This is a genomic window from Mesorhizobium sp. M0772, assembly GCF_040320135.1.
Lineage (GTDB): Bacteria > Pseudomonadota > Alphaproteobacteria > Rhizobiales > Rhizobiaceae > Mesorhizobium.
This window is the reverse complement of sequence record NZ_JAMYPB010000017.1, coordinates 1-57,671: the sequence shown is the minus strand read 5'-3', so window position 1 is coordinate 57,671 and position 57,671 is coordinate 1. Positions and strand designations below refer to the sequence as shown.

The following is a 57,671-nucleotide window of genomic DNA, read 5'->3' as shown; positions in this document are numbered from 1 at the left end:
CCGCATCTGGCGGCCGAACGGATCCTGCGCCAGCGCCTGGGACGGTCGTGGCGTTCCCGGCCTTCGGATCATTTCCCGCTCGTGATCAGCCATCGCGACCGCAACGCCCAGCGCATATCGGCCCTCGACGAGCGGGCTGAGGCGCTGCATCTGAAGCCTGGCATGGGCATTGCCGACGCCCGTGCCATGCATCCCTCGATCGACATTGTCGAGGCCGATCCGGAGGCCGACCGCCGGCTGCTCGAAGGCCTCGCCGACTGGTGCGACCGCTATACGCCGCTGGTGGCGCTTGACGGCGTCGACGGGCTTTATCTCGACGTCACCGGCTGTACCCACCTGTTCGGCGGCGAGCGCGCCATGCTGGACGACATCCTTGCGCGGTTTTTCCAGCAGGGTTTCGATGTCCGCGCCGGGTTGGCCGCGACGCCGGGTGCAGCCTGGGCGGCAGCGCGCTTTTGCGGCGACCGCATCGTTGTCTCCGGCGAGGAGGAAGCGCTGCTCGCCCCCTTGCCGCTGGCCGCACTGCGCATCGAGGCCGATATCCGCGCCAGCCTGGAAAGCGTCGGTCTGCGCACCGCCGGCGCGGTCATGGCAGCGCCGCGAGCGCCGCTCGCCCGCCGTTTCGGCGCGACCTTGCTGTTGCGTCTTGACCAGGCGCTCGGCCGCCTCGACGAGGCGGTATCGCCGCGCCTGCCGGTGGCCTCGCTTTCGGTCGAACGCCACCTGGCCGAGCCGGTCGTGCTGACCGCCGAGATCGAACGGCTGGTGCTCTTGCTGGCGGTGACGCTGAAGGCCGATCTCGAACGCCGCGGCGAGGGCGCAAGGATGCTGGCGCTGCTGTTGTTTCGCGTCGACGGCGCCGTCAGCCGCATCGCTGTCGGCACCTCGCGTCCGCTGCGCGAACCGAAGCTGATCCAGCGCCTGTTCCATGAGCGGCTGGCCGCGCTCGAACAGGACATCGATGCCGGCTACGGCTTCGACCTGGTTCGGCTTTCGGTGCTGGCGGCCGCCGGCTTCGACATGCAGCAGGCCGATTTGACCGGCGAGGCCGAGGATGACGGCGCCGACATGGCACTCTTTGCCGACCGCATCCGCGCCAGGCTCGGCGACAGTGCGGTGCTGAAACCGGTCGCCCTCGAGAGCCATCTGCCGGAGCGCGCCATCGCCACCATCCCGTTCTCGGAAGCGCCACAACGCAAAACACCGCTCAGGAAGCCGGGCTCGAAAGACGCGCCGCGCGCAACCATCTTCCCGCCGGAACGGCCGATCCGGCTGTTCCGTTCGCCCGAGCCGATCGAGGTGCCGGCCACCGAAATGCCTGAGGGTCCGCCGATGAATTTCCGCTGGCGCCGCGCGCTCTACCGGGTCGCGCGCGCCGAGGGGCCGGAACGCATCGCGCCGGAATGGTGGCGTGAAACGTCAAGCGATCCGCTCACATCGACGCGTGACTATTTCCGGATCGAGGATGCCGACGGCCGCCGCTACTGGCTCTACCGGCAAGGCCTCTATGGCAACCCGCAGGTGCCGCCGCGCTGGTTCATGCATGGGGTCTTCGCATGAACGCGCTGACCGTCATCCCCTATGCGGAATTCGGCATCCAGTCGAACTTCTCCTTCCTGCGCGGCGCCTCCAAGCCGGAGGAGCTGGTGGTGGCGGCCAAATTCCTCGGCTTTTCCTCGATCGGACTGGCAGACCGCAACACGGTGGCCGGCGTCGTGCGCGCCTGGCAGCAGGCCAAGGTCGAGAAGCTCGCCTATCACCCCGGTTGCCGCCTGGTGTTCGGCGACGGCACGCCGGACATTCTCGCCTATCCGCAGAACCGCAAGGGCTGGGGCCATCTCTGCCGCATGCTGACGCAAGCCAATTTGCGCGATGAAAACGAGAAGGGCGCGACCCTTCTCCAGCGCAGCGACCTGCTCGAATGGGGCGACCTGCTGTCGCTGGCGGTGCTGCCGGATCTCTCGGCGAATGCCGACGATCCCCTGGCATTGGTCCGTCAACTGAAAGACCGTTTCGGCGCTAATTTGCGGCTAGGCATGGCGCCGGATTATCGCGGCAATGACCGTTTCCGCATCGAGCAGGCGGCGGGCATGGCGGACATCGTCGGCGTGCCGCTGATGGCGACCAACGACGTGCTTTATCACAGCGCCGAGCGCCGCTCGCTGCAAGATGTGCTCACCGCCATCCGCCTCAATTTGCCGGTCGCCGAGGTCGGGGTGGAGCTGACGGCCAACGCCGAGCGCCATCTGAAGCCGCCGCTGGAAATGGCCCGTCTCTTCCGCCCCCATCCACGGGCGCTGGCCGAGACGCTGCGCTTTGCCGGCGAACTGACCTTCTCGCTCAGCGACCTCCAGTACAATTATCCCGACGAGCCGACGCAATCAGGGCTTGGGCCGCAGGCCGAGCTAGAGCGTCTGGCCAGGGAGGGGGCCGCCACGCGCTATCCGGCGGGCGTCCCCGCTTCCGTCTTGCAGCGCATCAGTGAGGAGCTCGCTCTGATCGAGCGTCTGAATTATGCGCGCTATTTCCTGACCGTTTACGACATCGTCCAGTTCGCCCGCAATGAGGGCATTCTGTGCCAGGGCAGAGGCTCGGCCGCCAACTCGATCGTCTGCTACTGCATCGGCATCACCGAGGTCGGCCCCGAGCGCATCGACACGTTGTTCGAGCGCTTCATTTCCGAGGAACGCAACGAGCCGCCCGACATCGACGTCGACTTCGAGCATGAGCGGCGTGAGGAGGTGATCCAGTACATCTACTCCAAATACAGCGCCAAGCGCACCGCGCTGGCGGCCGCCGTCATCAGCTATCGCGGCCGCTCGGCGCTGCGCGAGGTGGCCAAGGCCATGGGCCTGTCGGACGATGTCCGCATTGCGCTCTCCAGTTCGATCTGGGGCTGGTCGACCTCGGAGCTCGGCGAGAAGGAGGCGCATGCCGGCGGCCTTGACCGCAACGAGACCTCGACCCGTCACGTGATCGCCCACGCCAACGAGATCATGGGCTTTCCCCGGCATCTGTCGCAGCATGTCGGCGGCTTCGTCATTACCCGCGACCGGCTCGACGAGATCGTCCCCATCGTCAAGACGGCGATGGAGGCGCGCAAGATGGTCGAGTGGGATAAGGACGATCTCGACGCGGTGAAGATCCTGAAGGTGGATATTCTAGCGCTTGGCATGCTGACCTGCCTGAAGCGCGCCTTCACCTTGCTCACCGACCATTATCCGAAGGCCCGGGATGATTACGGCCGACCCTATGTGCTGGCCACCCTGCCGCCGGAAGAGAACGACGTGTACGACATGATCTGCCGCGCCGACACGCTCGGCGTCTTCCAGATCGAATCGCGCGCGCAGATGTCGATGCTGCCGCGTCTACGCCCGCGCGAATTCTACGACCTGGTCATCGAGGTGGCGATCGTGCGGCCCGGTCCGATCCAGGGTGATATGGTGCATCCCTATCTGCGCCGCCGGCAGAAAAAGGAAATGCCTGAGTACCCCAAGCCGGAACTGGAAGAAATCCTGGGCAAGACGCTGGGCGTGCCGTTGTTCCAGGAACAGGCGATGAAGATCGCCATCGTCGCCGGCGGCTTCAGGCCGGGCGAGGCGGACGAACTACGCCGTGCCATGGCCACCTTCAAGCGCACCGGCACCATCGGCAATTACCGCCAGCGCATGATCGACGGCATGGTCGGCAAGGGATACACCAAGGACTTCGCCGAGCGCTGCTTCAAGCAGATCGAAGGCTTCGGCGAATACGGCTTTCCCGAAAGCCACGCCGCCTCCTTCGCTTTGCTCGTCTATGCCTCCTGCTGGTTCAAGACCTTTTATCCCGACGTGTTCTGCGCCGCGATCCTGAATTCGCAGCCGATGGGGTTTTACCAGCCGGCCCAGCTGGTGCGCGACGCGCGCGACCATGGCGTCGATATCCGCGACGTCGACGTCAATTTTTCCGACTGGGACTGCACCCTGGAGAAAGCCCAATTCGATCCGGGCCGCATCCTGGGGCGCCATGCCGAAATGCGCGGTGTCATCAAGACAAGGTACGCCGTCCGGCTTGGCTTCCGTCAGATCAAGGGCTTGGCCGAGAAGCGTATGGAAGCTTTCACGGCGCGGCGCGGCGCCGGCTATACAAGCGTCAGGGATGTCTGGCTGCGCTCGGGCCTCGATGTCGGCGAAATCGAAAGACTGGCGCAGGCTGACGCCTTCCGCTCGCTCGGCCTCGACCGTCGTGAAGCCTTGTGGGCGGTGCGCGCGCTGGATGGCAAGAGCGCCGCCGAACGGCTGCCGCTGTTCGACCAGCCGGCGATCCGGCTGCGCGAACTCGAGCCCGAGACAAAACTGCCGACAATGCCGCTCGGCGAGCACGTCATCCACGACTACCGCGCGCTCGGCCTGTCGCTGAAGGCGCATCCGGTCGCCTTCCTGCGCGAGCGGCTCGACCGCGCCGGCGTCATTCCCAATGCCAATCTCGGCTCGGTGCGCGACGGCAGGCGGGTCTCGGTCGCCGGCCTGGTGCTGGTGCGGCAGCGGCCCGGCAAGGGCAATGCGATCTTCCTGACGCTGGAAGACGACAAGGCCGTCGCCAACGTCATTTTCTGGGAGCGGACCTTTACCCGTTTCCGGCCCATCGTCATGGGCGCGCGCTTCGTCAAGGTCACCGGCAAGCTGCAGTCGGAATCCGACGTCATCCACATCGTCGCCGAAAAGATCGAGGATTTGACACCGTGGCTGACGGTGCTGCTGGAAGAGATGACGCCGGCTGCCCGGCCCGACATTGCCACCCTCTCGGACAAAGCTGAAAGGGTCATGCCCAAGGGGCGGAATTTTCAGTAGGCGCAGCTTATTCGTCGAATGCGAAGCGACGATGATCCTTCGCGCCCTGCTCTGCCCTGCCGGGCATCTCCCCACACTTGGGGGAGATCGGCGGCTTCGCCATCCAGCCAATTTTTCAACAATAAAGACTGGCGAAGCGGGAGCGACAAGCAATCTCCCTCCTTGTGGGGGAGATGTCCGGCAGGACTTCAGGGCGCTGTCCCGCCAGCCTTCAGCAAACTTCAGCGACGCTCTGATTCAGCCCGGCCCACCCAATCGCGGCGGCGACAGCACGTCTTCCGCCGAAATCGTCCGCGCCTCCGAGGGCAGCATGATCGGGATGCCGTCGCGCACGGGATAAGCGAGCTTGGCGATCCGCGAGATCAACTCGCCGCGCACCGGGTCCCAGGCCAGCGGCCCCTTGGTCAGCGGGCAGGCCAGCAGCTCCAGCAATTTTGGATCGACATTGACCGACTTGCCGTCACGCCCATCCGCAGCCATTGGATCCCCCTTCAGCCATCGGCTCAGCCCTTATTGCAGGCTGGAGCCAAAGTCCTCATTCTCACGCGCCAGCGCCATTTCGGTGATGGCGATCAGCGTCTCCGCGCGGGCTTTCAGGTCGGGCGCCTCCAGCAGCGCCTGTTTCTCGGCCGGTCCGTAGGGCGCCATCATCGACAGCGCATTGACCAGCATGGTGTTCTCGGCGCGGCTGACGCTTTCCCAATCGGCTTCGAGATCGTTGGCCTGCAGATAAGCGCGAAACGCTTTCAACAGCGCCGGCCGGTCGACCTCGCTTGCCGCCTGGTCTTCGGCAAGATCGGTGAGGAACGGCGCCAGCTTGCATTGCCGGAAAGGCGTCTTCACCGGCAATTCGCTGGTGATGCGGAAACGGCAGACGCCCTGCAGCGAAACCAGATAGCGGCCGTCGCCGCTCTCGGCCATCGAGATGATGCGCCCGGCGCAGCCGACATTGCACAGTTCCGGCTCCCCGTCGGCGCGCAACGCGCCATTGAGGCTGGGCTGGACGATGCCGATCAGCCGCGCGCCGGCGATCGCCTCATCCACCATCTGCAGATAGCGCGGCTCGAAGATGTTGAGCGGCATGCGCCCGCCCGGCAGCAGCAGCGCGCCGGCAAGCGGAAACACCGGAATGGTTGCCGGCAGATCCTTGCCGACCCGGTAAAATGCGTTTCCGACCTGCACCTTCACTCCTCCGACCCGCTTCGGGCGCGATGTTATCGGCCTAATCTGGCGCGGCGGCCGCCGACCGCAAGGCCCGACAGCCACGCCCCGGCAATTTGGCCGGCAAACGGCTCAGGAAAACAGCAGCGACGACAATTTGCGCCGTGCCGCCAGCGTCGCCTCGTCGGTCATGCCCCAGGCCTCGAACAGTTTCAGCAGCTGCGCCCTGGCGCCGTCCTCGTTCCACGTCCGGTCGGCTTTTATAATCGCCAGAAGATTGTCGGCCGCCGCATGGCGCTCGCCCCTGGCGTTCTGGATCATGGCGAGGTCGAAACGCGCCTGGTGGTCACCGGGATTGGCGGCCAGTCGCTGCTCGAATTCAGCTGGATTGCCAAGTGCTGCCGCTTCTGCAGCCAGCGTCATCTTGGCACGCAGCGCGGCAAGTGCCGGCGCATTTTTCTTGGCCTCCGGCGCCGTTGCCAGCAGCGCCTCGGCGCCGTCGCTGTCGCCAGCCTCGAACAGAAGCTCGCCCAGCCCGGCAATCGCCTCGATCGTCTCCGGCGCCTGCGCCAGGATGGCGTCGTAAATGTCGGCTGCGGTCTGCGCATCGCCCGCCGCATGCGCTTCCGCCGCCGCGGCCAGTGCTTCGGCGACCGGCGGCGCGCCATTGCCCTTGCCGCCGACCTTGGTGATGAACTCGGCAATCTGGCTCTCGGGGATGGCGCCCATGAAGCCGTCGACAGGCTGGCCGTCCTTGAAGGCGATGACCGCCGGGATCGATTGGATGCCGAGCTGGCCGGCGATCGAGGGATGATCGTCAATGTTCATCTTGACCAGCCTGACCTTGCCGCCGGCGGCCTTGACCGCCTTTTCCAGAAGCGGGGTGAGCTGCTTGCAGGGCCCGCACCACGGCGCCCAGAAATCGACCAATACCGGCTGTTTGCGCGATTCCTGGATGACGTCGGCGGCGAAAGTGGCGGTCGTGGTGTCCTTGATCAGCTCGCCAGCGGCAGGTGCTGCGCCGGGTGTCGGGCCAAGTGCCGACTTGGCCGGCTCGGCGCCGCCGTACTGCACGGAAGTGGTGTATTGGCCCGAATTGCCGCCGAATTGGCCGCCAAACGGATTGTTGTTGTCGCTCATGTCGTCGCCCTTCCGATCGCGCCCAGCGGAGCAGCGCGACGTCCTTAACTAGAGGTCAGTTTTCGCCATCCATGTGGCGATCAAGCCGAGACTTTCAAGATAGCAGCATCATGTCCGGTTGCCTCGACGAATTTGATGAGGTCCGCGGACGCGATCGACGTCGTCGCCTCATTGGTCAGCGGATGCGCGTTGACTGTCGCATGTGCCATCAAATCCTGGTCGAGCACCACCTTGACCCGTCTTTCGGTGTCGTTGATCAGCCCTAACACGGTGACCGCGCCCGGAATGACACCGAGCAGCTCCATCAGCATCTCCGGCTTGCCGAACGACACCCGGCCGGCGGCGCCGATGATCGTGTGGATCTGCTTCAGGTCGACGACCGCCTCCTCGCCGACGCTGACCAGGAAGAAATTGTCCTTCTTGTCCTTGAGAAACAAGTTTTTCGTGTGCCCGCCCGGTATCTCGCCGCGCAGCGACTGCGAATCGGCGACCGTATAGAGCGGCGGATGGCGCACGGTCGACACTGATATGCCGAGATCGGCAAGAAAGGCGAACAGCTCGGCTTCGGTCTTCGGCATTGGTGGTCTTCCCTTGTGTCGGCGTGCGGCAAAGCCGTTTACGGCCAATGATGCCGCCGAGACAAGACCGTCATGCGGGAAGTCGATGAACACCCGCGTGGCCGACAAGGTTCGGCCAGGCGATTTGGCGCGGCTAAAAAGCCTGTCATTTCCCTGTTGCAATCGCCGCGCTCTTCAGCCATATAGGCCCGGCTTGCGGCCCCGAGGGCCGTGTGAGCGGGTGTAGCTCAGGGGTAGAGCACAACCTTGCCAAGGTTGGGGTCGAGCGTTCGAATCGCTTCACCCGCTCCAGTTTCCTCTAGGGGAATCAAGCGATGAAGAGGCGCCTTTCGGGGCGCCTTTTGCTTTTTCCAGACCGGCGATGTAAGCGCGTTGCGGGACACTTGTTCTCCCTCAGAACCAGGCGCAGGTAAGACGGCGTGGCGCACAATCCCTCGGGTTCAATTTCGGCGAAAGGCGGCACCGCATCTGAAGCGCTTGCTTGGCTGGCGTTGCGGAACGCCGCGTCCGAATGCGGCTCAGGCTCGCGCTTGATCGACCCGCAGCCCCTGCGCGCACTCCCGGCGGGACGCAAGTGGGCGCATGAGATTGCCAAGGTAATCTTCGATGGCCTCATGGCAGGAAGCCTGTCGGTGCCGGCGCAATTGGCTGCCGGATGGGCGAGGTTCGGCAGCGCAACCACCGCGTTGATCATCGAACTCGGCAAGATCTGGGACAATCCCGCAGCGGCTCGCCGCGTCCAGTACCAGCTTGAGCAAATGCTTCTCGAACCCGACGATCTTGCCACGCCGCGCAGGCTGGCGCGAACGCTCGGAATTCGCGTCGACGCTCGCAATCCGACCGCGACCGAACTGCCGGAAGGCATCGATCAGATCTATGCCCGTCTGATGCTGGATGGCCGGATCGAGGCTGTCGTGCAGTTCGGTGCACTCGGGACGGTGACGAGCGATCATTGGATTGAATTGATCCTGGATGTAGTGCCTGCTGAGCGGCTTGCGGGAGGATCGCCTGCACCGCAAAAGGGCGCCGGCGCGACCACGTCAAACACGCCTGCAGCCGAGGTATCGTTTGCCATGGCGGGAAGCGAGCCCGATCAGGACAGCCACTTCGGCAAACTCGCGCAATTGGCCGCACAGGCGCATGACCTGGTTCGGTCGAGCGCTGAACCGTCAGAGCCTGTTACGCCGCGCCGCGCACGGGTCGCGGACAAGCACGACAAGGATCGCACGGCGTTCTGGAACAGCTATTTCGCGACCGAGGATCCCTGGAACTACAGCTCGCTCTATGAGCAGGAAAAATATGAGCGGCAGATCGAGATCCTGCCTGCCGGTCCCATCGGCCGGGCGCTTGAGCTGGCCTGTGCGGAGGGCCATTTCACGCGGCAGCTGGCGCCGCGCGTGGGCCATCTGACCGCAACCGACATCTCCGCCATAGCCATCGAGCGAGCCCGCGCCCGATGCAACAATCAGGCGAATGTCGAGTTCGGCGTACTCGATTTCGCTGCCGACACGCTGCCGGGTGAGATGGATCTGATCTTCTGTTCGGAGGTGCTCTACTATCTGGACGATCTCGCCGAGTTGCGGCGCATCGCCAAGAAATTTGCCGAGGCGTTGGCGCCTGGCGGTAGTTTCATCAGCGCACACGCATTCGTGCTGCGTGACAATGTCGAAAAGACGGGCTTCGACTGGAACACATTCGGTGCCCAGGCGATCTCCGAGACGCTGGCAGCGACCGAAGGCCTGGTGCTCGAGCAATCGATCCAGACCGAGCTCTACCGCATAGACCGCTTCCGCCGCCTATCGCCGGGCGATGTGGCGACGGACCCGGTGATCGATCATGTGCCGATCCGCGCGCCCATCGAAATCGGCGTCGCGCGAAATATCGTCTGGGGTGGGGCGCGAGCCTTGCGCCGCGACGTCGCACGTAACGAGCAGCGCCAGCATATCCCTGTCCTCATGTATCACGGCGTTGCCGATGAAGGTCCGGCCGCGCTCGCTCGCTTTCGGCTCACGCCCGCCGCATTCGCCAGCCAGATGGGATGGCTGCGCGCCAATGGCTTTCACGCCATTGGCTCCGAGCAGCTGGAAGCATCCATCGCCAACCGTCAGCCTTTCGTCGGCCGCCCGGTGCTCATCACTTTCGATGACGGCTTCCAGAACTTCGCCGACCATGCCTGGCCGATCTTGCGCGCCAACGACCTGAACGCGGAAGTGTTCCTGGTGACGGACCTGGTGGGCGAAAGTGCAAAGTGGGACACCGACATCGGTCCGCCGACGCCGCTTATGGGCGCCGGGACGGTGCGACGCCTCGCTGCCGAAGGCGCCTTCTTCGGCAGCCACATGGCGACGCATCGCGCCATAGATGGTCTGTCGAGCGCTGACCTGGCCGCCGAGCTCCTGCGCTCTCGTCTGTTCATCGAACGCTGGACCGGCCGGCCAACCAGGGCGTTCGCGGCCCCCTTCTCCGTCACCGACCGACGGCTTGGCCGGCTGGCTAGGGAGTGCGGCTATCGAGTAGGCTTCGGCCGCAGGCACGGGCCGGCGGACCTCCATAGCGATCTCATCGACCTTCCGCGCATCGAGATTCGCGGCGACCGCTCGCTCGATGACTTTGTCGCCACTGTCGAGGCCGTGCTCGGATAAACGGTGAACTTGTCAGTTCATTATTGGGCGACTTGCGACACGGCTGACATCAGCTCCTTCGGGTTTGGGGCGCCAAACATGTATCGCCCACCCTCCGGGACCTCCGTGAAGCTCCAGCGGACGATCCCCTGCCGGTCCAGCAGGAACTGACCAACCAGTTGTCCGTGTCCCGTGGCCATCATCTGCTCGTCGGCTTCGGTCAGTTCGTAGTGGTCCTTCTTGTCGAGGATTGCGGCGGCTGTCATCGGATCCATGGGACCGGGCAATTCGCCAGGTATGTCGACCCGCATGTCCTGTGCCGCTGCCATCGCGACCTTGTACGGCCAGTTCGTCTCGTTCTCGGTGAATTCGAGATTGGGCAGTCCAAAAGCACGATGTGAAGCGCGTTCCGGGTCCGACGCCGCAAGCAGGTTCGGCATTGGATGGTAGCGGAAATAGAGCCGCGCCCGTTCGATCGGCGTGTTGACCACCGTCAGGCTCTCCACGCCCTTTTCGCGCAGCTCCGGATCGAGACGCGCCTGAGCGGCGATGTGGCGCCGGCAAAACGCACAATGCAGACCTCGAAACAGGCCGACCAGCACCGGTTTTTGCCCGCGAAAGTCGTCAAGCGCAATCTTGCCTTCCTGGGTAATGGCGTCGAGTATCAGGTTCGGCGCCCGGTCGCCCGGTTGAAGCGGTATCAATTCACTAGGCGCGGACATGTCCAACCCCCTATCCCGGCTAGTCGAGAAAAGGCAGCACCACAAGCGCTTCCGGGTCGAGCCCGTGCTGGGCGCATATACCCTGCGCCAGGGAAAAGTTGCGTTCGGCCTCGGCCAGATTGTCGAGGTCGAGATTAAGCGTTGCGAGTCCATCATAGCACGGAAACAGAAGTTGGGGCTCGCCCGTTTCGCGGGCTACCTCCAGTGCTTCGTGGAACAAGCCGATCGCCAGTTCCGGATGGCCGTTGCACTGGTGGATCTGCCCAAGCACGATCAACGGCACTGGCAGGTGCTCGCGCTGGTCGAGCGCCCGGTCAATCTCGATGGCCTTCTCGGCAGCAGGCACGCCCTCCGTTGGACAGCGATCCGTGAAAGTACAACAAGCTACCGCCAGATTGGCGAGGAGGCGCGCCTGGAAACCCAAATCGCCAATACGGCGCGCCACTTCAAGACCGCGCCGACAGACCTCCATCGCCTTCGCCGGATCGATGGTCGTGTAGAGCACCCCGAGATTGGTGTAGCCGCGGCAGGCCGCGCCCAGCAGACCGGCGGCTTCGGCCAATTCAATGCTGCGCTCAACCTCACGCACGGCTTCATGGTTTCGCCCAAGGCGAGCCAGCGCAACAGCCTTGGTATTAAGTGCCTCGGCGGTCACGAGGGTGGCATCATCGGAGACATGTTCCGTTGTCAGAGAGCGTACGCAATCCAGCGCCGCGTCTGCCCATTTTGCCGCAAGAGTGTGATCTCCGCTGCGGAACGCCTGTCGGCCACGTTCTTGCCAGAGATGCGCCTGCTCGATCGGGGCATCCGCTCCATCGAGGAGCGCTGCCGCTTCAGCGTAGCGCGATTCCGCGTCGTCCCGCTTGCCCACGTCCCAAAACAGCCGACCGATCTTGCGCAAAACGCGCGCCGCCGCGACACGATCGGCTGACTCGCGATAGGCCTGCAGCACCGCCTCGTAGTGGCGGTGTGCAATCTCGCGGCGGCCTGCCGGGCCGCTCAAATCGGCAATGCGCTCTGCAATTGCCAGTTTGAGCGGTGTTTGCCCGATCGCGCCCAACGCAGTCAGTGCTCGCTCGTAGAAACGAAGGGCGTCGTCATTGGCGTATATCATGCGAGCGCGATCTCCCGCCGCCTGCAGGTAATGCGCGCCCCTCTCCCGCTCGGCGCTCTGAGCGAAATGATGACCGAGCACGGCCAGATCCTCGAACCGTTCCGGCTTGTCGCCGCACAGTTGCTCCAGGGCGGCACCTACCCGGCGGTGGATGTCGGTCCGGCGTTGCAGGAGCAGATTCTGGTAGATCACGTCCTGCAGCAATGTTTGCGTAAAGCGGTAGCTTTGCGACGAGACCGAGCCTGATCCGGCAACTTCCTCGATGATTTCCGCATCGCAAAGCAGTTCGCAGCCCGCTTCCAGTCGGCCGGGGTCGGCTGCCACGGCTTTCAGAAGCGTGGCATCGAAGCGCGGGCCGATTACCGCGGCTTCCTGGGCCAACCGGCGCACCTCTTGCGGCAGCCGGTCGACGCGAGCAAGCAACATTGCCTGGATCGTGGCGGGGATGCCGGTTGCGACTTCGCCTGCCACGGTCCGCCATTGCTGGCCCTCGCGCACCAATACACCGCGATCGATAAGGCCGCGAACGATCTCCTCCAAGAAAAGCGGGTTGCCGCCCGCGCGCTCGAGGATCTGGTCGAGAAGCCCTCCTGCGGCGTTTACCCAGCTCTCGCCGAAAAGCGCCGCCACCAGGCGGCGTCCGTCATCGCTGTCGAGCGGCGAAAGCCTGAGCGCTGTGTGGCTGACCCGACTTGAGTCGAGTTGGTCGTTGTCCGACGCCGGACGATGCGTGACCAGCAACATCAGCCGCGTGCGTTCCAGTCTGTCCATCACGAAACGCAGTGCCTCGAGCGAGACGGAGTCGGCCCAGTGCAGGTCTTCGACGACAATCAACAGCGGCGACAACGCAAGCCGCCGTTCCATGATTGTGCGGACCGCGTAGAGAATTTGCCGCCGCAGCTGCTCGGGCTCGACATGCTGCAAGGTGGCATCGGGGTCGCCGAGGCCAAGCACATGGTAGAGCAAAGGCATCAGCCGCTTCGCCTCCTCGCCCTGCAGGCCGAGATCGGCAAGCAAGGCTGCGAGCTTGCCCCGCATTTCGTCCCCATTGTCGTTTTGCATCATCCCGGCAGCGCTGCGCACCACTGCACCCAGGGCGCCAAATGATTGTTCACCCAGCGGTGAGCACGTGGCCTGCCGCACGGCGACGTTGCGAAAACGATCCTCGTCGCCGACGCGGGCGACGAACTCCTTCACCAACCGCGACTTCCCGATACCGGCTTCGCCGACGAGGCGGACAAGCTGGGCCGAGCCGCCGCACGCCAAGTCAAGGCTCGCCAGCATTCTGTTGAGCTCCGCATCACGACCTATCATGGGCGCACTGAGGCCGAGCGCCTCGAGCCCGCGCGCTGCACGCGGCGCCGCAAGCGGTGCATCCAGTCGGTGGACGAGCACACTGCCAGCCTTGCCGCGAAAGACGACATCGCCCAGCGACTCGTACGAGAAGGCATGCCGGGTCAGCCTGTGCGTGAGTTCGCCCACCAGCACCTCACCCGGTGCAGCCAGCGATTGCAGGCGTTGCGCCGTATTCACCGTGTCGCCGGTCACCGAATAGGATTTGGCGGTGCCGATGCCCAATCCGCCAGTAACGACCGGACCCGTGTTTATGCCTATGTGGAGCAGCAGCGGCGAGCCGGAGTGGCGGGTGCTTTCACCGAGCCGCGCCGTCCGGGCGATCATGTCGAGAGCGGCTCGAAGCGCACGTTCCGGATCGTCCTCATGCGCGACCGGCGCACCGAACAAGGCGAGCAGAGCGTCGCCGATGAATTTGTCGACGAAACCACCAAAGCCTTGCACGGCCGCCGTCAATTCCTTGAACAGTTCGTTCTGCAGCGCCTGCATGACCTCGGGGTCGAGCTGCTCGCTGAGTGTCGTGAAGCCGCAGAGATCGGCGAACAGCACCGTTACCGTTCGTCGATCGGCGTCGGAGACGGAATGCGGCCCCTCTTCGCTTTCGATGTTCGGCGACGGAGCTCGAGAGGGCTGCGCAATGGTGCGGCTTGGTGTCGGAGCAGGCCGTTCGGCAGCTTTTGCGGACGCACCGACGCTTGCCCCACATTTAGGACAGAATTCGAAATCAGGTGCGCAGGCGTAGCCGCAACTGGCGCATGGCACGGGCTGGCGGCGGCCACACTTCGGACAGAAGGCGTAACCGCCCTCGATCTCGAAACCGCAGCCCGAGCAGTTCATGGACACCTCACCAGAGCATGATGCCGAAGAGTGTGAAGCGGTTTTCGGACGACATCATGCTCTATCTCTTTGACCTTGGGCCATGACGCGTGATCTCGCCACGCTCGTCACGGCCGGGGTATTCACAAGGATGAACCGATAGTCGTCAACCGGCAAGCGGCAGCGCAAATGGGCATCGGTCTGGGTTCGGCGGTGGAGCACTGCCGATACGGGCGGCCGCGTGGCCGTGATTTGCGAAAATTCCCTCGTCCCGCCGTCTTCCTGCTATGATGGAGATGAGGAGGCGACCCATGAGCGAGAACCGTAAGCTGGCCGCAATCCTGGCTGCAGATGTGGTCGGATACAGCCGGCTCGCGAGCGCGGACGAAGATCGTACCTTGGCGCGGTTGCGGGCACTGCGCAGCGACCTGATCGATCCGATCATTGCAGTGCACCACGGGCGGGTTATCAAGCGTACCGGAGATGGGGCACTGGTTGAGTTTCGCAGTGTGGTCGATGCCGTGCGCTGCGCCGTTGAGATTCAAAACGGTATGGTTGAGCGCAATGCCGGCGTACCGCAGGAGCGCCGCATCGAGTTCAGGATCGGCATCCATCTGGGCGATGTGGTCGAAGAGAGCGATGGCGATCTGATGGGTGACGGCGTCAACATCGCCTCGCGTCTGGAGGGCGTTGCGGCGCCCGGCGCCATCTGCCTGTCCGAGGATGCCTATCGCCAGGTCAAGGCCAGGCTTGACCTCTCGGTCAGCGATCTCGGCAGCACACAGCTCAAGAACATCGCCGAGCCGATCCGGGTCTATTCGCTGCAAGTCGGCGCCGGGGCCAAGGCGGCCGCGACCTCGCAAACCGCGACGAGCCCTCCGGCTGCGGCAGCGCCGCCGAAACTGTCGATCGCCGTGCTGCCGTTCGCCAATATGAGCGGTGATGCCGAACAGGACTACTTCGCCGACGGCATCTCCGAAGACATCATCACGGCGCTGTCCAAACTGTCACAGCTCTTCGTCATCGCTCGCAATTCGTCCTTCATCTTCAAGGGCCAGAACGTCCATGTGCAGGATGTCGGCACGAAGCTCGGCGTGCGCTATGTCCTTGAAGGCAGCGTACGCAAGTCGGGGAACAAGGTACGCATCACCGCGCAGCTCATCGATGCAATTTCAGGCGGCCATCTTTGGGCGGAGCGGTTCGATCGCGATCTGACCGACATATTCGCCGTGCAGGATGACGTGACGCAGCACATCGTCGGTGCGCTGGCGCTCAATCTGACCGAGGATGACCGTCTGCGGCTGGCACCCGAACACCAGCGCAACCCGGAGGCGTATGACTGTTTCCTGCGGGGCCGAGAGCTGTGGCACCGGCTGACGAAGGACACGAACGTCGCGGCCCGCGAGCTCTTGCAGCGGGCCATCGAACTGGACCCGAAATTTGCCTCTGCCCACGCTTTCCTAGCCCTCACGTACGGGCTCGATTACCTCAACAGGTGGGGTGCGTCGGACTCGATGGCGCAATCGGAAGAGGCAGCAACGCGAGCGGTAACGCTGGATGACAGCGATCCCTGGGCGCACTGGGCGCTGGCATCGGCCAAGCTTTACACACGGCGGCACGATGAAGCCATCGGCGAGGTCGAGCGCGCGATAGCTCTCAATCCGAACTTCGCCGAAGCGCACGTCGCCCGCGGCGAGGCGCTGTATTATTCGGGTAGATCCGCGGAGGCGCTAGAGAGTTTCGCCCGGGGAAAGACCTTGAATCCATACTTCCCGGATGTGCTTCTGCACTTCCAGGCTTTGGCATCGTTTCAACTGGGAAGGTACGAAGAGGCCGTCGACCTCTTGCTGCAACGGCTGGCTCGCAACGCTGTCACCGACGTCTCGCGTGCGCTTCTGGCCGCATGCTACGGCCATCTGGGCCGTTTGGAGGAGGCCCATGCGGCATGGCAGGACCTGCTTCGCGTTAATCCCGCCTATTCGCTGGAACATCGTCGCAAGGTCTTGCCTTACAAGAACCCTGCCGATTTCGAACTGATGGTCGAGGGGCTCCGCAAGGCCGGCTTGGTGCAATGACGGGCTAAAGCCCGGCCGGATCAGAGGCCTGAGGCCCGGCCGATCTTGCACCATCGGGCGTTTTCGCGAACCGGTTTCAGGTCGTCGGTCGTCTCGGCAAATGTCCGCAACCGGTATTGCCGCAGCAGGTCCGGGAAGAGCGCCCCTTCCGGCAGGCCGGCAAGCTGCTCGCGGACCGAGATCTTTTCATCGATGACCCGCATGCCCCAGGCATTTTCCCGAACCTGCAGCTCGGCGGCCAGATCGCGCTCTTCTGGCGCGTTTTCATCCAGCGCAGCCAGCAGGATCGAGTGGAAAAGCGCGACATAGCCAATCTGTCTCAGGCCGCCCACAACCCGCACGCGCGGCAATATGGCAAGGGCAAGGAACATCAGGAACAAGTCCGGCAAAAGCAGGCCGTCCAGCAGTGCCTGCTGGAGATGCGGCCGCTCGAACGGGATGGAAAGACCATGCGGCCTGTCAGGCTCGATCAGCCGCCCCTTCTCGAGGACGAGCTTGCGCACGCGCTGCTCGCGGATGCCCCAGAAATAGTCCGTGGCATTGGGCAGGAACCTGCCAAATGGGCCCGATGCGGCTTCTTGCAAGGCATGGTCGAGACGCCGGCGCCTTGCGGGCTCGAGGAGCAGCCTGGAAAGAAGGCTGCCTTCATCTTCCAGATGCCGCGACACGACAGTCGCGGCCAGCCTATCATCGATGAAAACCGGCCGAGCCATGCCGGAACGATCCCAATCGGCGACCAGATCCTCGTTGAGTTCTGTCAGCGCATCGGCGGCGGTTGCAAACACCTTGTCCTGGCTGGCAAGCAGCGTGCCCAGCCAGCTTCTGGCATCCGTCTCATTGCCCACCGTTTCGAGCGCGCGCCCGTTGAGGGCGACGGGACCGGCCGCGCAGGCGCTTTTGCGGCACAGTTTGTGGCGCCCCATGCCAAACAAATTGACCTTGTCGTCGCCGACATCGAGCCATCCCGGCCCCTCCCGGCCGGTTGTCTCCATGGTCATGGTCGTTCCCATGAAGCCGAAAAAAGCCGACAGCCTGTTTTCGACCGCGCCGAGCCAGGCAAGCAGCAGGGCATCGAAGGTGATGCGATCCATCAGAAGCAGGCAGTGCAGGCCGGACTGGATAACCGGTCTGTGGTCGAATTCGTCGAGGGCCTTGCCGATCGCTTCAGGCTGCATGATCGCACCGAGGCGCTGCTGCAGGACGTCGCGCAGGATCGAGCGGGCAGCAATCGACGGGGCCGATCCAGGCCTTGCCACCGGCCGCCACAGATGGCGGGCATAATCGGAAACCGGTGCATTCCAGTTCTGCTCGATGTCACGCACGACCTCGGGGCAGAGCAGCGACAGCACGGCCAAAATGTCCACCGGAGGGGCAAGGGCAGGGACGGTGGTCATCAGAACCGCAGCCGGGCCATGCTCAGGAGGTCGTGGTACTGCCCGTCGGTAAAACCGGCCTTCACATGCCGGCCTTCGACCTCGAAGCCATGGCTTGTGTAGAGACGGATGGCCGGTTCGTTGTCGGCATAGACAGTCAACTCGACCCGCTTAAGGGCGCGCCAATTGTCGGCCACGTCAAGCAGCGCGCCTAGGATGGCAGAGCCGATGCCTCTGCCGACAAAACCATCGTCAAGGCCGATATTGATCTCGCCGATATGCGAGCGGCGCGGCGAACCCTGCGCGACCAGGCTGCCATGGCCGACAACCTTGCCGTCCGACTCGGCAACGATCCAGGTGGTTTCCGGGCCGGACTTGGCGATGCGCCGCTCCACCTGCTCCACCATCTCGAATGGCATCCTGAGTGTGCCCCAGCGGAAGCCCGGCATATTGAAGATAGCGCAAAGCGCCTCGGCATCGCTTGGCCGGACGGCCCGGAGCTGCGGCTGGATTTTCTCTAGGGGTGGCGTGCTGGTCATGGCTTTTCCGGCTACAGCAATTCCAGGAAAAGTGTGAGCGGTTTTCCGTCCGGAATTGCGTCAGAACAAAGGACAGAGGCAATATGCCCGGCACGATGCACCGGACGTCACCTGAAAATCCAGCCGTCTCTGCGACCTATGCCGATTGCGCGGCAAAATGCCGGTGGGCGGCGCAGAGTTTGAGGATACCGCTGATGCCGATCCAGCCGAAAAGGGCGAGCCAGCACAATGTCCCGGCCGCCGTCCAGTCGATCCGGTGCACGGCGGCGTCGGTGATGAAGAGGCCAAGAACAGCAAGCAGGCCAACCAGAAACTGCGCCAGGCCGAGCACCAGCAGTTCCTCGCGCGGCGCACTTCTCCAGACGAGATAGGTGCCGCCGGCACCCGCCAGGAAGATGGCGCTGTAGACCTGGGCGTGGAAGGCATCGATCGGCCACGGCCAGAAGCCACCGAATGTCAGGGGAAACAGCAACAGGCCGACGCCGTAGAGCCCGAGGATCGCCATCTCCACCGGTAGGTAGGCGCGCCATGCGGGGTTTAAGATCACGCCTTTTGCAGAAGGGCGGGCCCTTGCCCGCCACAGGAACAGCGCGGATACAGCGGCCGACGCAAGATAGACCAGAAACCATAGCCAGGGGGCTTTGCGCTCGAAGTTGAAATAGCCAAGGTTGATGAACGAAGCCGCCGACACGATGACGGTGAAGATGAAGGCCATGACCAGCACAAGCCTGCCGGGCGACCAGCGATTCCAGACCAGCAGCACCGCCATCACTGCCATTTCGGCGGTGTAGAAGCCGCCGAGGAAGCGGGCATTGAACGGCGTGACGGCCCAGGGCCAGCGCGGCTTGACCAGCGCAGGCGCGAAAAACAGGCCGGCCCCAACGATCAGGACGATGATGACCCCCGCCGAGAAAAGGCGAAGGGCCGCCGGAAATGGCGGGTTGTCGCGTGTCGGCATGGAGAAAACCCCAGAGATGAATGCCCCATGGGCTATCATAGTTTGGAATTCAACAAATGGAAATTGACCTGTCACCAGGCTTGTCCATTCGAATGGCCGTACGGTCCGTTTCGCAGTATGATGGAGCGTTCGGGTCGAAGATCGGTCCGGCCAACACGCCTAGAGCCGGATGATTTCAGGTCTGTCCGACCTGAAATCTGAATCCGCCTCTAAATCAGGAAATAGAGCATGATGTCGTCCGAAAACCGCTTCACACTTTTCGGCATCATGCTCTAGCGGCGCAATTTCCGGAGCCTGCACGATGACCGAAGCTCAGGATCTGTTCTCGCTTCTGCGGCAATCGACCGATGTCGATCCGCAGGCAATCGACGCAATCCGGCAAACCATCGCCGAGGGCAAGGACCGCGAACTTTGCCGCATCAATGCGCTCGCCTTCGCCAGCAAGCATGGCCTCGACGAGGAACGCACCATAAGCGCCTTTCTCCATGCGGCGCGGGTGGGCATCTTCGACATTTCCTGGAATGTTCTGTGCCCCGGCTGTGGCGGCGTGCTCGACACCAACGCCACGCTGAAAACCATGCAGAAGGACGAATACACCTGCGCGCTGTGCTCCCAGGGCTATTCGCCGACCCTCGACGAGATGGTCGAGGTGACATTCACCGTCAGTCCCCGCGTGCGCAGGATTGCCGCCCACAATCCACACGAACTGCCGTTGGTGGAATATTACCGCCAGATCTACTGGGCGTCCGGGGCCGATCTGCCGGACGAGGATCTGGCGGAAAAGATGGAAGCGTTCTCGCTGGAAGATATCGAGCTTGCGCCCGGTGAAAAGGCGGTTCTGCACATCCAGCTTCCGCCCCAATTCATCATCGTCTTCGAGCCGGTCACGCATTCGGCCCAGTTCATCGACGCGAAGGGCGAACCGGCAAAAGAGCGGCGAAACCTCTCTCTGGCCTTCGACCGCGACCATGTCCAGAGCCAGACGCTGGAGATGCAACCCGGCCCATTGCGCATTTCGCTGGAAAACAGGACCGACACGCGCGTGCTGCCGACGGTCTTCATCGCCTGCCCGGTATTGCATGATTTCCTGGGCAAGCGCCGGCCCTTCGTGACCGCCAAGCGCCTGCTCACCAACCAGACGTTCCGGGATCTCTATCGCACGGATACGCTCGACATCAACCAGCGCCTGAAGATCACCAGCCTGACCTTCCTGTTCACCGATCTGCGCGGATCGACCGAGCTTTACGAGCGGGTGGGCGATCTTTCAGCCTTCGATCTCGTGCGCGAGCATTTCCAGGTTCTGCACGAGATCGTCGCGGCGGAGGCAGGCGCGGTTGTGAAGACGATCGGCGATGCGGTGATGGCGACCTTCGCGACGCCTGACCGTGCGATTGCCGCGGCGCTGCGGATGCGCGACGCCATGCGGGCGCTCAATGACAAAAGCGGGCGCGAGGACCTTCTGCTCAAGATCGGTGTTCATGCCGGCCCCTGCATAGCCGTGTCCATGAACGAGCGGCAGGATTATTTCGGCCAGACGGTCAACATTGCTTCGCGGGTCCAGAACCTCGCCAACGCACAGGCGATCTTCGCCACGCGTGCGGTGGTCGACGATAATCTCACCGCCGATCTGTTGCACAGGAACGCGCTGACGCCCGTGCCGCACGAGGTCTCGCTGCGCGGCATCGAGCGGGAGATTGCGGTTTATACGATCCCCTGAAGAGTTCTCTACCGCTCACACGCGCTTGCAGAGGAAATAACGGCCGGCGGGCTCCGAAGTGGGCGCCGGGAGGTGTTGCAGCAGCGGGTGATCGAGCGGCGTGCCACTGACCGCGAAGCCGCCGACGCGAAGCAGGCTCGCAATCAGATCGGGAAGCCAGGTAGCGGTCACTGCATCGCGATCGTCATAGCCGGTGCCAATGTCGGCATGAACAAGGGCGGCTTCGATGCCAATGAACTTGCGGCCCGTCTCGCGTATTTCGCCGAGCACGAGGTTTTCAGCTTCGGGAATTGAGCTAGTGTGCGCGCCAACTTCGCGGTCGAACACCACGATCCGGCGCCCGGGCAGAAGCTCGCGCAGATGGTGGAATGTCCGGCCATTGCCGAGGCCGAGTTCAAGCACAAGCCCCTCCATCTTCGCCACCTCGGGGCAGATTCGATTGAGAATGTCGCGCTGCGCGGTCATCCTGCTGATGAAATTATCGAGGCGACTCATATGCGATTGTGTGTCCTGAACCAGCAGCCCCGATCGAGGCTTGCTGCATATAAAGGCGAACGACGAACCCTGCAATAACGCAACCGGCCGCCGACAAGCGTCATACCGGGTGGAGTGTTCGGCAGGCCGCGCGGTGGAACAGCGATATCACTTGTAGGGGTCTGCGGCGTCCCGCAAGCCGTCGCCGAGGAAGTTGAACGCCATGATGACGAGGATGACCGGCAGCATCGGCAAAAGCAGCCATGGATAGAACGCGATCACGCTGACGCTGCGCGCCTCGGTGAGCAGGATGCCCCAGCTGGTTATCGGCGCCCTCAGGCCGAGCCCGAGGAAGCTCAGCGCCGTTTCGCCCAGGATCATGCCAGGGATGGAGAGCGTCGCCGTCGCGATCAGATGCGACATGAAGCCGGGAATGAGATGCCGCCTGATGATGCGGCTGCTCCCGGCGCCCATCAACTGCGCGGCCAGAACGTAATCCTCCTCGCGCAAGGCCAGAAGCTTTGAACGCACGGCCCGCGCCAGTCCGGTCCAGTCGAGCAGCCCGAGGATGACGGTGATGCCGAAATAGATCAGGATCGGACTCCAGGTTATCGGCATGATCGCCGCCAGGGCCAGCCATAGCGGAATGCTGGGAATCGATTGCAGGACTTCGATTATCCGTTGGACGATCAGGTCGAAGATACCGCCGTGATAGCCGGCCAGCCCGCCGATGACGATGCCGAGCAGGAAGCTGAAACTGATGCCGACGAGGCCGATAGTCAGTGAAATGCGTGCGCCATAGATCATGCGCGAGAGCACGTCGCGCCCCAGCCTGTCGGTGCCGGCCAGAAACAGCTGCCCGTTTTCGGCAGGACAGACAAAATGCCTGTCACCTTCGATCAGGCCCCAGAACCGATAAGTGTCGCCCTGGCAGAAGAAACGGAGCCGCTGAACGTCGTCGTGGTTCTCGATGTAGTTCCGCTTGAGCGTGTCCATATCCAGCGTCATCTGGCGGCCATAGACGAACGGCCCGACGAACTCGCCATTGTGGAACAGGTGCACGTGCTGCGGCGGCGCATAGATGTAGTCCATGTTGCGCGAGTGCAGATTGTAGGGCGCCAGAAACTCGCAGATCAGTATCCCTAAATACAGCACTGCCAGGAATATGCCGGATATAAGCGCAAGCCGGTGTTTGCGGAATTTCCACCACATCAGCCGCAACTGCGATGCCTGAAAGACCTTCGATTGCTCCGGCGTCATCGCCTCGACCGACTGCAGATCGAAGGGCGCGCTGCAAATGTAGTGTTGCAGTGGAGCACCCGGAGCGGGCAGCGGCGAGTCCTGCTTCATTTGGTGCTGCCACCCTGCAAACGAATTCGTGGATCAAGCAGCGCCAGCGCCAGGTCGGAAATCAGCACGCCGATAACCGTCAGGAAGGCGAGGAACATCAGGAATGACCCTGCCAGATACATATCCTGGCTTTGCAGCGCCTTGATCAGCATCGGCCCGGTCGTTTCCAAAGACAGAACGATAGCCGTGATCTCAGCGCCGGAGATGATGGCCGGCAGGATCGAGCCGATGTCGGAAATGAAGAAGTTGAGCGCCATGCGCAGCGGATATTTGACCAGCGCCTTGAACGGATGAAGGCCTTTGGCGCGCGCCGTCACGACATATTGCTTGTGCAGTTCGTCGAGCAGATTGGCGCGCAGCCGCCGGATCATGCTCGCCGTGCCGCCGGTGCCGATGATCAGGACCGGGATCCAGAGATGGGCGAGGATCGACTTCGCCTTGGCCCAGCTCATCGGCTCGCCGAGATATTGCTGGTCCATGAGATGGCCGATGGAGGTGCCGAACCAGATGTTGGCGAAATACATCAGGATCAGCGCCAGCATGAAATTCGGAACGGCAAGGCCGAGAAGGCCGAAGAAAGTAAGGCCGTAGTCGCCCCAGCTGTATTGATGCGTGGCGGAGTACATGCCGATCGGAAAGGCGATGAGCCAGGTGAAGATGATCGTGACGAAGGAAACCAGCACGGTCAGCCACATTCGGTCGCCGACGACGTCGCGAACCGGCAGCTCATATTCGAAGGAATAGCCGAAATCGCCGTGCAGCATCCCGCCCACCCAGTAGAAGTAGCGAATGACCGGCGGCTGGTCGAAACCATATTCCTTGCGCATCATCTGGATGCGGTCGGAATCCACCGCTTCGCCCTGGGCCCGAAGCTCAGCGACATAGCTGTCGAAATAGTCCCCCGGCGGAAGTTCGATGATGGTGAACACCAGCGCCGATATGACCAGCAGCGTTGGAACCATCACGGCGATGCGCCAGACAAGATATCGAAGCACGCTCAGGAGCCTCCAAGCCAGAATGTGTCCGGCATGTAGACACCGAAATAGGAGGTCGGGTCGTAGCCGTAGAGTGCTTTGTCAGGCAGGTTGCGCAGCCGCGAGGATACCAGAATCGGCTGAAGTGTTTCGTTCACCGTACCGATAGAGAACACCTGATCGGTGTAGATCGACAGCATCGAGTTCCAGATTTCGGCGCGCTCGCTGGATTGGGTCGATCCGTTCCAGCGCTTGAGCAAAGCCATCAACTCGACCACTTCAGGAACATCGGGCGCCTCACCCATCTTGCCATGCGACAGATAGTAAGCGCCCCAGAGCGGCCATTGCAGCTGGTCGTCGATGGTGGGGGCCAGCTGGTATGGATTCATGTCGGCGGTCGGCACGCCATTGTCGATGCCCGACGACATCGACATCAGGATCTGGCCGCCAAGCGCGCGGCTGCGGAAGATGTCGCGCTGCGAAGTCCGGATGAACAAAGCGATGCCGATCTTGCGCCAGTGATCGGTGATGAGTTCGAGCGCATCGGTTTCCAGCGTGCTTTCGCCGGCCGTTTCCACGATGATCTGCGCCGGGCGTCCATCGGGAAGTAGCCGCAGGCCGTCATCGTCACGGGCCTGAAGCCCGACCTCGTCAAGCAGGGCATTGGCCTGGTCGGGATCGTGGGCGACCCAGGCTTTCGCGAATTCCGGCCGGTAGAGCGGGCTCTCCGGCAAGACCGTGTCGGCGCTTTCCTGCGCCAATCCGTAGAAGACGGCCATGTTGATCTCGCGCCGGTCCACAGCGAGCGAAAGGGCGCGGCGCACTCGCACGTCACGCAAAAGGCCACGCCACACCGGGTCGGCACAATTCAGATTGGGCATGAGCGCCAGCCGCGAACCCTGTGTGCGTTTCCACAGATGCATCTTCACCGGGTAGCGCTTCTCCGCGTCCTTCAGGAAGGAGTAATCGCTGAAGTCGATTCCCATGCATTGCAGGTCGCTCTCGCCCGCACCGGTCTTGGCGGAGATGATCGCCGACGAGCTGACATTCATGATGATCCGGTCGACATAGGGCAGTTGCCGGCCGTTCTCGTCTGTTCGATGAAAGAACGGGTTGCGCTCGAAGATGAACTGCTCGGCCGGCGGCTTGGTCCGGTTCTGCCAAGGGTCGAGTGTCGGCAGATCCGGGTTCTCCGGGCGATACTGCCGCGACATGCGGATGTGCAGGAGCGTCCATTTTGCGGTCCGGTTCTCCTTCATCAGGCCGGCGAGCCGGAATGGATCCTGATATTTCTTATGGAACTGCTTGAGATAGGCGGCCGGCAAAACAAGCGGTGTCGGCGAAGCAGCGGCGAGTTTGGGCAGGAAGTCGGGATTGGGCGCGTCCCAACTGTAGCGGACTGTCAACGGATCGACGATCTCGAAACGTGGCGGCTTGCCGTCCGCCAGCAGGGCAGGGGCGAGCCCCCCTTGCGAAAGCTCATCGTTCAGCCAGACATCTTCCCAGCAATAACGAAAATCCTCCGGCGTCAGCAGGCTGCCGTCTGACCATTTATGGCCTTCCCGAATCTTGAACGTGAAGACGCGATCGTCCTTCACGTCGAAACTTTCGAGAATGTCGGCCTGAAAGTTAAGCTTCTCGTCATAGCCGACCAGCCGGGAATACCCGTAGATCGTCATCATCCGGATATCTTTCTGGCTGCCGATGATCGTACGCAGCGTGCCGCCATACTGGCCGGGCTGCCGGCCCATCGCGGCGAGGTTCAACGCGCGCGGGCTCTTGGGCAGGCGCTCCGCGAGTGGCGGCAGAGCCCTGGCTTTCAGCTGCGGCTGAAGAAAATCCGGCTCCAGATCGCCGGCACGCGCCATGCCCGGCAGAAATGCCGAAGCCATGAGACCAAGGACAGTGCGGCGGCTGATCAATGGCGTAACTCGCTGACATCGGCCGAACGTCGGGCCAGCACGAGATGGCCGCCGCCGAGATCGAGCGGCGACAGCATATCCTCTTCGCCCTCGTCGCGGAATTGCGGGCCCCATGCGCTGGTGTCGGAAGCCCCGCCGAGCTTCAGCGTCTTGAAATCCATCGGCCGGTCGAGATCGGGGAAGGGGACTGCGGCGAGCAGCGAGCGCGTGTAGGGGTGGATCGGTTTCCTGAGCAGAATTTCGCGCGGTGCAAGCTCGACGATACGCCCGCCGCACATCACCGCGATGCGGTCCGCCATGTAGTCCACCACCGCCAGATTGTGGGATATGAACAGGTAGGTCAGGCCCAGTTCCTTCTGCAGGTCCTTCAGAAGGTTCAGGATCTGCGCCTGCACGGAGACATCGAGCGCCGAAACCGGCTCGTCGCAGATCAGCAGTTCAGGCCCCAGCGCCAAGGCGCGCGCAATGCCGATACGCTGACGCTGCCCGCCGGAGAAGCTGTGGGGATAGCGCTGGATGAAGCGCGGATCGAGCCCGATTGCCTGCATCAGGCTCTTGACCGTGGCTAGCCGGGACGCGGCATTGCCACGTTGATGGATTTCCAGCGGCTCGCTCAAGATGTTTTCCACTGTCATGCGTGGCGAAAGCGACGAGACCGGATCCTGGAAAACCATCTGGAGTTTCGCCCGCAGCAAGCGCAGGGCGTCTCCCTCGGCTTCCAGGACGTCGATCGGTCCGTCGCGGCCGTTGAAGATCACGGAGCCGCCGGTAGGGGTGACGGCCCGCATCAGGATCTTGCTGACGGTGGTTTTGCCGCAGCCGCTTTCGCCAACCAGGCCCAGGCACTCACCTCGCCTGATGTCGAAGCTGACGCCGTCCACGGCGCGAACTGAGGTCTGATGGCTCCCGCCGAACCATCCGGAGTTGCGGATGGTGTAGACCTTTTTCAGATCCCTGACCGACAGCAGAATGTCGTCCGGCCCCTTCGCTTCCGGCGCCGTCTGCTTGCCCAGCAGGGTCCCGACATTCACCGGCACCTCGCGGAGCGCCTTCAGCCTTTCGCCAGGCTTCAGGTCGAAATGCGGGACGGCTGCCATCAGGCCCTTCAGGTAAGGGTGGCCTGGCCGGCGGAATATTGCCTCCACAGGGCCCGCTTCCATGATCTCGCCATGGTACATGACCACCACCTCGTCGGCGACATTGGCAACCACGCCGAGGTCGTGTGTGATCAGCAGCATTGCCATGTTGAGCTTGGTCTGGAGTCCACGAAGCAATTGCAGGATTTGCGCCTGGATGGTGACGTCCAACGCCGTTGTCGGCTCATCGGCGATCAACAGAGCGGGCCGGCAGATAAGCGCCATGGCGATCATGGCGCGTTGCCGCAATCCTCCCGAAAGTTCGAACGGATACATGTCGTAGGCGCGCTTGGGATTGGGAAACCCGACGAGGCCGAGCATTTCCTCGGTCCGTGCCTTGCGCTCCGTCCGGTCCATGTGCGTATGAATCTGCAGGGATTCGCTGACCTGGTTGCCGATCGTGTGCAGCGGCGACAGCGATGTCATCGGCTCCTGAAAGATCTTGCCGATGCGGCTGCCTCTCAACGCCCGGATTTCGGGTCCGTCTCGCGGCATCTGCAGGATATCCTGCGTCGTGCCGGGCTTTTTGGGATCGGAAAACAGGATACGGCCGCGAACATGGGCCGTGTTCGGCAAGATGCCCATCACGGCCTGGCTGAGAACCGATTTTCCGGAACCGGACTCACCGACAAGCGCGGTGACCTTGCCGGGCAGGACGCGAAGATTTGCCCGCCTGACGGCATGCAACGGTCCCCCGACAATGGCAAAAGAGATGCCAACATCCTCGATCCGCAGCAGATCAACGCCTGCATCCATTCCCACACCAGCCCCAATCTGGCGCCTCCCGACCGGCCCCAAAAAGCAAGACTAGCGCATTGTCAGCGCAGAGCAACTTGGATTCGAAACGAATTCCCCGGCGACCGGCGGCCGGACAGCATACCAGGGCGTCCAGATCGGATGGTGGTGACTACTGGAGCTTCCTCCGGTCGCCCGCCGACAGCCGCGCGGCATCGCGATGAAGCAGCATGACCTGCTCGGCGTCCGATATCCGATCGTGAAACGGCTGCAGCGCAGCGTCTTCATCGAGTGCGAGAGCACCCGACAGATCGGGTGAAAGCACCGTCAGCTTCTGCTTGCTGCCCGCCAGTTCCTCCTCGCCGAGCGTCAGCCAGCTGTTGGCCCCGCAATAGCCGGCGAAGTCCTTGCTGGCGAGAACGCTGTGCGGATATTTCTTGGTCAGGGTCTGGAGACGCTGGACCTCGTTTACAGCCGAGCCGAAGACGGAGAATGTGAGTCGGTCGGTAAGCCCGACATTGCCGAACATCACATTGCCGACATGCAGGCCGATACCAAATTTTATGTCGCCCAGTCCTTGCTCTTTTCTGCGCAGATTGAGCTCCATCATGCGCATGCTGGCCTTGTGCGCAGCCGCAAGAGCAGCCTGGCAGGCGATCTCTGACTGCGCCCGGTGCCTTTCGCAGGGGTAGACGGCAATGAATCCATCCCCCAGGAAACTCATGATCTGCCCGCCTTTGCGATTGAAAGGTGCTGCGATGGCATCGAAAAACTGGTTCAGCGTATCGATATAGACTTCGCGGCCGGAGGTTTCGGCGAGCCTTGTCGACCCGCGCATATCGCCCATCACCAGCGCGGCCCGGATTGTGTCGCCCTCGCCGCGCTTGATCTGGCCGTCCAGCACGCGCCTGCCGGCGTCACCGCCGAGATACGTGGTCATCATGTTGTCGGCGAGCTTGGTGAGCACCGCCATCTTGCTTGCAATGGCGAGATGGTTCTGGATCCGCAGCAGCGCCGAAATCATGCTGTCGCTGAAGCCTGAAGCACTGTCGGTGGACCAGGACCCCAACATGCCCTGACTTGTATCGCCGTTGAAGGGATGGACGAAAGCCATGTAATCGGTGACGCCCATAAGCCTGAGCTCATCGAAAACAGGAAACTCCGACCGCACCGACGGGTCGAGCCGGCGCCGCAGATGGTCGAGCTTGTTGCTGAGCAGATGGTAGTATGGGCTGGTCAGGAATCTGTCGGAATGGACGCCGTTCTCACTCCGGAAGCCTTCCACTTCCAGGCCTTGGCCGCGAATCCAGGTGAAACCGAGCGCGTCATAAAGCGGATGCAGCATCGAAAAGCTCAAATGCACCCGCTTCAGCGGCAGGCCGGCAGCAGCCAGCCGTTCACAAAAACCCTTGACCAATGTTTCCAGGTCGTCGCCCGCCAGCGCCGACTGGGTCAGCCAATCGGCAACCTTATCCATGAGAATGTTGGAAATTTCTGCTTGCGCTGTGCTCATGCTATCTCGAAACCCGTCGAAGACGAGCCATCTCCTTTGATCCGCAAAATTCTCGAAGTCAATGAAGCCGGCTTCGGGGGCAGAAGCCGGCGAAGAATATCCCGAATGACTGTCCTTGCAGGAAGCAAGCAGACGTCGACCGCACAAATCACCTGCAACACTATGTGGCGAGGCTGCCGGCGAAGTGCAATCCCGATCCTGACATCGCGCAAATAATTGGTCGGCTCAGGCACCGTTGGGATCGCCGGGTCCCAAGAACCATGGCCGCGGCGCATTGCGGAAAATCGATTCCCCAAGCCGTCATCAGACCGGCGCCTTCGCCTTCAGGCTTGCGGCAGCCATTGCATAGCCGCCGGCGGCGCCATCGATGAAGTGAACATGATCGCGCTGCAGCGGCGAGATGACGAGGCATGTCATCAAGGCCGACTTCTGGCGGTGCAGGCCATAGTTGCAGATGCCGGCCTCTTCCGCTTGTTTCAGCCGGTTCTCGATCCGCTGCAACACATCCGCGTCGACGTCGATGGTCATTTTCAAGCCGTCGTCGAACTTGCGGAAATCCGAATTGCTGGCCACCTGGCGTTTGTAGACCTTCGGGTCGAAACCGCCGATCGTCCAGCCCAATTTGTCGGTGAAGGCAGTAAGCGTCATCAGGAAGATCACCCACAGCTTGGCCAGCCACCGCCGCCCCGGCGGCGCCGTGGCCCGTGCCTCGACATCGAGGCCGGCGGGCAAGAGACTATAGGCCGGACCGTCCACCGGCACCGGGTGGCCATCGCGCTCCTGCCTGCCGGCAAGGGCGATGATGTCGGAAGCCAGAAACTGGAAACCACGCAAGTCGCGCGATGCCCCCGGCACGGCTATGATCGAGACAATTTCGCCATGCCGGGCTTCGATCGGGTTCCAGCGGCAGGAGAGGCCGGTCAGATCCGGCCGCGCGCCGGCCGGGGCGGGGTCGACGCGGTAGCGCCCGGCTTTCATTTCGGCTTCCGCCCAACTGCCGCCGCCGCCGGCGAACATGGCATAGAAGGCTGCTTCGGAGGCCTGGAACCTCGCCACGCGAACGTCGAGGCCTTGCGCTCTTATGTCCTTTATCGGCACGATTGCGGCACGCAAGGTCAGGTCCAGTTCGTCCGCCACCCATCTCTGGACAGAAGCCAGCGCGTTACGGGCGATCTCCAGCGCCGAGCCGGGAAACGCCACGAGCGCGCCGTCGCCGCCGAAGACGAAGGGAAGATCTTGCCGGCCCAGTGCATTGAGCAGCGCCGAAATGACGCTGGCGCCGGCCATATTGACGGTTTTGTAGCGCCCGGCTTCGATCGCCTTGGTCGAGCCGACGATGTCGGCGGTGGCCAGCGCCCAGCCATCGGGGAGAGGCCGATAGTTGTCGATATCGGCAACGCTTTCGAACTTTGCGAAGACCGGCAAAGAAGCGACGAACGGGTCGGACGCGACAGCTGTTTCCATAAGCATCAGATAGCACATTCCAGCGCTTGAAGGTGAAGTCGATCATGCCTCGAAATTGACTTGGGCAGGCTTTGCGATGATAGGATCGCGCGATGCGAATTGCCTTCTACGCCCCGCTGAAGTCGCCCAATCATCCCGTTGTCTCCGGCGACCGCCAGATGGCACGGATGCTGGTCCAGGCGCTGCAGCATGGCGGGCATAGCGTCGAACTGGCATCGGAGTTGCGCTTCTATCTACGCCAGCCGGAACCGAAAAGTTTCGATGCGCTCATGATCGAGGCCCGGGACGAAGCCGCGCGACTGACAAGGCTTTGGGACCGTGACGGCAAGCCCGATCTCTGGTTCTCCTATCATCCCTACTACAAGGCGCCCGACCTGATCGGGCCCGAGCTGGCGTTGGCCTTTGCCGTCCCCTATGTGACGGCCGAAGCCTCCTATTCCGAACGGCGCAACGCCGGTTCGTGGGCCGATAGCCAAGCATTGGTCGCGCGAGCCATCGAACAGGCGGCGCTGAACATCTGCTTCACGCAAAGGGATCGCCAGGGGCTGGCGGATGCTGTCCCCCACGCCGCTCTCGGTATGCTTTCACCCTTCATCGACACATCGGCATTCCACGAAATGCCGGTACTGGATTATCCGACGCGCCTCGTGACCGTCGCCATGATGCGCCCGGGCGACAAGGTCTTGAGCTATCGCATGCTGGCGCAGGCGCTCGGGTTGATCGGCCATCTCCCCTGGACGCTATCGGTCGTCGGGGACGGACCTGCCCGTGACGAGGTAAAGGCGCAATTCGCCGGCTTGCCCGCCGACCGTATCGAATGGCTTGGCGCCATCGAGCCTGCCGCCGTGCCGGATGTCCTTTATCGCGGGGGAATCTACGTCTGGCCGGGTTACGGCGAGGCCTATGGCATTGCCTATCTTGAAGCACAGGCCGCCGGCCTTCCGGTGGTGGCTCAGGACATTGCCGGCGTGCCGGAGGTCGTGCGGCATGGCCAGACCGGGTTTCTCACCCCGCCGGGCGATGTGGGGGCGTTCGCTTCGGCCATCGCAAGGCTTCTGGCCAATAATGACGAAAGAACCATCATGGCTGCAGAGGCCAGACGTTTCGTTCTCGAAGAACGCTCTCTCGGTGCTGCAAAGGCCCGTCTGGCGGAACTTCTCAAGATGATCCCGTTGTCATGACGTCCGACCCGATTTGGCAGCCTCTGGTGGACGAGCTGGCGCATCGGCAACGGTGGGGCCGCAAGGCAGAGTTCTGGCTGCGCGACGACGACGCCGTGGATCCGACGCCGGCGCTCGATCGGTTGCTCGACCTCACCGGTGACTTCGCGGTTCCGGTCACTCTGGCCGTCATTCCGGCCCAGACCGACGGGAAGCTTGTCGTCCGGCTTGACGCCGCGCCGCATGCCACGGTCGCCATTCATGGCTGGGCGCACCGAAATCATGCGCCCGAGGGTCAAAAAAAGCAGGAGCTCGGCGCGCATCGGCCACGCGAGGTGGTGCTGGATGAGCTGGCCGGCGGGCTGTCGCGTGTAACCGGCCTGCACGGCGCACGTGCGGTTCCGATGCTGGTGCCGCCCTGGAACCGGATCGACGCCGGCCTGGTACCCGACCTCGGATCGATAGGATTTGCGGCATTGTCGGTGTTCGGGCCGCCAAGGCCGGCTTCCTTGGCGGTCATCAACAGCAATGTCGACATCATGGATTGGCATGGCACGCGCGGCTGCCGCGATCATGGTCTGTTGGTTCAGGCCATCGTCGCGCAATTGCAGCGTGCATTCGACGGCGGCGAACCGGTCGGCCTGCTCACCCACCATCTCGTCCATGATGAATCGGCATGGCTTTTCCTCGAACGGCTGTTCACGATCACCGCGCGGACCGAAGCCTGCGCATGGCTTCCGATCAGCACATTGACCGAACGCAGCGCCGGAAAATAGCTCAGCGCTTTTTGTTCACTGAAGTTGGGAATGTGAGCGTCTGGCCATCCCGCGCCGCAAAAGCGCCGGCAAACCTGTCCTTGGCCAGTTTCTCCATCTCGTCCAGCTCATCGTCGGTGCGTGCCGGATCGTGGTGAAACAGCGCAAGCCCGCGCGCGCCGGCCGCCTCGCAGAGCTTGACGCCCTGTTGCCATGTCGAGTGCCCGTTGCCGCGGTAGCGCTCCATTTCCTCCTCGGTGTAGGTGCAGTCGTAAATGACGAGGTCGGCATCTCTGATCAGGCCGAGCACCGCCTGGTCGAGTTTGCCCGGCTCGTGCTCGGTGTCTGTGATGACCGCCACGACGCGGCCCCCCCATTCGACCCGGTAGCCGATGCAGCCGCCCGGATGGGTAAGACTACCGGTTCGTACAACAACTCCTTCGCGTGGCCGAAGCAGGTCTCCGGATGCGAAATCGCGGCAGTCGAGGCTCGCCTTGCAGACACCGAGTGTCACCGGAAACCATGGCGGCCGAATGAATTCATCGACCATCTGCCGCGTCGTCATGCGTCCAGCCAGATGCCCGGACCAAAGCGTAACTTTGATGCCTCGTTCATAAATAGGCTTGAAAGCCGGCAGCCCGATGATGTGATCGTAATGGCAATGGGTAAAAAACAGGTCGAAATCGGTGACGCCCGCCGCCCGAAGCGTCCTGCCGGCAGGCCGCAAGCCGGAGCCCGCGTCGAACAGAAGCGTATGCTTGCCGCATTGCATCTCGATGCAGATCGTGTTGCCGCCATAGCGAGCAAATTCTGGCCCCGACACCGCAATGCTGCCGCGCACGCCCCAAAACCTGACAAGGAAGAAATCGTCGTCCATGCACCCTTTCGCCCATCGTAGCCAACCAACTGCTGCCAGAGTCGTTCCAGGAAAGGTGTGACACGGTTCCGGAAACTGCATCAAAACAAAGAAACAGAGCGGCTCGCCGCTTCAGTGCAACTGTGAATCGCTCTCGGCCGTTCGTGCGTCGATCAGGTCCGCGGTCGTACTGCTTAGCCTATCGGCAAGAACCCGCAATATCTCGATGGTCATTTCGGGAAACTCCTTCATAAGCCTCAGGAAATGGTCCTTGCGGATTCTCAAGGCCTCCAGCTCACTTGCCGCTTTGACGGTGGCAGTACGGGAGCTGTTGCACAATATGGCAATCTCGCCAACGATCGAATTTGGCAGCAATTCAGCAACTTTGATCGGCCCATTGTCGGAATCGACCAGAATATCCGCGCTGCCCGAAAGGATGACATAGGCGGCGTCTGCCTCGTCGCCCTGCCGGAAAAGAATCTGGCCGGCACTGTAGTTCACGCGATCGGACGTGAACGCGAGCAGCTTGAGCTTTGTCGGCTCGATGCCAGAGAACAAGGGAACGCGTTGCAGCATTCCAACTTCATCCTTGAGCAGCATTGTCGCAAACCTTCCTGAATTCGCGTTTGCCAGACTATGACACAAGTTCCTTGAAGATACCGTTTCCCGCCAGGAGTGTCTCGTGTGTTCCGTCTTCCACCAATTGGCCTGAGTCAAAGACCACAACCCGATCGAACATCGCCGCCATTGCCGGATTCGTCACCACCCACACAATTGCCGGCGAATGGCCGTCGCGTCCGGCTTCGTCGAGCACATTCCGCAGCACCTTGTCCTGCACGCGCTGGTCGAGCGCCGACAGCGGCCGATTGAGAATGAGGAAATCGGGACGCTTGAGCAAGGCGCGGGCAACATCGAGCTTCTGTCGCTGTCCGCCGGTCAGCCGCCTGCCGGCGGCGCCGACGTTGAAGTCCAGGCCGACATCCAGAAGCTCGGCATAAAGCCCCAGTTCGTCAAGAATATCATAGACGATGGAGCGAATACGGTCCGGCGCGTCGGGATGGTTGTTGCCGACACGCCCGAACAGGACGTTGTCCATGACGGTGGCCGCGGCGATGTATTTGGCAGGGTCAAACCGTTCGACAGCTTTCTCCAGCTCGGCCGGCAGGTTTTCATAGAACTGGTTGCGTGCAGCGATGATCTTGCTCATCAGCTCGTCGGTCAACAGGCCGAAGCGATGCCGGGGCTCGATATAGGCAAAGCTTAAGGTGACCATCATGGCGCGGTCGGCCTCCGAAACCGCATCGTAGGGGCGATTCTTGAGCCGTTGCAGCAAGGTTTCGTAGGCGGGTATCTCCTCGGCGCTCATGAAGGCGAGCTGCTGGAAGAACTGGTGTTCGGGCGGCAGGTCGGCAAACAGCTCGATCGCCTGTTCGGCGATCTCCATGCCCATTTCGTAGAGCGTGCGGTCGAGGCCGGCTTGCTTCAGCACGGAAGCAAAATAGGGATTGGACGCCAGTGCCTTGTGAGCCAGTTCGGGGCCGGCAGCAGCGCCGAAGAGCAGGTTCTGGCCGATCGTCGCTTCCTTGTTGTAGGCGCCCGGTTCAAAAGGAACCACCAGCGCGCTCAGGCCTTCTTCCTCCAACCGGGTTCGCAGCGCCGCACGCAATTCGACGATCCGCTCGGCAAGCTTCGTGTGGCGCTTGAGGTCGGCCGAAGAGCGCAAGCCAAGATCCAGAATGTCGCGCGACAGAAGAACCGCGTCGAGCACCCGGCGCACGGCTTCGAAGAGGTCGTGCGGGCCGGTGGCGCCGGCGGAGGCATAGTTGATCCAGTCGCTGCGGATATCGAGATCCGGATTGCCCGACCGGCGCGCCTCGTCGATGTTCCAACGGTGCTGGTCCGCCGCGGCGCCGTCATATGTCACCGATGTCAGCGGCGCATGCTTCAAACCGTAGAGCAAATTGTCGCGCAGGCTTGCCTGGAACAGGAAAACATCCGACGAAGCGTAGGACATGCGCCGGCCGGTCACGGCTTCGGGGAGATCGAGCAAGTCATCGGAGCCCGAAACGATCCTTCCGCTGTCCGGCCAGCTCAGCCGCGCAAAGGCTTCCGCAAGCGCCTCCGCTCCCCCTGTTGCGGTGCTGACCAGCGCCACCGTCTCACCGGGCTTGACCTCGAGCGAGATGCGATTGAGGAGCATTGCGCCGCCATCGTCGGCTATCGACAGGCTGACCGCCGACAGCGGCTTGGTCATCGGAGCGGGATCGTCGACCGTCAATGCTCCGATTTCCGGCGCGATGATATTCTCGACGGTGAACTGTTCGACGACCTGCTGATATTTGACCTGGACATCCTGCCGGTCCTGATCCCAGTCGATCAGTTCCTTCATCGGTCCGGGCAAGTCCTTGTAGGCGCCGATCACGGCCACGAGCTGGCCGACATCCAGCCGCCCCTGGATGACCAGATAGCCACCGATCATGTAGAACAGAAAGGGCGTGAGCTGCGCGAGAAAATTGTTGAGGAACTTTACCATGAATTTCCATTGGTAAAGATCGAAGCGGATTTTGAAGATGAGCCCGAGCCGGGCTGCTATGTCGGCGCGCTCGTAGTTCGACGTATCGTGGACGTGAACCGCGCCGATGCCGTCGACGATTTCGCCAACCCGGCCTGAAAGCGCGCGCGCCGTCAACTGCCGCTGGCGCCCGAGGACGAGCAGCCGCCGCCGCATCCGCGGGATAAGCACAATCTGGATCGCCACGATCACGACCGCTATCATTCCGAGCCAGACGTTCTGGACCATGATGAACAGCATGGCCGTCAGCGCCTGGCCGCCGAGCAGCACCGGCTGCAGGAAGGCATCGCCGATGAAGCCGCCCAGCGGCTCCACCTCGTCCTTCACCATGGTCGCCACTTCGGCGGATTTCACCCGCTTGAAGTAAATCGGCGGAAACCGCAGCACACGATCGACCAGATCGAAGCGGATACGCCGCAGCATGCGTTCGCCGAGCCGGCCCTTGTAAGTGTTGATGTAGAGCTTGAACAAGCCGTTGATGACGACCAGCAAGAGGAAAACAAGGCTGAGCGCAAGCAGCGTCGACGTGCGGTCCAGTTGAAAACCGGAGAAGAACTGGACCTCGCCGATGAACGGCAGGTTATAGTGCAACCGCATGAATGGCAGGGTCGCGCCCGGTTGCTCGAACCCCTTGCCCTGGATCGGGCCGTTGACGATCAGCTTCGGCAGGTCGAACGACATGAAATACGGGACCATCGAAAGCACGACGATCATCAATATCCAGAGCTGCTGCTTCCTGGTGTGCGTCCAGATATAGCGGGCTAGGCTGGTTTCCATATGCGATTGTCAGTTTGAAGGATGCAGAATGTAAAGGCACCTGCTGGCGAATGGTGTATCGGCCATGTCTTCGCCGCCAACGACGAGCTCGAAGCGGCAGCTGCGCGCCAGGCGGATGAATGCCGATGGTCCGGACAAATGCAATAGGCCTCCTCCGGGCAATGGCGAAACGGCTTGCGGCACAGTCGCGTCCGCAAGTCGAACAGGCTTGCAAGAGGCAAGATTGCGTTGTGTCGCCCGAAATCCCAACATAGAAGACGAATATGATGGATGTCACGCAACCACGCAATGCCGGCATGGATGGGCACGAGCAAGCCCTGGACCTCACGCGGGGAATTGCCGCCTATGTCGACCACCCTCTCGTGGCCGGGCTGGCGCGCGTCATCGCCAAGCATCCGCAGGCCGATATCGCCAATGCCTTCAACCACAAGCAGGTCGCCTGCAAGATGTGGGCGCTCGACAGGCTGTTCGAAAGCTGCGGCGGCCGGTTCGAGCGCATATGGGTTCTGGGTGGATGGTACGGCGTATTGCCGGCGATGCTTTTCAACGACGCCCGCTTCGACATCGGGGCGATCGACAGCATCGACATCGATCCCGAAGTCGGCGCGGTCGCCCGGACACTCAACCGGCAAACCGGCGAGCGGTTTCAAGCACTGACGGCAGATATGTACGCACTCGACTATGGCGCCGGCCGACCCGACCTGGTGGTCAATACGAGCTGCGAACACATAGCCGATCTCAGCGCCTGGCTTGCCCTGCTTCCGCGGGGTACGAACGTGCTGCTGCAGTCGAACGACTATTTCAGCGAGCCGACGCACATCAACTGCGTGGCGTCACTTGCAGCCTTCGAAGCAATGGCGGCGCTGCGGCAGATCAGGTTCTCCGGCGAATTGCCGACAAAAAATTATACCCGCTTCATGCTGATTGGAACTGTTTGAAGCGCTCGCGCAGGATTTGCGCCGAGCGCCGCGCCCCTTCCAGATCGAGACGATGCGCGGCTGGCGGCGGTCCCGCAAGCGCCTGCTCGATCGCATGCGCCAGACCTTCAGGCGTCAGGTCCTGTTCCGTCAGCACCGTTGCAAGACCGAGCTCTTCGAGCATCAGAGCGCGACGCGTCTGCTCGGTTTCCCCGCCGGCTGCAAATGGAATGAGCAGGGAGCGACACCCCGCGCGCAGGACATCGCAGACCGTGTTGTAACCCGCCTGCGAGACCGACAGGCGGGCGCCGGTCAACAGGCTGGCGAAATCCTCGCGGAACCGGAAGATGGACAGGCGTGGGGAGGCATCGCGTGAAATCGCGTCAAACTCGTCCTTCGGCACGTTTGGGCCGGTGATCAAACACCATGTCCAGGCGTTATCGGCATTTCGCGCCGCCGCGACGGTGGATCTGACAAGGCTCTTTCCGGCCGCCCCGCCGCCAACCGACACCAGAACGTCGAAGCGCTCTGAGGCCGCTTGCGCCGGCGGCGCGGCAACGAGCCCGGTGTAGGCGACCTCGGCCCTGATCGCCCCAGCCAGCGGAAATGTCTTGTCGATGGTTGCGAAAGCCGGATCGCCATGGACCATGACAAGATCGAAATGCCTGTTGACAAGATCGACCGTTTCTTCGTTTCGGCTCGGCTTCACGCGCTCCTGAAGGATGTCGCGGACGGACGCCGCCAGCAGCGGTCTGGGCGATGTCGCTTCGATGGCCTCGATCAGCGGCAGGAGTTCGAAACGCATCTGCCGGCGTCCAAAGGGAAACGCCTCGATAATGACGATGTCGGGCCTGTAGTCCCGGAAAGCCTGCAGCAGCATCTCTGAGCGCCGCCTCTTGAAATCATCGTCGATGGCTTTGCCCTGCAGGTCGACAAGTCCGGAAAATCCTTCGTCACCGGAGGTGACAGGCGGCAGGGTCACGGATTTTACACCCGATCCCGGAAATCCCGCGATCGGCGCTCCGCCGGTCACGACGGTGACGTCGAACCCGTCATCGACCAGAGCCGCCGCAATGCGGCTGGCGCGCGCGAGATGGCCGATGCCGAGCAGGTGCTGAACATAGAAGAAAGCGCGCAGCCGCTTCATTCGGCGGCCCGCCACTCCCGCTCGAACAGTTCCTTGAGCTGTCCAATGCCTGCCACATGGTCGAAATTGCTTCGCACGCGCCGCTCCGCGGCGTCGCCGAGGCGGGCGCGGAGGACGGGATCGCGGATCAGGCGCTCCAGCGCCTGTGCCAGTGCAGTCGGGTTTTCCGAGGGAATCAGCAGCCCGGTTTCATCCGACGATAAAAGCTCCGGCACGCCGGATATATCGGTCGACACGCAGGCAAGCCGCTGGCTGGCCGCCTCCACCAGAACATTCGGCAGGCCGTCCCGGTCGCCATCCGCGGTGATCCTGCAGGCCAAAGCGAAGATGTCGGCGCTGCGGTAGTGCTCAAGCACCTCCTCCTGCGCCAGCGCGCCTTTCCAGGAGACGCGCCCCTCCAGCCCGAGCCTTTGCGCCAGCGCCTTCAGCCGTTTCAGTTCCTCGCCGCCACCGATATGCTCGAAACACCACGCCAGATCGCCAGGCAAGAGGGCAAGAGCCTCCAGCAACGTATCATAGCCTTTCTTTTCAACGGCGCGTCCGACACTCAAGATCATGACCGGTTCGGCCGGCGCCGAGCCGTCACGCTGTTTTCGCGCCTCGCCGAAACTGCCGAAGCGGTCAAGGTCGAGCCCATGATAGCTCAGATGCACGGACGAACTGCCGTTGGCGAGTTTTTTCAGATGGTCGAAGCCGGTTTTCGTGCACGTGACCGTCCAGCGCGCCGAGGAAAGCTTGCCGGCCAGATCCCAGTCCGCCGACGTCCAGATGTCCTTGGCATGGGCTGAGCAGCTCCAGGGCAAGCCACGAAGCTGGCTGGCATAGCGCGTCACCGATGCCGGCGTGTGCGCAAAATGGGCATGCAGCCATCCGGCATCTTGCGGCCATTCGGCCGCCAGCACCAGCGCTTGCCCGAAGCGCCGCGCGCGATTGCGCGTAAAGTCGCGGCGGATATCGGCAGCGAGCGATTTGAGCGCGCGCCAAAAGCCAGGCCGCGGCAGGCAGGCAAACAGCGATCGAACCACGCGCAGCGGCTCTCTGTGCAGATATTCCGGCAGATAATGGACGGGGGCCTTGATCTCGTCATGCACGGGATGACGTTTTGCGTCGGTCGGCCGCCTGAGCGCGAAAAGTATCAGGTCGAACCCCGCACGCTCCAGACCGAGCAATTCCTGCGCGATGAAGGTTTCCGACAGCCGCGGATAGCCCTTCAGAACCACGACGATCTTGCGGTGTTGCAACTCAGTTCATGCCTTCAATGACCGAAAGGTGATGGCCGGCCCGCCGGTCGAGCAGTTCCGCGACGATTTCGGAAATATGAGGCAGCCCTTCCAGAGTCAGATGCGCATTGCTCTGCGATGGGCGGGGCCGGCCCGGCAAAACCTGCAGCGCATCGGCAAACCGCTGGGCATCCTCGGCTTCCTCAGGCAAAAGCATCTCGATGAGGCCGAGTTCGGCTGCGCGCCGTGCCCGGATCAGCTGTTCCTCGCGCGGCGTGACGCGCGGCACGATCAGCGCCGGCTTGTCGAAAGACAATATCTCGCAATAGGTGTTGTAACCGCCCATCGCCACCACCGCCTTGGCGCCGGCAATCAGTTCTTCCATGCGGTTGTCGAATTCGATGATCTTGACATAGGGGATCTTGGCCCCTTTCCTGACCAGCTTGTTGCGCTTGCGCGCCGGCATGTAGGGCCCAAGCACGATCAGCGCCCTGTGCTGCAATCGCGGATCCTGCTGATAGGCCTCGATGACGTTGTGGATCAGGTCGGCGCCGTCACCACCGCCACCGGTGGTAACCAGGATATAGTCGCCCTCGGGCCGGTGGCCGGGCAACTGGTTCTGCTGCAGGCTCCGTTGCAGGAAACCGACGAACTTCATCTTTGCCCTGACCGCCGGCGGCACGTCCAGGCCGGTCAACGGATCGTGGAAATCCGGCGGGCCATAGACCCAGACCTTGTCGTAGAACAGGCCGATCTTGCGCATCACATCCCTGCGTGCCCACTCCGCTTCGAGCAAATGCGGCGCGTCCATCACCTCGCGCAGGCCAAGCACGAGCGTGGTGCCCCGCGTCTTGAGGTAGGACAGCGTATCCTCGATCTCTCCGCGCAGCCCCAGCGGTTCCTTGTCAACGATGAAGATATCCGGCCGGAAGCTCTCGGCTGTGTGGCGAATAATCGACTGCCGCATCCTGAGCGTCTCATGCAGATCGATGTCCTTTTCCAGCGAGGTGTATTCGCCGTTGCGTAGCTTGATGACGCTGGGGATCTTCACGAAGTCGACGCGGGCGCGGTAGTCGAAGGCGCCGGCGATGGTCGCACCCGAAATGATTAGCACCTGAAGTCCGCGGAAATCCCCGACCAGCGAATGAGCGATCGTTCGGCAACGCTGCAAATGGCCGAGCCCGAACGTGTCGTGGCTGTACATGAGAATTCGTGCGTCTTTTGCGTGCTGTGTCATTGTGAACGTCTTTTAGAATTCTCGCCGGACCGTGGGCAACCCCGCAGGCTTCGAAACCATTCTCGCGGGTCTATCGACCTGTTTTGAAACATGGGGGCGAGAGGTACGCAACGGCATTCTTCACCAGGTCACGAATGCCAGGGGCGCTGATTGTGGCGCCATGCCTTGTCTTCGCCGACGATAGACGGCCCGAGCACAAATCTCTGTCATGAGGCTTGACCCCGTGGAATTAAATGCCCTGCGGCCTGAGGCAGGCAAAGCGCACATTGCGAAAAATCAAGGGCGACCAAGGCGAAACGAGGCTGCCGCACATTGTGAGGAGAACTCGCACCTTGGGAAAATGCTTCATAATCCATCGAAACACAACGGCCGCCAGAGGCCGCACGTTGCGGCCTTTTATCCTGCCATCAGCCTTGGCCTGTGGCAAGCGTCCGGTCCTTGCACCGTTGAAGCTGGTGCAATCTCGCGTCATGCCGGCTTCCTCCGTCATGTGGAGGATAGCTGCGGCCCCAATGAGATTCGTCAGCCAGGCGACCCATTCGCCAGATCCGTCACAAAGCTTTGCGTGAACACGCCGGCCGGAAGGACGGCTACGCCAACCTTGCCCTTGTCGTCCTCGGCGTTGCCAGCAGCAGACTTGTCTCGCTGCCGGTTATCCCCGGGATGAGCCGTATCCGCCTAAGCACCGCGTCGAAATCGGTGAGCGACGCCGTTCCGAGTTCGACCACCAGGTCCCAGCGGCCATTGGTGGTGTGAATGGTCGAAACCTCGGCGAGGCCGCCGAGCGCCCGGACCACGCGGTCGGCGGCATGGCCCTCGATCTCGATCATCATCACGCCGCGTATCCGCTGGTCGACCGCGTCGGCGCGCAGCACCACCGTGTAGCCGATGATCTCGCCCGTTTTTTCCAGCCGCTCCATGCGCGCCCTGACCGTGGCGCGCGACACCCCGAGATCGACCGCGAGATCGGAGATGCTGCGCCGGGCATCATGCCTGAGCAGCGTGACCAGCCTTTCGTCGAGCAAGTCCATGATTCTATCCACTTTGACCAAACTGACTTATCGAATTGATAAATCATTCTTCTCGAAATGCCAATTTCGCCTGTTCAAACTGCCGGTCCAGGATGGTTCATTCCACGCATCAATTGCCCAATCAATTTGCAAGGACACCAAAAACCATGCGCTGCAGGATCGTTGGCGCGCCGGTACAGGACGGCGCCGGCAGGATGGGATGCGAGATGGGGCCAAGCGCGCTGCGCACGGCCGGGCTTGTCTCGGTGCTGTCGGAACTCGGCCATCAGGTCGAGGACTGGGGCGCGGTGCAACCGGCCGCAGTGCGCGCACTCGTCCATGGCAATCTCGCGCTGAAGGCCCTGCCGGAGATTTCCGCCTGGACGGCGGCAATTGCCGAGACCGCCTATGCGGCTTCGCGAGACGCCATGCCGATCTTCCTTGGCGGCGACCACGCGATATCGGCCGGCACGGTGTCGGGCATAGCCCGCCGCGCCGCCGAACGCGGCCGGCCGCTCTTCGTGCTGTGGCTCGACGCACATCCCGATTTCCACACGCTCGATACCACCGTCAGCGGCAATCTGCACGGCGTGCCGCTCGCCTATGCCAGCGGCCGGCCGGGCTTCAACGGTTATTTCCCGGACCTGCCTGTCGCCGTCGACCCTGCCCACATCTGCGTCATGGGCCTGCGCAGCGTCGATCCGGCGGAGCGCCGGGCGCTGAGCGAAGCGGGGGTTACCGTGCACGACATGCGCACCATTGACGAGCACGGCGTTGCACCTTTGCTGCGCGCCTTCCTGGCCATCGTCGAAAAGGAAAACGGCCTGCTGCATGTCAGCCTCGACGTCGACTTCCTCGACCCCTCCATCGCGCCGGCCGTCGGCACCACCGTGCCCGGCGGCGCCACCTTCCGCGAGGCGCATCTGGTGATGGAGATGCTGTCCGACAGCGGCCTGGTCTCCAGCCTCGATCTGGTCGAGCTCAACCCGTTCCTCGACGAGCGCGGCCGCACCGCCACGCTGATGGTCGACCTCGCCGCCAGCCTGATGGGCCGCCGCATCATGGACCGCCCGACCCGCAGCCATTCCGGAAGCATTGCATGACCCAGCCTTCCCGCCTTGCCATCGTCCCCTTCGTCAGCGTCGACCGCATGATGAAGCTGGTGCTGACCATCGGCGTCGAGCGGTTCCTCACCGAACTCGCCGCCTATATCGAGGAGGATTTTCGCCGCTGGGAGCTGTTCGACAAGACGCCGCGCATCGCCTCGCACAGCCATGACGGCGTCATCGAACTGATGCCGACCAGCGACGGCCGGCTATACGGCTTCAAATATGTCAACGGCCATCCCAAGAACATGCGCGAGGGGCGCCAGACCGTCACCGCCTTCGGCGTGCTCGCCGATGTCGGCTCCGGCTATCCGATGCTGCTCACCGAAATGACGATCCTGACGGCGCTGCGCACCGCGGCGACCTCCGCTGTCGCGGCCAAATATCTGGCGCCGAAAGGCGCGCGCTCGATGGCCATCATCGGCAATGGCGCCCAGTCCGAATTCCAGGCTGTCGCCTTCAAAGCGCTGCTCGGCATCGACCGGCTGCGGCTCTACGACATCGACCGCTCGGCTTCGGAAAAATGCGCCCGCAACCTCGCCGGCAAAGGCTTTGACATCACCATCTGCGCCACCGGCCAGGATGCTGTGGAAGGAGTCGACATCATCACCACGGTGACCGCCGACAAGCTGTCCGCCACCATTCTGACCGACAACATGGTCGGTTCCGGCGTGCACATCAACGCGGTCGGCGGCGACTGCCCCGGCAAGACGGAACTGCACCGCGACATCCTTTTGCGCTCCGACATCTTCGTCGAGTTCTCGCCGCAGACGCGCATCGAGGGCGAAATCCAGCAGCTCCACGCCGACCATCCGGTGACCGAGTTGTGGCAGGTGATGACCGGCAAGGCGGAAGGCCGCAAGACGGCGGAACAGATCACCTTGTTCGATTCCGTCGGCTTCGCCACCGAGGATTTTTCCGCACTGCGCTATATCAGAGACCAGCTTCAGGCCACCGGCCTCTACGAGGAGCTCGACCTGCTCGCCGATCCCGACGAGCCGCGCGACCTCTTCGGCATGCTGCTCAGGGCAGCGCTGCAGCCGGCAGCCGCCTGAGGGGCTTCAGCCGCGCAACGGCGCGCAGCTCTCCCGTTCGACGAGCACCGGGGTGAGCACTTCGCGGCGCGAATGCGCCGCCGGCTCGGCAACCCGCTCGAGCAGCAGGCTGACCGCCCGCGTGCCGATCTTCTCGACCGGCTGTGCGATCGTCGTCAGTGGCGGCCAGGTGGTGACGGCATAGGGTATGTCGTCGAAGCCGATCATCGACATGTCGCCGGGGACCCGCAATCCGCGCCCGCGCAGCACTGTCAGCGCGCCCATGGCCATCAGATCGTTACAGGCAAACAGCGCCGTGATCCCCGGCGCCTGCGCCATCAGCCGCTCCATCGCCATGCGGCCGCCGGCGAAGTGGTAGTCGGAATCCACCACCGAGGCCGGCGGCAGGTCGAGGCCGGCTTCCTGCAGCGCCCTGGCGAAGCCGCGCAGGCGGGCGGGGCTGGAGCTGGAATCGCGCGGGCCGCCGATGACGCCGATCTTCTCGTGACCGAGCCCGGCCAGATAGCGGCCGGCGAGATAGCCGCCATAATCGTGATCGACCAGCACGGAATCGACATTGACCGAATGGATCTCGCGGTCGATCAGCACCGCCGGGACGCCGGGCAGAAGGCTGGAGAACACCCGCGCATGATCGGACGAGCCGGCAAAGATCAGCCCGTCGATCTGCTTGGCCATCAGCACCTGGAGGTAGCGCTCCTCCTTCTCGGCGCTGCCGTCGGAGTTGCACAGGATCACCGTATAGCCGGCAAGGAAGCCGGCATCCTCGATCTGGCGTGCCACGCCGGCGAAGAACGGATTGGAATTGTCCGGCAGCAGCAGGCCGATGGTCTTGGTCTCGCCGCGCCTCAGGCTGCGCGCCAGCGTGTTCGGACTGTAGCGCAAGGCGGCGATGGCCGAATGCACGCGCTCGGCCGTCTCCGGCTCGACATGGCGAGTGCGGTTCATCACATGCGAGACGGTTGCGACCGACACTCCGGCATGGCGCGCGACATCGGCAATCGTCGTCATTTCTTGTCCCCTAGTGCATGTCGCCCGGAGTGTCCGGCGGATCTGGGAAAATGACATCCATAAAACAAAAACCAAAAAGCGCGACGCGCTTTATCGGATCACCCTCAACAGCTTTTCCCGATAGGCATCCAGAATGACGGCGAGCACAATGACAAGGCCTAGCACGATCGGCTTGAAATTGTCGCCGACGCCGAGCAGCTCGTAGCGACGCCGGCGACCGGGCCACCGATGTTGACGCAACAGATAGACCATGGCGACGATGCCGGCGCGTTCTCCCTTCCGCCGGAGCGCTGTATCCTTCTCAGGCTAGTGATTCCCGCAGACAGGAAACCTTCATGAACGGCCTGACGCCCATACTTTCCACCGTGACCGCCTCGTTCCTTGCCTCCTTCGTCGAAGTGGTCGAGGCCTTCACCATCGTGCTGGCGGTAGGCGTCACCCGCAGCTGGCGGCCAGCGCTGACAGGCGCGGCGCTGGCGCTGGCGGTGCTGGCGGCTCTGGTGCTGGCCTTCGGACCGCTGCTGGCGCTGATTCCCATTGCGGTGCTGCAGTTCGTCGTCGGCGTGCTCCTGGTCCTGTTTGGCATGCGCTGGTTGAGAAAGGCCATTTTGCGCAGTGTCGGCGTCATCGCCCTGCATGACGAGGACGCGGCCTTTTCAAAGGAAACCGCCGCTTTGCAGCAGCAGGCCAATGACCGCCGCGCCGATTATCTGGCCGGGCTCGCGGCCTTCAAGGCGGTGCTGCTCGAAGGTGTCGAGGTGGTGTTCATCGTCATTGCCGTCGGCGCCGCGCATGCACAGACCTTCTATGCCAGCCTTGGCGCGTTGGCAGCCTTCGTCCTGGTAACGATCATCGGCCTTGCGGTGCACAGGCCGCTGGCGCGGGTGCCGGAAAACGCGCTCAAATTCGCCGTCGGCCTGATGTTGACAAGCTTCGGCATTTTCTGGACCGGCGAAGGCCTGGGCACCGACTGGCCGGGCGCCGATCTGGCGCTGCTGGCCATCTTCGCAATCATCGCCGTCGCGTGCTTCGCCATGGTGCGCTGGTTGCGCGCCAGCTACCCCAAGGCTGCACAAGGAGTTGCTCGATGAACGTCGTCCGCCTCATTCTAAAGGAGCTCGTCGGCATGTTCATCGACGACGGCAGCCTTGCGACGCTGGCGCTGCTGTTGATCGTAGCGATTGCCGCGGCAGTGAAGCTGCTGGCGTTGCCGCCGCTTGCCGGCGGCGTCCTGCTTCTGCCCGGCTGCCTCGTCATCCTGCTCTACAGCGTGCGCCGCGCGGCACGGCGCTCCGGTCAGTAGAGGGTGAAAAACACCGGCAGCATGCCGCTGATCCGCAACTGCTCAATCGTCTCGATGGCCGGGAACAGCGCCAGGAAATAGAGCCCGTCCGTGAATGTCCGCCGCAACGCCTTTGTCGAGAACCGGCGTTCGGCTTGATCGTGAAACAGCAGCGGGTTCGGCCAGAAAGGCGGCGTGCGTTCGGCATAGACGCTGTAGGCGGGGCCGAACTTTCCAAACAGGAACTCGGCTTCCTTGCGCACCGTCACCCGGAACACCAGGTAGCTCACCAGAGCCAGCGCCGCCGCCACCAGCACCGAGCCGTACATCAACCCGACGCCCGCCGCGCCGACCGTGGAAAAGAAGTAGAGCGGGTTCCGGCTCGTCGAGAACGGGCCGATGGTGACCAGCTCGTCGTTCTTCCTTCCGCCGACATAGAGAATGCTCCACAGACGGCCAAGGAAGCAGACCAGCACGAAGCCGATGCCCAGCGCCTCAATGTATCCGTGCCCGTCCGAGCCTTCGACGAGAAAGGGCTTGGTGAACAGCAACAGCATGACGGCTAGGGCTGCCGCCACTTGTATGACGAGCAGGCGCTTGTGCTGGTCGAACGCCTTCGCTGCCGGCTTGGGGGGAGCGTAGCTCATCATAGTTCCTGCACCCCGGCAGGGCTCATAGCGCCGGTGTCTCGCCACCCACTAGCGAGACGGCGGCCGACTATCTGGCCGTCAATCTTGGCTTCGGACTGACCGTCACCTCGCTGATCATGACCGGCATCCTTGTCGTCGCGCTGGCGCTGCAATTCGCGCAGAAGCGTTATGTGCCATGCCTATTGGCTGGCGGTGGTGCTGATCAGCGTCGTCGGCACCTTGATCACCGACAATCTGGTCGACAATTTGGGCGTCCGTCTGCAAACCACCACGATTGCCTTGGGCGATGTCCATACTTGGGCAAAGCCGGTATTCATCGTTCTGATCTGCATTCATGCCGGTGCGGCACTCTTCCATCATTTTATTCTGAAAGACGCCGTGCTGCGCAGGATGCTTGTCCCTGCGCGCGATCCGGTCGGATGACACTTATGGACATGTGCAACGACCACGAGCGACCAGGCGCCGGCGGATATTCTAGGAACGGACCGCCGCCGGTGCTAGCATGCCGCTCTGGCAAAGCCTCGGCAACAGACCGGAACAGAGATGCGACTTCTCCTTGTTGAGGATGACCCCAGGACCGCAGACTATGTCGTCAAGGGCCTGAGCGAAGCCGGGCATGTCTGCGATCTGCTGCGCGACGGGCATGACGCGCTGTTTGCCGCGACACGCGACGCCTATGACGTGATCGTCGTCGACCGCATGCTGCCCGGCCTCGACGGCCTGTCGATGATCAAGGCGGTGCGGGCGGCGGGCGTGCGCACGCCGGCGATCTTTCTGACCTCGGTCGGCGGCGTCGACGACAGGGTTGAAGGGCTCGAGGCCGGCGGCGACGACTATCTCGTCAAGCCATTCGCCTTTTCCGAACTGCTCGCCCGCATCAACGCGCTCGGCCGTCGCCCTGCGGTGCAGGAGCTGAAGACGACGCTGCGCATCGCAGACCTCGAAATGGACCTGATCCAGCGCCGCGTCACCAGGCAGGGCCAGGCGATCGACCTGCAGCCGCGCGAATTCAGCCTGCTCGAAGTGCTGATGCGCGGCGAGGGCCGCGTCATCACCCGCACCATGCTTCTGGAACGGGTCTGGGATTTTCACTTCGACCCCAAGACCAGCGTCGTCGAAACCCATATCAGCCGGCTGCGCGCCAAGATCGACAGGCCGTTCGAAACCACGTTGATCCACACCGTGCGCAACACTGGCTACAGTGTTCACGACTGAGGCGCGGCATGACAGAAACTTGCCATGACTGAAGCTTGCCATGACTGAAACGCACTATGACTGAGACAGGCTCTCGCCTGCTGCGCAGCACGCCGTTTCGGCTGGCCCTGACCTTCGCCTTGCTGTTCGTGCTCGCCTTCATCCTGTCAGGCGCCATCGTCTACCAGCTGATGAGCGCGGATCTTGCCGAGCAGCTCGACCAGTCGGTCAAGGAGACCTATTCGGTCGTGGCGGTGACCTATGCCGGAAACGACCGGGAGGATCTGGTTTCGGCAGTCGACAGCCACGCCGCGCTCAGCCCGAGCAAGGAACAGCTGTTCTCGCTCACCGATCCCGCCGGCAATCGCCTGGCCGGGAATTTCACCGCCGCCGACCTTCCCGATGGCTTTTCGGATTTTGCAGCGTCCCTGCCCGATGTGACGCCCGGCACCATGTACCGCGCCTGGTCCGGTTCGGTCGGGCCGAACAGCCTGACCGTCGCCTTCTCGCTGTCTGAGATAAGGGAGTTGGAAAACATCGTGCTGATGAGCTTCGGTTGGGCCACCCTGATCATTTCCGGCCTTGGGGTGGCCGGCGGCGCCCTGCTGGCGTCGCGCGTGCAGCGCCGCCTCGACGGCATAGCCGCCACCATGGACGATGTCTCCAACGGCCGGCTCGACGCCCGCATTCCACTGCTCGGCAATGGCGACGACATTGACGGCGTCTCGCGCCAGGTCAACGCCGCGCTGGAGCGGCTGGCGGCGCTGGTGGACGGCATGCGCCAGGTCAGCGCCGACATCGCGCATGATCTGAAGACGCCGCTCAACCGGCTGCAGATGATTTTGGAAGCTGCGGCCGACAGGACCGCGCGGGGTGAGGCCGTTGCCGATGAGCTGGCGGAGGCACGTGGGGAAAGCCTGCAGATCAACGAGACTTTCGATGCGCTGTTGCGTATTGCCCAGATCGAGGCCGGCGCCCGCAAGGCGCGCTTTGTCGATCTCGACCTCAACGGCGTCATCGATGCCATCGCCGAAATCTATGCCGGTGTCGCCGAGGATGACGGCAAGTCGCTGTCGGCCACGATCGTCCACGGCACCCCATGCCTGGTCCACGGCGACCGCGACCTGCTGACGCAATTGTTTGCCAATCTCGTGGAAAACGCGCTGCGGCATTGCCCTGATGGCACGGCGATCCAGATATCGGTGACGCGGCAGGACGACCGCATCGTGGCTGAGGTCGCCGACAACGGCCTCGGCATCCCGGCGCAGGAGCGCGAAAAAGTGTTCCAGCGGCTGTACCGGCTGGACTCCAGCCGCACCACGCCCGGCAGCGGCCTTGGCCTCAGCCTGGTGCGGGCCATCGCCGACCTGCATGGTGCAACGATTGCGCTGGAGGATCGCCGGCCTGGGCTGGCGGTAATTGTCGGGTTTCCTCGGGCGGAGGGCACCGGTCCCGGCTTGAAATGACAACGCCAGAGCCAGGTCGACCCCAGGCGCTCATGAAACGCGAAGTCGCTGACAACTTTCTCCAAGTTGATGATCGCATCCGACAAAGGCGGTCGCGATTAGCCTTGCACGTGTTTCCACCCGGAACGGCTGCGGGTTGATCAAGATGACCGTTGAACCTATCGGCCCACCGCACCCCGGCGAAAATCCGAGGGCGACATCCCTGCCAGCTTGCGGAAGGATTTGTTGAAGGCGCTGAGCGAGCCAAAGCCTGAATCCATGGCGACGCGCAGCACATTGGCGTCTTCATGCATCAGCAGCGCCTGCGCGTAGCTCAGCCGCAGCAGATTCATATATTCGTTGAGCGTCATGCCGGTCGATTTCTTGAAAATGCTCATGGCGTATTTGGGGTGGATGTCGGCGGCAGCGGCAATGTCGACGCAGTCTATGTCGTAGAGGAAATTCTCGGCGATGAAGTCGCACATGCGCCCGACATTGCGCAGCGATTGCTGGTCGAACGGGCCGCCGGGTTCCTGGCCGATGGCGGTTTCCGGCACCAGCCGGTAGGGCTCGAAGCGCACCCGCTCCAACCGCAGCAGCAGCTCGTTCACGGCGTGCTCGGTTATCGCCGGATCGCCCGAGCGGAAATAGCGGTTCCAGCGTTCGAAATTGTGATGGTCGGCCTGGTCGGTCGCCGATGTCACCAGCGTGGCGCCGGTCATCAGCCGGTGGCGGACATCCGTCGGCAGATGCAGGCGGAAGAAATGCACCAGCGGCAGATGCGCGCCGGCATAGATGGCGTCGTCGGAGAGATCGTCCATCTGGTGCGGCAGCCCGCCCCAGAACAGGCACATGTCGCCGGCCGACAGCGAGATCTCGTGCTCGTTCATGCGGTAATGCACGCTGCCGCGGACGATGAAATTGACCTCGACCTGGGCATGCCAGTGCGGCTTCAGCATCACCAGCGGATGGTTGTGAAACATCTGCAAAGCCATCGGCAGGCCTTCGACGCTGCTGGCGCCAGGCTGGTAAAACGGCCGTTCCGGCATCTTACTTTCCGCCCATCTTTTATTCCCGTTGTCAGGGACAAGCCTTCCGCGCCGCCTAGTCTAGCCATGCTCTCGAAGAGAGAGCAAATGAAATGGGAGGATTTCAATGCGCACGACACTGATCTGTGCCGCGCTGGCGCTTGGCCTGGGCTCAGCCCCAGCTTTGGCGCAGTCCGGCGAAATCACGATCTGGAGCTGGAATATCGCCGCTTCGTCGCTGAAGGCGACGGTGGCCGGCTTCAACAAGCAGTATCCCGACGTCAAGGTCACCGTTCAGGATCTCGGCAACCAGCCGACCTATGACAAGTCGATCGCCGGCTGTGCGGCCGGCGGCGTCGGCCTGCCCGATATCGTCTCGATCGAAAACGGCGAGGCCGAGAACTACTGGAGCCAGTTCCCCGATTGCTTCGTCGATTTGCACACGCTGGGCTACACCGCCGACGACCAGAAGAAATTCCCGGATTTCAAGCGCACCGAACTGGAGGTCGGCGACAAGGCCTATGCCATGCCGTGGGATTCCGGCCCAGTCGCCGCCTTCTACCGCCGCGACTTCTACGAGAAGGCTGGCGTCGATCCGGCCTCGATCAAGACCTGGGACGATTTCATCGCCGCCGGCAAGAAGGTCCAGGCCGCCAATCCCGGCGTCACCATGACCAATGCCGATTTCAACGGCGACACCGAATTCTTCCGCATGATTTCCAACGAACAGGGCTGCGGCTATTTCGCCGCCGATGGGCAGTCGATCACCGTCAACCAGCCGAAATGCGTCGACACGCTGGCCAAGATCAAGGACATGAAGGACGCCGGCATCATCTCGTCGGCCGACTGGGGCACCAAGATCACCAACAACACCGCCGGCACCGTCGCCACCCAGGTCTATGGCGGCTGGTATGAGGGCACCATCCGCACCGAATCCGCCGGCGAAAACGGCAAATGGGGTGTCTACCTAATGCCGAGCCTGACCGCCGACGGCCCCCGCGCGGCCAATCTCGGCGGCTCGTCGCTCGCCATCACCTCATCCTCGAAGAACAAGGAGGCCGCCTACGCCTATCTGAAATACACGCTCGAGACCAATGAAGGCCAGATTACCATGCTCAGGGATTTCGGCCTGGTGCCGTCACTGATCTCGGCCCTCGACGACCCCTACGTCTCGCAGGGCCTGCCCTATTGGGGCGGCCAGGCAGTGTGGAAGGACATTCTCGCCACGCTGCCCAAGGTGGTGCCGAGCCGCGGCACGCCGTTCCAGAGCGACGCCGAAATCATCATGCGCGCCGTGCAGACCAAATATCTCGGCGGCGGCTATCCCGATGCCAAGGCCGCCCTCGACGACGCCGCCAGCCAGATCGCGGCGGCGACTGGACTGCCGGTCAAGTAGGCGCCACTTCCCCTTCTCCCCTTGTGGGAGAAGGTGGATCGGCGCGTTAGCGCCGAGACGGATGAGGGGTGTTCCAGCGGAGTGAAACGTTGGCGTTTCCTGGAACACCCCTCATCCGTCGCCTTCGGGGACACCTTCTCCCACAAGGGGAGAAGGAAGAAACAAAAGGAAGGAGGAGGAACCATGCGCTACCAGAACGCCACGGCCTATCGCTTCCTCACGCCCTACCTCCTGATCTTCGCCATCTTCTGGGTGTGGCCGATCATCTCCTCGTTCATGATTTCCTTCCAGGCGACGCGCACGGTGCCCTGGCGCTTTGCGCCGACGTTCAACTGGGGCCGCCTGATCGGCGACCCCGCTTTCTTCAACGCGCTGAAGAACACGCTGCTCATCCTCGTGATCCAGGTGCCGGTGATGATCTCGCTGGCGATCATCATGGCGGTACTGCTGAACTCGCCGCTGCTGAAAGCACGTGGCCTCTACCGCTTTGCCTTCTTCGCTCCGGTGGTGGTCGGCGAGGTCGCCTATTCCGCCGTGTTCCGGCTGATGTTCAACCTGGATTTCGGCATCATCAACAAGCTCCTCGCCGGCGTCGGCCTGGCCAAGATCGACTGGTTCTCCAACGTCACACCGGCCATGGCGCTGATCATGATCGCGGTAACCTGGCGCTGGGCCGGCTACAACGCCATCATCCTGCTCGCCGGCCTGCAGTCGATCCCCGAGGACGTCTATGAAGCAGCGACGCTCGACCGCGTCAGCAAGCTCAAGCAGTTCTTCTACATAACGCTGCCGCTGCTCAAGCCGGTCATCGTGTTTTGCGCCGTGCTGTCGATCATCGGCACCATGCAGCTTTTCACCGAACCGTTCCTGATCACGGAGCGCGGCGGTCCCGGCGGCGGCACCGAGACGCTTGGCCTGCTGCTCTACCGCCAGGGTTTTCGTTCGCTCAATTTCGGCTATGCCTCGGCCGTCGCCTACACCATGGCGGGGCTGGCCATCGCCATCACGCTGGTGCAGCTGTGGCTGACAAGAGAGCCGAAATGAGAGGGGCGCCGAAATGAGTTCGCTCTCGCAACGCCGGCTCGGCCGCAGCGTCCTGCTACATCTGGTCCTGACGCCGCTGGCGGTGATCTGGCTGTTTCCGCTGTGGATGATGGTGGTGTTTTCGACCATGCCCGACAACGGCATTTTCAGCCCCGGCATCGAGCTTCTGCCGCACGGCAATTTCGTCGACAATTTCAACAATCTGCAGCGTGACACCAATTTCGTCGGCGCTATCGGCATTTCGGTGGCGGTGGCGGTGACCTACACCTTCTTCTCGGTGCTGCTGACCTCGATGGCCGGCTGGGCGCTCGCCCGCTATCAGTTCTTCGGCAAGGGCGCGGTGGTGGCGATCATCCTCGGCACCATCACGCTGCCCTATGCGGTGGTGCTGATCCCGCAATTCATCATGGTGGCGCGCGACTTCCAGCTCGCCAACACCTGGATTGCGCTGATCGTGCCACCCTTGTTCAATTCGCTGGGCGTGCTGTTCATGCGCCAGGCTTTCTCGATGATGCCGGCCGACCTTTTCGACGCGGCACGTGTCGAGGGCGTCAAGGAATGGCGTATCTTCCTGTTCGTCGCTTTGCCGCTGGCGCGGCCGATGCTGGCCGCACTCGCCATCATCCTGTTCCTCGCCTCGTGGAACAATTATCTCTGGCCGCTTTTGATCAACAGCCAGCCCGGCGCGATGACGGCCCCTGTGGCGCTCGGCACGCTGATCGGCCTGACCAAGGTCTCATGGGGCGGCATCATGGCCGGCGCCGTCATGCTGACCGTACCGATGCTGGTCGTCTTCGTGCTGCTGCAGCGCCATTTCATCGCCGGCATCGCCGCCGGCGCCGTCAAGTAGGACTAGAGCGATATGGCGGCAGTCACCCTCACCAATGTCGTAAAACGCTTCGGCGTCTATGAGATCATCCATGGCGCCAACATCGATATCGCCGATGGCGAGTTCGTCGTCTTTGTCGGCCCGTCGGGTTGTGGAAAATCGACGCTGCTCAGGATGATCGCCGGGCTGGAGGATATCAGCGGCGGCGAGATCGCCATTGGCGGCAAGGTGATGAATGATGTCGAGCCGGCCGAGCGCGGCATCGCCATGGTGTTCCAGTCCTACGCGCTCTACCCGCACATGAGCGTGGAGCAGAATCTGAGCTTTGGCCTCAGGATGACCGGCAACCCCAAGGAGGACACCGAGCGGCGGGTGAAGCGGGCCTCCGAAATCCTGCGCATCACAGAGTTGATGGCGCGGCGGCCGAGGCAATTGTCCGGCGGCCAGCGCCAGCGCGTCGCCATTGGCCGCGCCATCGTGCGCGAACCGCAAGTCTTCCTGTTCGACGAGCCGTTGAGCAATCTCGACGCCGAGCTGCGCGTCCAGATGCGGGTCGAGATCTCGCGCCTGCACAAGGAGCTCGGCACGACGATGATCTATGTCACCCACGACCAGACCGAAGCGATGACGCTCGCCGACCGGATCGTGGTGCTGCGCGGCGGCCATGTCGAGCAGATCGGCCGGCCGCTCGATCTCTACGACAATCCCGACAACCAGTTCGTCGCCGGCTTTGTCGGCTCGCCGAAGATGAATTTCATCAAGGGCCGCGTCGTCGGGCGCAACACGAGCAGCGTCACCGTCGAGCTGGTGGGCGAGGAAAAGACCCGCATCATGCAACCGTTGACCGGGGCCGTGCCGCAAACAGGAGCCAAGGTCATTGTCGGCGTGCGGCCCGAACATTTCGGCAATGGCGGCGAAGGCGACGCCGACCTCACCGTCGGCATCGACGTGGTCGAGCATCTCGGCGGCACCAGCTTCATCTATGCCAGGACCGCCCATGGCGAAGACCTGGTGATCCAGCGCGACGCGGCAAAGGTCCCCGACACCCAGGAGATCACCGTGTCCATCCGCAAATCCTATCTGTTCGATGAAAACGGCCAGCGGCTGCGCTGAGCCCTTCCAGCCTTGCAAGGAGAAATGACCATGACTGCAACCGCGCCCATCCGCTGGGGGATACTCGGGCCCGGCGACATCGCCAAAGCGTTCGCCCGCGGCGTGGCAGGCTCGCGCACCGGCACGATCGTGGCGCTCGGCGCCCGCAATCCCGGCAAGGCAGGCTTGGCCGAGACGTTTCCCGGCGCCCGCATCCTCGACGGTTACGACGCGCTGCTCGCCGACCCCGAGGTCGATGCCGTCTATATCGCCATCCCGCATCCCGGCCATGCCGAATGGGCAATCAAGGCGGCGGAAGCCGGCAAGCATGTGCTGTGCGAAAAGCCGCTGGCGCTGACCGCCTTCGAGGCCGACGCCATGATCCATGCCGCGCGCAAGGCTGGCACCTTCCTCGGCGAAGCGTTCATGTACCGGCTTCACCCGCAGACGGCGAAGCTGGTGGAACTCATCAAGTCGGGCGTCATCGGCGATGTCAGGCTGATGAAGTCGAGCTTCGGCTTCGCCATGCCGGGCTTCATGCCCGAGCACCGGCTCTACGCCAACGATCTCGCCGGCGGCGGCATCCTCGATGTCGGCGGCTATCCCGTCTCGATGGTGCGGCTGATTGCCGGGGCTGCGACTGGAAAACCCTTCGCCGAGCCGGACAAGGTTGTCGGCACCGCCCATCTCGGCAAGTCCGGCGTCGACGAATGGGCCTCGGCGCTGCTGCATTTTCCCGGTGGCATCGTCGCCGAGGTATCCTGCAGCATCTCGCTCAAACAGGACAATGTGCTGCGCATCCTCGGCACCAAGGGCCGCATCGAAGTGCCGGATTTCTGGTTCGCCGGCGGCGGCAACCGCGATGGCGGCCCTGGCCGGATCGATGTAATCCTCGCCGACGACACGCGCGATACCATCAGCGTCAACGAAACCCGCCATCTCTATTCCTTCGAGGTCGGCGCCGCCGGCGAGGCGATCCTGGCCGGCAAACAGGAGTTCGCCTGGCCGGGCATGAGCTGGGCCGACAGCCTCGGCACGCTGCGCGTCCTCGACAGATGGCGCGCCGCCGTCGGGCTCGAATATGAGATCGAAAAGCCGGCTAAGCGAACCAACACCATTTCGGGCCGGCCGCTGCGCACCGGCGGCACGGCCATTGGCAAGCGCAAGATTCCGGGCCTGTCGAAGCCGGCCTCCGTGGTGGCGCTCGGCTTCGAGGATTTCCGCACCTTCTCGTCGGGCGCAATCCTGCTCGACGCCTTCTTCGAGACCGGCGGCAATCTGTTCGATACCGGCTATGTCTACGGCGCCGGCTACACCGAAACGCTGCTTGGCCAGTGGCTCAGGAATCGCGGCGTGCGCGAGCAGTCGGTGATCATCGCCAAGGGCGCGCACTCGCCGCTCTGCTATCCCGATGTCATCGGCAAGCAGCTCGCCCAGTCGTTGGACCGGCTGCAGACCGACCATGTCGACCTCTATTTCATGCACCGCGACAACCCGGATGTGCCGGTCGGCGAATTCGTCGATGCGATGGACGCCGAGGTCAAGGCCGGCCGCATCCGTGGCCCGTTCGGCGGCTCGAACTGGACGATGGCGCGCATGGACGAGGCGATTGCCTATGCCGAGCGCACCGGCAAGCAGAAGCCCGGCGTGCTCTCGAACAATTTCTCGCTGGCCGAGATGCTGGAGCCGATCTGGGCCGGCTGCATCACCTCGTCGACCGACGACTGGAAATCCTGGCTGACGAAAAGGCAGATGCCCAACTTCGCCTGGTCGAGCCAGGGCCGCGGCTTCTTCACCGACCGCGCCGGCCGCGACAAGCAGGACAATGAGGAGCTGGTGCGGGTCTGGTACTCGGAAAAAAATTTCGGCCGCCGCGACCGTGCCATCGAGCTGGCGCAGCGCCTGGGCAAAAGTCCGATCCACATCGCGCTCGCCTATGTGCTGGCGCAGCCTTTTCCGTCGGTGCCGTTGATCGGCCCGCGCACGCTGGACGAGTTGGAGGACAGTTTGAAGGCGCTGGATATCAAGCTGTCGGCGGAGGATGTGGCGTGGCTGGATAGCGAGCCGGAACGGCGGCGGCTTAGCAGCTAATCTCCCCCCTTGAGGGGGAGATGTCGCCGAAGGCGACAGAGGGGGTCGCCTCGCGTGGAGCGCTAACCTCCTTCTGCAGCGGCAGGTAGGCCGAGCCCAGTCGAACCGACCCCCTCTGGCCTGCCGGCCATCTCCCCCGCACGGGCATAGGCGCTAAGATAGGTATTGCCCTGCGGAATCGGGTGTGATTCTACACTGCGATGACACACGAATCGCTTGCAGACGACGGTTGGGCC

Annotated in this window: 47 protein-coding genes, 1 tRNA gene and 2 pseudogenes (1 of these 50 running past the window's edge); 22 read left to right on the top strand and 28 right to left on the bottom strand. The window is 62.9% G+C overall.

The genetic code is table 11. The features are described 5' to 3' along the window. The 3 genes in view from NKI06_RS14075 to NKI06_RS14065 are tightly spaced (each overlapping or abutting the next) and all read left to right on the top strand, a layout consistent with a single transcriptional unit that may run on beyond the window. On the top strand, positions 1-140 hold the final stretch of the coding sequence (locus NKI06_RS14075) for an ImuA family protein (RefSeq protein WP_352985829.1). It extends 898 nt beyond the left edge of the window; only the last 140 of its 1,038 coding nucleotides appear in the window; its start codon lies beyond the left edge, outside the window; it ends in the stop codon at positions 138-140. Next, complete coding sequence (locus NKI06_RS14070; protein ID WP_023740131.1) at positions 82-1,560, top strand: DUF6504 family protein; 1,479 nt, start codon at positions 82-84, stop codon at positions 1,558-1,560. The genes NKI06_RS14075 and NKI06_RS14070 overlap by 59 nt, the downstream gene beginning before the upstream one ends. After that, positions 1,557-4,829: an error-prone DNA polymerase gene (locus NKI06_RS14065; protein WP_352985826.1), complete on the top strand. Its 3,273-nt coding sequence runs from the start codon at positions 1,557-1,559 to the stop codon at positions 4,827-4,829. The genes NKI06_RS14070 and NKI06_RS14065 overlap by 4 nt, the downstream gene beginning before the upstream one ends. Positions 4,830-5,066: 237 nt before the next feature. Here NKI06_RS14065 and NKI06_RS14060 read toward each other — a convergent pair whose 3' ends face one another. The 4 genes from NKI06_RS14060 to NKI06_RS14045 all read right to left on the bottom strand — a co-directional run bounded on the left by NKI06_RS14060 (position 5,067) and on the right by NKI06_RS14045 (position 7,708). Continuing rightward, entirely contained in the window at positions 5,067-5,309 is a 243-nt protein-coding gene (locus tag NKI06_RS14060) for a Trm112 family protein (RefSeq protein WP_023687636.1), read from the bottom strand. A 30-nt stretch (positions 5,310-5,339) separates the two neighbouring features. Then, positions 5,340-6,011, bottom strand: a complete 672-nt coding sequence (locus tag NKI06_RS14055) for an LON peptidase substrate-binding domain-containing protein (protein ID WP_023685086.1) — start codon at positions 6,009-6,011, stop codon at positions 5,340-5,342. Positions 6,012-6,122: 111 nt separating this feature from the next. After that, positions 6,123-7,130, bottom strand: a complete 1,008-nt coding sequence (gene trxA, locus NKI06_RS14050; protein ID WP_352985824.1) for a thioredoxin — start codon at positions 7,128-7,130, stop codon at positions 6,123-6,125. A gap of 80 nt (positions 7,131-7,210) precedes the next feature. Beyond that, complete coding sequence (locus NKI06_RS14045) at positions 7,211-7,708, bottom strand: prolyl-tRNA synthetase associated domain-containing protein (protein WP_352985822.1); 498 nt, start codon at positions 7,706-7,708, stop codon at positions 7,211-7,213. Between the two features lie 216 nt (positions 7,709-7,924). Between NKI06_RS14045 and NKI06_RS14040 the strand changes: the two genes are divergently transcribed. Both NKI06_RS14040 and NKI06_RS14035 read left to right on the top strand, forming a co-directional pair. Then, a tRNA-Gly gene (locus NKI06_RS14040) sits at positions 7,925-7,999 on the top strand. A gap of 323 nt (positions 8,000-8,322) precedes the next feature. Further along, a complete protein-coding gene (locus NKI06_RS14035; protein ID WP_352985820.1) occupies positions 8,323-10,350 on the top strand; it encodes an SAM-dependent methyltransferase in 2,028 nt (675 codons plus the stop codon). A gap of 20 nt (positions 10,351-10,370) precedes the next feature. On the opposite strand, the gene NKI06_RS14030 is transcribed toward NKI06_RS14035, so the two are convergent. Further along, on the bottom strand, positions 10,371-11,051 hold the full coding sequence (locus NKI06_RS14030) for a redoxin domain-containing protein (protein ID WP_352985819.1): 681 nt from the start codon (positions 11,049-11,051) through the stop codon (positions 10,371-10,373). Between the two features lie 19 nt (positions 11,052-11,070). Beyond that, positions 11,071-14,355, bottom strand: coding sequence for an adenylate/guanylate cyclase domain-containing protein (locus tag NKI06_RS14025; RefSeq protein ID WP_352985817.1), 3,285 nt, complete (start codon positions 14,353-14,355; stop codon positions 11,071-11,073). Positions 14,356-14,645: 290 nt separating this feature from the next. On the opposite strand from NKI06_RS14025, the gene NKI06_RS14020 reads away from it, so the two are divergent. Then, a complete protein-coding gene (locus NKI06_RS14020) occupies positions 14,646-16,409 on the top strand; it encodes an adenylate/guanylate cyclase domain-containing protein (RefSeq protein WP_023745924.1) in 1,764 nt (587 codons plus the stop codon). A 20-nt stretch (positions 16,410-16,429) separates the two neighbouring features. Here NKI06_RS14020 and NKI06_RS14015 read toward each other — a convergent pair whose 3' ends face one another. The 3 genes from NKI06_RS14015 to NKI06_RS14005 form a co-directional block, all read right to left on the bottom strand. Then, positions 16,430-17,803 (bottom strand): hypothetical protein, encoded by a 1,374-nt coding sequence (locus NKI06_RS14015; protein ID WP_031193181.1) that lies wholly within the window; start codon positions 17,801-17,803, stop codon positions 16,430-16,432. Beyond that, entirely contained in the window at positions 17,803-18,321 is a 519-nt protein-coding gene (locus tag NKI06_RS14010) for a GNAT family N-acetyltransferase (RefSeq protein WP_023672131.1), read from the bottom strand. Before NKI06_RS14010 ends, NKI06_RS14015 begins: the two co-directional genes overlap by 1 nt. A gap of 136 nt (positions 18,322-18,457) precedes the next feature. Next, positions 18,458-19,279 carry a hypothetical protein gene (locus NKI06_RS14005; RefSeq protein WP_023745922.1) on the bottom strand — a complete coding sequence of 274 codons (822 nt, stop codon included), beginning with the start codon at positions 19,277-19,279 and terminating at the stop codon, positions 18,458-18,460. Positions 19,280-19,580: 301 nt separating this feature from the next. On the opposite strand from NKI06_RS14005, the gene NKI06_RS14000 reads away from it, so the two are divergent. Next, on the top strand, positions 19,581-20,996 hold the full coding sequence (locus NKI06_RS14000; protein WP_023685078.1) for an adenylate/guanylate cyclase domain-containing protein: 1,416 nt from the start codon (positions 19,581-19,583) through the stop codon (positions 20,994-20,996). A 15-nt stretch (positions 20,997-21,011) separates the two neighbouring features. On the opposite strand, the gene NKI06_RS13995 is transcribed toward NKI06_RS14000, so the two are convergent. The 7 genes from NKI06_RS13995 to NKI06_RS13965 form a co-directional block, all read right to left on the bottom strand. Continuing rightward, positions 21,012-21,491 (bottom strand): class I SAM-dependent methyltransferase, encoded by a 480-nt coding sequence (locus NKI06_RS13995; protein WP_352985875.1) that lies wholly within the window; start codon positions 21,489-21,491, stop codon positions 21,012-21,014. 147 nt (positions 21,492-21,638) lie between these two features. Further along, positions 21,639-22,820, bottom strand: coding sequence for an ABC transporter permease (locus NKI06_RS13990; RefSeq protein ID WP_352498837.1), 1,182 nt, complete (start codon positions 22,818-22,820; stop codon positions 21,639-21,641). Then, positions 22,817-23,815 (bottom strand): ABC transporter permease, encoded by a 999-nt coding sequence (locus tag NKI06_RS13985; RefSeq protein ID WP_352498838.1) that lies wholly within the window; start codon positions 23,813-23,815, stop codon positions 22,817-22,819. The genes NKI06_RS13990 and NKI06_RS13985 overlap by 4 nt, the downstream gene beginning before the upstream one ends. Positions 23,816-23,817: 2 nt before the next feature. Further along, positions 23,818-25,716: an ABC transporter substrate-binding protein gene (locus tag NKI06_RS13980; protein ID WP_352985814.1), complete on the bottom strand. Its 1,899-nt coding sequence runs from the start codon at positions 25,714-25,716 to the stop codon at positions 23,818-23,820. Continuing rightward, on the bottom strand, positions 25,713-27,608 hold the full coding sequence (locus NKI06_RS13975) for an ABC transporter ATP-binding protein (protein ID WP_023710305.1): 1,896 nt from the start codon (positions 27,606-27,608) through the stop codon (positions 25,713-25,715). Before NKI06_RS13975 ends, NKI06_RS13980 begins: the two co-directional genes overlap by 4 nt. 151 nt (positions 27,609-27,759) lie before the next feature. Then, positions 27,760-29,100, bottom strand: a complete 1,341-nt coding sequence (locus NKI06_RS13970; protein WP_023672139.1) for an adenylate/guanylate cyclase domain-containing protein — start codon at positions 29,098-29,100, stop codon at positions 27,760-27,762. A gap of 303 nt (positions 29,101-29,403) precedes the next feature. Beyond that, positions 29,404-30,582: a DUF3095 domain-containing protein gene (locus tag NKI06_RS13965; protein ID WP_502900592.1), complete on the bottom strand. Its 1,179-nt coding sequence runs from the start codon at positions 30,580-30,582 to the stop codon at positions 29,404-29,406. Positions 30,583-30,656: 74 nt separating this feature from the next. Here NKI06_RS13965 and NKI06_RS13960 point away from each other — a divergent pair, with 74 nt between their 5' ends. Then, positions 30,657-31,745: a glycosyltransferase family 4 protein gene (locus NKI06_RS13960; RefSeq protein ID WP_023685074.1), complete on the top strand. Its 1,089-nt coding sequence runs from the start codon at positions 30,657-30,659 to the stop codon at positions 31,743-31,745. Next, the gene (locus tag NKI06_RS13955) at positions 31,742-32,500 is read left to right on the top strand and encodes a polysaccharide deacetylase family protein (RefSeq protein ID WP_023685073.1); all 759 of its coding nucleotides are present in this window, start codon (positions 31,742-31,744) and stop codon (positions 32,498-32,500) included. The genes NKI06_RS13960 and NKI06_RS13955 overlap by 4 nt, the downstream gene beginning before the upstream one ends. 1 nt (position 32,501) lies before the next feature. On the opposite strand, the gene NKI06_RS13950 is transcribed toward NKI06_RS13955, so the two are convergent. The 3 genes from NKI06_RS13950 to NKI06_RS13940 form a co-directional block, all read right to left on the bottom strand. Next, positions 32,502-33,356: an MBL fold metallo-hydrolase gene (locus tag NKI06_RS13950; RefSeq protein ID WP_023692895.1), complete on the bottom strand. Its 855-nt coding sequence runs from the start codon at positions 33,354-33,356 to the stop codon at positions 32,502-32,504. A gap of 111 nt (positions 33,357-33,467) precedes the next feature. Then, positions 33,468-33,935 (bottom strand): cyclic nucleotide-binding domain-containing protein, encoded by a 468-nt coding sequence (locus NKI06_RS13945; RefSeq protein WP_023672144.1) that lies wholly within the window; start codon positions 33,933-33,935, stop codon positions 33,468-33,470. A 34-nt stretch (positions 33,936-33,969) separates the two neighbouring features. Continuing rightward, entirely contained in the window at positions 33,970-36,684 is a 2,715-nt protein-coding gene (locus NKI06_RS13940; protein WP_352985811.1) for an ABC transporter transmembrane domain-containing protein, read from the bottom strand. Positions 36,685-36,950: 266 nt separating this feature from the next. Here NKI06_RS13940 and NKI06_RS13935 point away from each other — a divergent pair, with 266 nt between their 5' ends. Beyond that, a complete protein-coding gene (locus tag NKI06_RS13935) occupies positions 36,951-37,622 on the top strand; it encodes a class I SAM-dependent methyltransferase (RefSeq protein WP_352985872.1) in 672 nt (223 codons plus the stop codon). Here NKI06_RS13935 and NKI06_RS13930 read toward each other — a convergent pair. From NKI06_RS13930 to NKI06_RS13910, 5 genes are all read right to left on the bottom strand, one after another. Further along, entirely contained in the window at positions 37,600-38,748 is a 1,149-nt protein-coding gene (locus tag NKI06_RS13930) for a glycosyltransferase family protein (protein ID WP_352985808.1), read from the bottom strand. The genes NKI06_RS13935 and NKI06_RS13930 overlap by 23 nt on opposite strands. After that, entirely contained in the window at positions 38,745-39,989 is a 1,245-nt protein-coding gene (locus NKI06_RS13925) for a glycosyltransferase (protein ID WP_023827410.1), read from the bottom strand. The genes NKI06_RS13930 and NKI06_RS13925 overlap by 4 nt, the downstream gene beginning before the upstream one ends. A 1-nt stretch (position 39,990) precedes the next feature. After that, the gene (locus tag NKI06_RS13920) at positions 39,991-41,205 is read right to left on the bottom strand and encodes a glycosyltransferase family protein (RefSeq protein WP_023740146.1); all 1,215 of its coding nucleotides are present in this window, start codon (positions 41,203-41,205) and stop codon (positions 39,991-39,993) included. 229 nt (positions 41,206-41,434) lie between these two features. After that, entirely contained in the window at positions 41,435-41,695 is a 261-nt protein-coding gene (locus NKI06_RS13915) for a hypothetical protein (protein WP_023685066.1), read from the bottom strand. A gap of 100 nt (positions 41,696-41,795) precedes the next feature. Further along, a complete protein-coding gene (locus NKI06_RS13910) occupies positions 41,796-42,236 on the bottom strand; it encodes an Lrp/AsnC family transcriptional regulator (protein WP_023685065.1) in 441 nt (146 codons plus the stop codon). A 146-nt stretch (positions 42,237-42,382) separates the two neighbouring features. On the opposite strand from NKI06_RS13910, the gene rocF reads away from it, so the two are divergent. Both rocF and ocd read left to right on the top strand, forming a co-directional pair. Then, positions 42,383-43,318 (top strand): arginase, encoded by a 936-nt coding sequence (gene rocF / locus NKI06_RS13905; RefSeq protein WP_352985804.1) that lies wholly within the window; start codon positions 42,383-42,385, stop codon positions 43,316-43,318. After that, entirely contained in the window at positions 43,315-44,376 is a 1,062-nt protein-coding gene (ocd, locus tag NKI06_RS13900) for an ornithine cyclodeaminase (protein WP_023692901.1), read from the top strand. Before rocF ends, ocd begins: the two co-directional genes overlap by 4 nt. 6 nt (positions 44,377-44,382) lie before the next feature. Here the strand turns inward: ocd and NKI06_RS13895 are convergent, their stop codons facing one another. After that, positions 44,383-45,384: a LacI family DNA-binding transcriptional regulator gene (locus tag NKI06_RS13895; RefSeq protein WP_023692902.1), complete on the bottom strand. Its 1,002-nt coding sequence runs from the start codon at positions 45,382-45,384 to the stop codon at positions 44,383-44,385. A 90-nt stretch (positions 45,385-45,474) separates the two neighbouring features. Further along, positions 45,475-45,660: pseudogene (locus NKI06_RS30910) on the bottom strand (ABC transporter permease); the annotation flags it as partial. A gap of 59 nt (positions 45,661-45,719) precedes the next feature. On the opposite strand from NKI06_RS30910, the gene NKI06_RS13885 reads away from it, so the two are divergent. Together NKI06_RS13885 and NKI06_RS13880 are read left to right on the top strand one after the other, a co-directional pair. Further along, entirely contained in the window at positions 45,720-46,475 is a 756-nt protein-coding gene (locus NKI06_RS13885; protein ID WP_023692903.1) for a COG4280 domain-containing protein, read from the top strand. Continuing rightward, on the top strand, positions 46,472-46,687 hold the full coding sequence (locus tag NKI06_RS13880) for a hypothetical protein (protein WP_023672157.1): 216 nt from the start codon (positions 46,472-46,474) through the stop codon (positions 46,685-46,687). The genes NKI06_RS13885 and NKI06_RS13880 overlap by 4 nt, the downstream gene beginning before the upstream one ends. On the opposite strand, the gene NKI06_RS13875 is transcribed toward NKI06_RS13880, so the two are convergent. Then, on the bottom strand, positions 46,681-47,313 hold the full coding sequence (locus NKI06_RS13875; protein ID WP_352985802.1) for a methyltransferase family protein: 633 nt from the start codon (positions 47,311-47,313) through the stop codon (positions 46,681-46,683). The two genes, NKI06_RS13880 and NKI06_RS13875, sit on opposite strands and share 7 nt — an antisense overlap. A 56-nt stretch (positions 47,314-47,369) precedes the next feature. On the opposite strand from NKI06_RS13875, the pseudogene NKI06_RS13870 reads away from it, so the two are divergent. From NKI06_RS13870 to NKI06_RS13860, 3 genes and pseudogenes are all read left to right on the top strand, one after another. Beyond that, positions 47,370-47,739, top strand: a pseudogene (locus tag NKI06_RS13870) (hypothetical protein); the annotation flags it as partial. A 120-nt stretch (positions 47,740-47,859) separates the two neighbouring features. Then, positions 47,860-48,531, top strand: coding sequence for a winged helix-turn-helix domain-containing protein (locus NKI06_RS13865; protein WP_023740151.1), 672 nt, complete (start codon positions 47,860-47,862; stop codon positions 48,529-48,531). Positions 48,532-48,587: 56 nt separating this feature from the next. After that, positions 48,588-49,976 carry a HAMP domain-containing sensor histidine kinase gene (locus NKI06_RS13860; RefSeq protein WP_023747421.1) on the top strand — a complete coding sequence of 463 codons (1,389 nt, stop codon included), beginning with the start codon at positions 48,588-48,590 and terminating at the stop codon, positions 49,974-49,976. A gap of 158 nt (positions 49,977-50,134) precedes the next feature. Here NKI06_RS13860 and NKI06_RS13855 read toward each other — a convergent pair whose 3' ends face one another. Next, the gene (locus NKI06_RS13855) at positions 50,135-51,004 is read right to left on the bottom strand and encodes a helix-turn-helix domain-containing protein (protein WP_023730312.1); all 870 of its coding nucleotides are present in this window, start codon (positions 51,002-51,004) and stop codon (positions 50,135-50,137) included. A gap of 106 nt (positions 51,005-51,110) precedes the next feature. On the opposite strand from NKI06_RS13855, the gene NKI06_RS13850 reads away from it, so the two are divergent. From NKI06_RS13850 to NKI06_RS13830, 5 genes are all read left to right on the top strand, one after another. Further along, on the top strand, positions 51,111-52,379 hold the full coding sequence (locus NKI06_RS13850; protein ID WP_023747422.1) for an ABC transporter substrate-binding protein: 1,269 nt from the start codon (positions 51,111-51,113) through the stop codon (positions 52,377-52,379). Between the two features lie 183 nt (positions 52,380-52,562). Continuing rightward, positions 52,563-53,423 (top strand): carbohydrate ABC transporter permease, encoded by an 861-nt coding sequence (locus tag NKI06_RS13845; RefSeq protein ID WP_023672163.1) that lies wholly within the window; start codon positions 52,563-52,565, stop codon positions 53,421-53,423. A gap of 13 nt (positions 53,424-53,436) precedes the next feature. Then, a complete protein-coding gene (locus NKI06_RS13840) occupies positions 53,437-54,273 on the top strand; it encodes a carbohydrate ABC transporter permease (RefSeq protein WP_023672164.1) in 837 nt (278 codons plus the stop codon). A gap of 12 nt (positions 54,274-54,285) precedes the next feature. Next, on the top strand, positions 54,286-55,365 hold the full coding sequence (locus NKI06_RS13835) for an ABC transporter ATP-binding protein (RefSeq protein ID WP_023726711.1): 1,080 nt from the start codon (positions 54,286-54,288) through the stop codon (positions 55,363-55,365). A gap of 30 nt (positions 55,366-55,395) precedes the next feature. Beyond that, positions 55,396-57,435 carry an aldo/keto reductase gene (locus NKI06_RS13830; RefSeq protein ID WP_352985799.1) on the top strand — a complete coding sequence of 680 codons (2,040 nt, stop codon included), beginning with the start codon at positions 55,396-55,398 and terminating at the stop codon, positions 57,433-57,435. Positions 57,436-57,671 lie beyond the last annotated feature (236 nt).

What these genes read in the sequence shown, in the direction of transcription:
- NKI06_RS14065 (WP_352985826.1), top strand. Translation starts at nt 1,557, where the DNA reads ATGAACGCGCTGACCGTCATCCCCTATGCGGAATTCGGCATCCAGTCG.
- NKI06_RS14060 (WP_023687636.1), bottom strand. Translation starts at nt 5,309, where the DNA reads ATGGCTGCGGATGGGCGTGACGGCAAGTCGGTCAATGTCGATCCAAAA.
- trxA (WP_352985824.1), bottom strand. Translation starts at nt 7,130, where the DNA reads ATGAGCGACAACAACAATCCGTTTGGCGGCCAATTCGGCGGCAATTCG.
- NKI06_RS14045 (WP_352985822.1), bottom strand. Translation starts at nt 7,708, where the DNA reads ATGCCGAAGACCGAAGCCGAGCTGTTCGCCTTTCTTGCCGATCTCGGC.
- NKI06_RS14035 (WP_352985820.1), top strand. Translation starts at nt 8,323, where the DNA reads ATGGCAGGAAGCCTGTCGGTGCCGGCGCAATTGGCTGCCGGATGGGCG.
- NKI06_RS14030 (WP_352985819.1), bottom strand. Translation starts at nt 11,051, where the DNA reads ATGTCCGCGCCTAGTGAATTGATACCGCTTCAACCGGGCGACCGGGCG.
- NKI06_RS14025 (WP_352985817.1), bottom strand. Translation starts at nt 14,355, where the DNA reads ATGAACTGCTCGGGCTGCGGTTTCGAGATCGAGGGCGGTTACGCCTTC.
- NKI06_RS14020 (WP_023745924.1), top strand. Translation starts at nt 14,646, where the DNA reads ATGAGCGAGAACCGTAAGCTGGCCGCAATCCTGGCTGCAGATGTGGTC.
- NKI06_RS14015 (WP_031193181.1), bottom strand. Translation starts at nt 17,803, where the DNA reads ATGACCACCGTCCCTGCCCTTGCCCCTCCGGTGGACATTTTGGCCGTG.
- NKI06_RS14010 (WP_023672131.1), bottom strand. Translation starts at nt 18,321, where the DNA reads ATGACCAGCACGCCACCCCTAGAGAAAATCCAGCCGCAGCTCCGGGCC.
- NKI06_RS14005 (WP_023745922.1), bottom strand. Translation starts at nt 19,279, where the DNA reads ATGCCGACACGCGACAACCCGCCATTTCCGGCGGCCCTTCGCCTTTTC.
- NKI06_RS14000 (WP_023685078.1), top strand. Translation starts at nt 19,581, where the DNA reads ATGACCGAAGCTCAGGATCTGTTCTCGCTTCTGCGGCAATCGACCGAT.
- NKI06_RS13995 (WP_352985875.1), bottom strand. Translation starts at nt 21,491, where the DNA reads ATGAGTCGCCTCGATAATTTCATCAGCAGGATGACCGCGCAGCGCGAC.
- NKI06_RS13990 (WP_352498837.1), bottom strand. Translation starts at nt 22,820, where the DNA reads ATGAAGCAGGACTCGCCGCTGCCCGCTCCGGGTGCTCCACTGCAACAC.
- NKI06_RS13975 (WP_023710305.1), bottom strand. Translation starts at nt 27,608, where the DNA reads ATGGATGCAGGCGTTGATCTGCTGCGGATCGAGGATGTTGGCATCTCT.
- NKI06_RS13970 (WP_023672139.1), bottom strand. Translation starts at nt 29,100, where the DNA reads ATGAGCACAGCGCAAGCAGAAATTTCCAACATTCTCATGGATAAGGTT.
- NKI06_RS13965 (WP_502900592.1), bottom strand. Translation starts at nt 30,582, where the DNA reads ATGTGCTATCTGATGCTTATGGAAACAGCTGTCGCGTCCGACCCGTTC.
- NKI06_RS13960 (WP_023685074.1), top strand. Translation starts at nt 30,657, where the DNA reads ATGCGAATTGCCTTCTACGCCCCGCTGAAGTCGCCCAATCATCCCGTT.
- NKI06_RS13955 (WP_023685073.1), top strand. Translation starts at nt 31,742, where the DNA reads ATGACGTCCGACCCGATTTGGCAGCCTCTGGTGGACGAGCTGGCGCAT.
- NKI06_RS13950 (WP_023692895.1), bottom strand. Translation starts at nt 33,356, where the DNA reads ATGGACGACGATTTCTTCCTTGTCAGGTTTTGGGGCGTGCGCGGCAGC.
- NKI06_RS13945 (WP_023672144.1), bottom strand. Translation starts at nt 33,935, where the DNA reads ATGCTGCTCAAGGATGAAGTTGGAATGCTGCAACGCGTTCCCTTGTTC.
- NKI06_RS13940 (WP_352985811.1), bottom strand. Translation starts at nt 36,684, where the DNA reads ATGGAAACCAGCCTAGCCCGCTATATCTGGACGCACACCAGGAAGCAG.
- NKI06_RS13935 (WP_352985872.1), top strand. Translation starts at nt 36,951, where the DNA reads ATGGATGTCACGCAACCACGCAATGCCGGCATGGATGGGCACGAGCAA.
- NKI06_RS13930 (WP_352985808.1), bottom strand. Translation starts at nt 38,748, where the DNA reads ATGAAGCGGCTGCGCGCTTTCTTCTATGTTCAGCACCTGCTCGGCATC.
- NKI06_RS13920 (WP_023740146.1), bottom strand. Translation starts at nt 41,205, where the DNA reads ATGACACAGCACGCAAAAGACGCACGAATTCTCATGTACAGCCACGAC.
- NKI06_RS13915 (WP_023685066.1), bottom strand. Translation starts at nt 41,695, where the DNA reads ATGACGGAGGAAGCCGGCATGACGCGAGATTGCACCAGCTTCAACGGT.
- NKI06_RS13910 (WP_023685065.1), bottom strand. Translation starts at nt 42,236, where the DNA reads ATGGACTTGCTCGACGAAAGGCTGGTCACGCTGCTCAGGCATGATGCC.
- rocF (WP_352985804.1), top strand. Translation starts at nt 42,383, where the DNA reads ATGCGCTGCAGGATCGTTGGCGCGCCGGTACAGGACGGCGCCGGCAGG.
- ocd (WP_023692901.1), top strand. Translation starts at nt 43,315, where the DNA reads ATGACCCAGCCTTCCCGCCTTGCCATCGTCCCCTTCGTCAGCGTCGAC.
- NKI06_RS13895 (WP_023692902.1), bottom strand. Translation starts at nt 45,384, where the DNA reads ATGACGACGATTGCCGATGTCGCGCGCCATGCCGGAGTGTCGGTCGCA.
- NKI06_RS13885 (WP_023692903.1), top strand. Translation starts at nt 45,720, where the DNA reads ATGAACGGCCTGACGCCCATACTTTCCACCGTGACCGCCTCGTTCCTT.
- NKI06_RS13880 (WP_023672157.1), top strand. Translation starts at nt 46,472, where the DNA reads ATGAACGTCGTCCGCCTCATTCTAAAGGAGCTCGTCGGCATGTTCATC.
- NKI06_RS13875 (WP_352985802.1), bottom strand. Translation starts at nt 47,313, where the DNA reads ATGAGCTACGCTCCCCCCAAGCCGGCAGCGAAGGCGTTCGACCAGCAC.
- NKI06_RS13865 (WP_023740151.1), top strand. Translation starts at nt 47,860, where the DNA reads ATGCGACTTCTCCTTGTTGAGGATGACCCCAGGACCGCAGACTATGTC.
- NKI06_RS13860 (WP_023747421.1), top strand. Translation starts at nt 48,588, where the DNA reads ATGACTGAGACAGGCTCTCGCCTGCTGCGCAGCACGCCGTTTCGGCTG.
- NKI06_RS13855 (WP_023730312.1), bottom strand. Translation starts at nt 51,004, where the DNA reads ATGCCGGAACGGCCGTTTTACCAGCCTGGCGCCAGCAGCGTCGAAGGC.
- NKI06_RS13850 (WP_023747422.1), top strand. Translation starts at nt 51,111, where the DNA reads ATGCGCACGACACTGATCTGTGCCGCGCTGGCGCTTGGCCTGGGCTCA.
- NKI06_RS13845 (WP_023672163.1), top strand. Translation starts at nt 52,563, where the DNA reads ATGCGCTACCAGAACGCCACGGCCTATCGCTTCCTCACGCCCTACCTC.
- NKI06_RS13840 (WP_023672164.1), top strand. Translation starts at nt 53,437, where the DNA reads ATGAGTTCGCTCTCGCAACGCCGGCTCGGCCGCAGCGTCCTGCTACAT.
- NKI06_RS13835 (WP_023726711.1), top strand. Translation starts at nt 54,286, where the DNA reads ATGGCGGCAGTCACCCTCACCAATGTCGTAAAACGCTTCGGCGTCTAT.
- NKI06_RS13830 (WP_352985799.1), top strand. Translation starts at nt 55,396, where the DNA reads ATGACTGCAACCGCGCCCATCCGCTGGGGGATACTCGGGCCCGGCGAC.